50 protein-coding genes and 1 riboswitch (2 of these 51 cut by a window edge) are annotated in these 56,152 nt (G+C 71.4%); of the genes, 18 read left to right on the top strand and 32 right to left on the bottom strand.

Annotation, left to right across the window (positions count from 1 at the left end):
- Nucleotides 1-298, top strand: partial view of an ROK family glucokinase gene (locus ACFVJX_RS06110; protein ID WP_371775334.1) — the final stretch only. 866 nt of this gene lie to the left of the window's left edge; 298 of the gene's 1,164 nt are visible here — the last part of the coding sequence; the start codon falls outside the window, past its left edge; it ends in the stop codon at nt 296-298.
- 14 nt (nt 299-312) lie between these two features.
- Entirely contained in the window at nt 313-909 is a 597-nt protein-coding gene (locus ACFVJX_RS06105; protein ID WP_384133680.1) for a hypothetical protein, read from the top strand.
- Nucleotides 910-960: 51 nt separating this feature from the next.
- Here ACFVJX_RS06105 and ACFVJX_RS06100 read toward each other — a convergent pair whose 3' ends face one another.
- Entirely contained in the window at nt 961-2,454 is a 1,494-nt protein-coding gene (locus ACFVJX_RS06100) for an MFS transporter (protein ID WP_384133683.1), read from the bottom strand.
- A 99-nt stretch (nt 2,455-2,553) separates the two neighbouring features.
- Here ACFVJX_RS06100 and ACFVJX_RS06095 point away from each other — a divergent pair, with 99 nt between their 5' ends.
- Nucleotides 2,554-3,084, top strand: a complete 531-nt coding sequence (locus ACFVJX_RS06095) for a MarR family winged helix-turn-helix transcriptional regulator (RefSeq protein WP_384133686.1) — start codon at nt 2,554-2,556, stop codon at nt 3,082-3,084.
- 115 nt (nt 3,085-3,199) lie between these two features.
- Here the strand turns inward: ACFVJX_RS06095 and ACFVJX_RS06090 are convergent, their stop codons facing one another.
- From ACFVJX_RS06090 to ACFVJX_RS06080, 3 genes are read right to left on the bottom strand one after another with little or no spacing between them, the layout of a single operon-like run.
- Complete coding sequence (locus ACFVJX_RS06090) at nt 3,200-3,604, bottom strand: RidA family protein (protein WP_384133689.1); 405 nt, start codon at nt 3,602-3,604, stop codon at nt 3,200-3,202.
- Nucleotides 3,601-4,728: a mandelate racemase/muconate lactonizing enzyme family protein gene (locus tag ACFVJX_RS06085; RefSeq protein ID WP_384133693.1), complete on the bottom strand. Its 1,128-nt coding sequence runs from the start codon at nt 4,726-4,728 to the stop codon at nt 3,601-3,603. Before ACFVJX_RS06085 ends, ACFVJX_RS06090 begins: the two co-directional genes overlap by 4 nt.
- Before the next feature lie 32 nt (nt 4,729-4,760).
- Nucleotides 4,761-5,576: a creatininase family protein gene (locus ACFVJX_RS06080; RefSeq protein ID WP_384133695.1), complete on the bottom strand. Its 816-nt coding sequence runs from the start codon at nt 5,574-5,576 to the stop codon at nt 4,761-4,763.
- A 41-nt stretch (nt 5,577-5,617) separates the two neighbouring features.
- Between ACFVJX_RS06080 and ACFVJX_RS06075 the strand changes: the two genes are divergently transcribed.
- Nucleotides 5,618-6,574 carry an ROK family protein gene (locus tag ACFVJX_RS06075; protein WP_384133698.1) on the top strand — a complete coding sequence of 319 codons (957 nt, stop codon included), beginning with the start codon at nt 5,618-5,620 and terminating at the stop codon, nt 6,572-6,574.
- A gap of 8 nt (nt 6,575-6,582) precedes the next feature.
- Here ACFVJX_RS06075 and ACFVJX_RS06070 read toward each other — a convergent pair whose 3' ends face one another.
- The 5 genes from ACFVJX_RS06070 to ACFVJX_RS06050 are packed head-to-tail and all read right to left on the bottom strand — an operon-like array spanning nt 6,583 to nt 11,678.
- Nucleotides 6,583-7,401, bottom strand: coding sequence for an ATP-binding cassette domain-containing protein (locus tag ACFVJX_RS06070; protein ID WP_384133701.1), 819 nt, complete (start codon nt 7,399-7,401; stop codon nt 6,583-6,585).
- The gene (locus tag ACFVJX_RS06065; RefSeq protein WP_384133704.1) at nt 7,398-8,225 is read right to left on the bottom strand and encodes an ATP-binding cassette domain-containing protein; all 828 of its coding nucleotides are present in this window, start codon (nt 8,223-8,225) and stop codon (nt 7,398-7,400) included. Before ACFVJX_RS06065 ends, ACFVJX_RS06070 begins: the two co-directional genes overlap by 4 nt.
- Nucleotides 8,222-9,127, bottom strand: a complete 906-nt coding sequence (locus ACFVJX_RS06060) for an ABC transporter permease (RefSeq protein ID WP_384133707.1) — start codon at nt 9,125-9,127, stop codon at nt 8,222-8,224. The genes ACFVJX_RS06065 and ACFVJX_RS06060 overlap by 4 nt, the downstream gene beginning before the upstream one ends.
- Nucleotides 9,124-10,104 carry an ABC transporter permease gene (locus ACFVJX_RS06055; RefSeq protein ID WP_384133710.1) on the bottom strand — a complete coding sequence of 327 codons (981 nt, stop codon included), beginning with the start codon at nt 10,102-10,104 and terminating at the stop codon, nt 9,124-9,126. Before ACFVJX_RS06055 ends, ACFVJX_RS06060 begins: the two co-directional genes overlap by 4 nt.
- A complete protein-coding gene (locus ACFVJX_RS06050; RefSeq protein ID WP_384133712.1) occupies nt 10,104-11,678 on the bottom strand; it encodes an ABC transporter substrate-binding protein in 1,575 nt (524 codons plus the stop codon). The genes ACFVJX_RS06055 and ACFVJX_RS06050 overlap by 1 nt, the downstream gene beginning before the upstream one ends.
- A 54-nt stretch (nt 11,679-11,732) precedes the next feature.
- On the opposite strand from ACFVJX_RS06050, the gene ACFVJX_RS06045 reads away from it, so the two are divergent.
- Nucleotides 11,733-12,629, top strand: coding sequence for an IclR family transcriptional regulator (locus tag ACFVJX_RS06045; protein ID WP_384133715.1), 897 nt, complete (start codon nt 11,733-11,735; stop codon nt 12,627-12,629).
- Nucleotides 12,626-13,699, top strand: a complete 1,074-nt coding sequence (locus tag ACFVJX_RS06040) for a serine hydrolase domain-containing protein (RefSeq protein WP_384133718.1) — start codon at nt 12,626-12,628, stop codon at nt 13,697-13,699. The genes ACFVJX_RS06045 and ACFVJX_RS06040 overlap by 4 nt, the downstream gene beginning before the upstream one ends.
- 40 nt (nt 13,700-13,739) lie before the next feature.
- Here ACFVJX_RS06040 and ACFVJX_RS06035 read toward each other — a convergent pair whose 3' ends face one another.
- From ACFVJX_RS06035 to ACFVJX_RS06025, 3 genes are all read right to left on the bottom strand, one after another.
- The gene (locus ACFVJX_RS06035; RefSeq protein ID WP_384133720.1) at nt 13,740-14,318 is read right to left on the bottom strand and encodes a dihydrofolate reductase family protein; all 579 of its coding nucleotides are present in this window, start codon (nt 14,316-14,318) and stop codon (nt 13,740-13,742) included.
- 113 nt (nt 14,319-14,431) lie between these two features.
- Nucleotides 14,432-15,208: a glycoside hydrolase gene (locus ACFVJX_RS06030; protein WP_384133723.1), complete on the bottom strand. Its 777-nt coding sequence runs from the start codon at nt 15,206-15,208 to the stop codon at nt 14,432-14,434.
- A gap of 366 nt (nt 15,209-15,574) precedes the next feature.
- Nucleotides 15,575-16,414 carry a GH25 family lysozyme gene (locus ACFVJX_RS06025; RefSeq protein ID WP_384133749.1) on the bottom strand — a complete coding sequence of 280 codons (840 nt, stop codon included), beginning with the start codon at nt 16,412-16,414 and terminating at the stop codon, nt 15,575-15,577.
- A 437-nt stretch (nt 16,415-16,851) separates the two neighbouring features.
- Nucleotides 16,852-17,038, top strand: a riboswitch (cobalamin riboswitch).
- A gap of 32 nt (nt 17,039-17,070) precedes the next feature.
- Here ACFVJX_RS06025 and ACFVJX_RS06020 point away from each other — a divergent pair.
- From ACFVJX_RS06020 to ACFVJX_RS06005, 4 genes are read left to right on the top strand one after another with little or no spacing between them, the layout of a single operon-like run.
- Nucleotides 17,071-18,636, top strand: coding sequence for an ABC transporter substrate-binding protein (locus ACFVJX_RS06020; RefSeq protein ID WP_384133726.1), 1,566 nt, complete (start codon nt 17,071-17,073; stop codon nt 18,634-18,636).
- 1 nt (nt 18,637) lies between these two features.
- On the top strand, nt 18,638-19,585 hold the full coding sequence (locus ACFVJX_RS06015; protein WP_384133729.1) for an ABC transporter permease: 948 nt from the start codon (nt 18,638-18,640) through the stop codon (nt 19,583-19,585).
- Nucleotides 19,582-20,412 (top strand): ABC transporter permease, encoded by an 831-nt coding sequence (locus tag ACFVJX_RS06010; protein ID WP_384133732.1) that lies wholly within the window; start codon nt 19,582-19,584, stop codon nt 20,410-20,412. Before ACFVJX_RS06015 ends, ACFVJX_RS06010 begins: the two co-directional genes overlap by 4 nt.
- Complete coding sequence (locus ACFVJX_RS06005; protein WP_384133735.1) at nt 20,409-22,022, top strand: ABC transporter ATP-binding protein; 1,614 nt, start codon at nt 20,409-20,411, stop codon at nt 22,020-22,022. Before ACFVJX_RS06010 ends, ACFVJX_RS06005 begins: the two co-directional genes overlap by 4 nt.
- A gap of 259 nt (nt 22,023-22,281) precedes the next feature.
- Here the strand turns inward: ACFVJX_RS06005 and ACFVJX_RS06000 are convergent, their stop codons facing one another.
- From ACFVJX_RS06000 to ACFVJX_RS05990, 3 genes are all read right to left on the bottom strand, one after another.
- Nucleotides 22,282-22,704: an ATP-binding protein gene (locus ACFVJX_RS06000; protein WP_384133738.1), complete on the bottom strand. Its 423-nt coding sequence runs from the start codon at nt 22,702-22,704 to the stop codon at nt 22,282-22,284.
- 123 nt (nt 22,705-22,827) lie between these two features.
- Nucleotides 22,828-24,042: a helix-turn-helix domain-containing protein gene (locus ACFVJX_RS05995; RefSeq protein WP_384133741.1), complete on the bottom strand. Its 1,215-nt coding sequence runs from the start codon at nt 24,040-24,042 to the stop codon at nt 22,828-22,830.
- Nucleotides 24,043-24,294: 252 nt separating this feature from the next.
- Nucleotides 24,295-25,134, bottom strand: coding sequence for an SDR family oxidoreductase (locus tag ACFVJX_RS05990; protein ID WP_384133743.1), 840 nt, complete (start codon nt 25,132-25,134; stop codon nt 24,295-24,297).
- A 92-nt stretch (nt 25,135-25,226) separates the two neighbouring features.
- On the opposite strand from ACFVJX_RS05990, the gene ACFVJX_RS05985 reads away from it, so the two are divergent.
- Nucleotides 25,227-25,595: a winged helix-turn-helix transcriptional regulator gene (locus ACFVJX_RS05985; RefSeq protein ID WP_384133746.1), complete on the top strand. Its 369-nt coding sequence runs from the start codon at nt 25,227-25,229 to the stop codon at nt 25,593-25,595.
- A gap of 85 nt (nt 25,596-25,680) precedes the next feature.
- Here ACFVJX_RS05985 and ACFVJX_RS05980 read toward each other — a convergent pair whose 3' ends face one another.
- Nucleotides 25,681-25,950: a GlsB/YeaQ/YmgE family stress response membrane protein gene (locus ACFVJX_RS05980; protein ID WP_329226415.1), complete on the bottom strand. Its 270-nt coding sequence runs from the start codon at nt 25,948-25,950 to the stop codon at nt 25,681-25,683.
- Between the two features lie 331 nt (nt 25,951-26,281).
- Between ACFVJX_RS05980 and ACFVJX_RS05975 the strand changes: the two genes are divergently transcribed.
- On the top strand, nt 26,282-27,115 hold the full coding sequence (locus ACFVJX_RS05975; RefSeq protein ID WP_384126957.1) for a PIG-L family deacetylase: 834 nt from the start codon (nt 26,282-26,284) through the stop codon (nt 27,113-27,115).
- A gap of 150 nt (nt 27,116-27,265) precedes the next feature.
- Nucleotides 27,266-28,435, top strand: a complete 1,170-nt coding sequence (locus tag ACFVJX_RS05970) for a phosphatidylserine/phosphatidylglycerophosphate/cardiolipin synthase family protein (RefSeq protein ID WP_384126955.1) — start codon at nt 27,266-27,268, stop codon at nt 28,433-28,435.
- Between the two features lie 101 nt (nt 28,436-28,536).
- Here the strand turns inward: ACFVJX_RS05970 and ACFVJX_RS05965 are convergent, their stop codons facing one another.
- Nucleotides 28,537-29,586 carry a zinc-binding dehydrogenase gene (locus tag ACFVJX_RS05965; protein ID WP_384126954.1) on the bottom strand — a complete coding sequence of 350 codons (1,050 nt, stop codon included), beginning with the start codon at nt 29,584-29,586 and terminating at the stop codon, nt 28,537-28,539.
- A 73-nt stretch (nt 29,587-29,659) separates the two neighbouring features.
- Here ACFVJX_RS05965 and ACFVJX_RS05960 point away from each other — a divergent pair, with 73 nt between their 5' ends.
- The gene (locus tag ACFVJX_RS05960; protein WP_384126952.1) at nt 29,660-30,235 is read left to right on the top strand and encodes a TetR/AcrR family transcriptional regulator; all 576 of its coding nucleotides are present in this window, start codon (nt 29,660-29,662) and stop codon (nt 30,233-30,235) included.
- Nucleotides 30,236-30,353: 118 nt separating this feature from the next.
- On the opposite strand, the gene ACFVJX_RS05955 is transcribed toward ACFVJX_RS05960, so the two are convergent.
- The 3 genes from ACFVJX_RS05955 to ACFVJX_RS05945 form a co-directional block, all read right to left on the bottom strand.
- The gene (locus ACFVJX_RS05955) at nt 30,354-31,955 is read right to left on the bottom strand and encodes an APC family permease (protein ID WP_384126950.1); all 1,602 of its coding nucleotides are present in this window, start codon (nt 31,953-31,955) and stop codon (nt 30,354-30,356) included.
- A gap of 83 nt (nt 31,956-32,038) precedes the next feature.
- Nucleotides 32,039-33,409, bottom strand: coding sequence for a DEAD/DEAH box helicase (locus ACFVJX_RS05950; RefSeq protein WP_384126949.1), 1,371 nt, complete (start codon nt 33,407-33,409; stop codon nt 32,039-32,041).
- Nucleotides 33,410-33,543: 134 nt separating this feature from the next.
- Nucleotides 33,544-34,395: a phytanoyl-CoA dioxygenase family protein gene (locus ACFVJX_RS05945; protein ID WP_384126947.1), complete on the bottom strand. Its 852-nt coding sequence runs from the start codon at nt 34,393-34,395 to the stop codon at nt 33,544-33,546.
- Nucleotides 34,396-34,505: 110 nt separating this feature from the next.
- Between ACFVJX_RS05945 and ACFVJX_RS05940 the strand changes: the two genes are divergently transcribed.
- Nucleotides 34,506-35,534 (top strand): LacI family DNA-binding transcriptional regulator, encoded by a 1,029-nt coding sequence (locus ACFVJX_RS05940; protein WP_384126945.1) that lies wholly within the window; start codon nt 34,506-34,508, stop codon nt 35,532-35,534.
- Between the two features lie 90 nt (nt 35,535-35,624).
- Here the strand turns inward: ACFVJX_RS05940 and ACFVJX_RS05935 are convergent, their stop codons facing one another.
- The 7 genes from ACFVJX_RS05935 to ACFVJX_RS05905 form a co-directional block, all read right to left on the bottom strand.
- Nucleotides 35,625-36,746, bottom strand: coding sequence for a Gfo/Idh/MocA family protein (locus ACFVJX_RS05935; protein WP_384126943.1), 1,122 nt, complete (start codon nt 36,744-36,746; stop codon nt 35,625-35,627).
- Nucleotides 36,743-37,492 carry a sugar phosphate isomerase/epimerase family protein gene (locus ACFVJX_RS05930; RefSeq protein WP_384126942.1) on the bottom strand — a complete coding sequence of 250 codons (750 nt, stop codon included), beginning with the start codon at nt 37,490-37,492 and terminating at the stop codon, nt 36,743-36,745. Before ACFVJX_RS05930 ends, ACFVJX_RS05935 begins: the two co-directional genes overlap by 4 nt.
- Before the next feature lie 132 nt (nt 37,493-37,624).
- A complete protein-coding gene (locus ACFVJX_RS05925) occupies nt 37,625-38,821 on the bottom strand; it encodes a Gfo/Idh/MocA family protein (RefSeq protein ID WP_384126940.1) in 1,197 nt (398 codons plus the stop codon).
- 40 nt (nt 38,822-38,861) lie between these two features.
- Nucleotides 38,862-40,544 (bottom strand): extracellular solute-binding protein, encoded by a 1,683-nt coding sequence (locus tag ACFVJX_RS05920; RefSeq protein WP_384126938.1) that lies wholly within the window; start codon nt 40,542-40,544, stop codon nt 38,862-38,864.
- Nucleotides 40,545-40,675: 131 nt separating this feature from the next.
- Nucleotides 40,676-41,650: a carbohydrate ABC transporter permease gene (locus ACFVJX_RS05915; protein ID WP_384126936.1), complete on the bottom strand. Its 975-nt coding sequence runs from the start codon at nt 41,648-41,650 to the stop codon at nt 40,676-40,678.
- Nucleotides 41,650-42,615: an ABC transporter permease gene (locus tag ACFVJX_RS05910; RefSeq protein WP_384126934.1), complete on the bottom strand. Its 966-nt coding sequence runs from the start codon at nt 42,613-42,615 to the stop codon at nt 41,650-41,652. Before ACFVJX_RS05910 ends, ACFVJX_RS05915 begins: the two co-directional genes overlap by 1 nt.
- A gap of 429 nt (nt 42,616-43,044) precedes the next feature.
- Nucleotides 43,045-44,061 (bottom strand): LacI family DNA-binding transcriptional regulator, encoded by a 1,017-nt coding sequence (locus ACFVJX_RS05905; RefSeq protein ID WP_384126932.1) that lies wholly within the window; start codon nt 44,059-44,061, stop codon nt 43,045-43,047.
- Between the two features lie 512 nt (nt 44,062-44,573).
- Between ACFVJX_RS05905 and ACFVJX_RS05900 the strand changes: the two genes are divergently transcribed.
- Nucleotides 44,574-45,569, top strand: a complete 996-nt coding sequence (locus ACFVJX_RS05900; RefSeq protein WP_384126931.1) for a helix-turn-helix transcriptional regulator — start codon at nt 44,574-44,576, stop codon at nt 45,567-45,569.
- A gap of 117 nt (nt 45,570-45,686) precedes the next feature.
- Here ACFVJX_RS05900 and ACFVJX_RS05895 read toward each other — a convergent pair whose 3' ends face one another.
- From ACFVJX_RS05895 to ACFVJX_RS05875, 5 genes are all read right to left on the bottom strand, one after another.
- Nucleotides 45,687-46,505, bottom strand: coding sequence for a hypothetical protein (locus tag ACFVJX_RS05895; protein WP_384126929.1), 819 nt, complete (start codon nt 46,503-46,505; stop codon nt 45,687-45,689).
- Between the two features lie 199 nt (nt 46,506-46,704).
- Nucleotides 46,705-48,774, bottom strand: coding sequence for a glycoside hydrolase family 52 protein (locus tag ACFVJX_RS05890; RefSeq protein ID WP_384126927.1), 2,070 nt, complete (start codon nt 48,772-48,774; stop codon nt 46,705-46,707).
- Between the two features lie 234 nt (nt 48,775-49,008).
- Nucleotides 49,009-51,081, bottom strand: a complete 2,073-nt coding sequence (locus tag ACFVJX_RS05885; RefSeq protein ID WP_384126926.1) for an alpha-galactosidase — start codon at nt 51,079-51,081, stop codon at nt 49,009-49,011.
- Nucleotides 51,082-51,209: 128 nt separating this feature from the next.
- Nucleotides 51,210-52,172, bottom strand: coding sequence for an aldo/keto reductase (locus ACFVJX_RS05880; RefSeq protein ID WP_384126962.1), 963 nt, complete (start codon nt 52,170-52,172; stop codon nt 51,210-51,212).
- 162 nt (nt 52,173-52,334) lie between these two features.
- Nucleotides 52,335-53,120, bottom strand: coding sequence for a ChbG/HpnK family deacetylase (locus ACFVJX_RS05875; RefSeq protein WP_384126925.1), 786 nt, complete (start codon nt 53,118-53,120; stop codon nt 52,335-52,337).
- Between the two features lie 366 nt (nt 53,121-53,486).
- On the opposite strand from ACFVJX_RS05875, the gene ACFVJX_RS05870 reads away from it, so the two are divergent.
- Entirely contained in the window at nt 53,487-54,476 is a 990-nt protein-coding gene (locus tag ACFVJX_RS05870; RefSeq protein ID WP_384126923.1) for an acetylxylan esterase, read from the top strand.
- 111 nt (nt 54,477-54,587) lie between these two features.
- A protein-coding gene (locus ACFVJX_RS05865; RefSeq protein ID WP_384126922.1) for a trehalase family glycosidase crosses the window boundary here: on the top strand, nt 54,588-56,152 show its 5' portion. Its footprint extends 643 nt past the window's final position; only the first 1,565 of its 2,208 coding nucleotides appear in the window; its start codon is at nt 54,588-54,590; its stop codon lies beyond the right edge, outside the window.

The raw sequence follows: 56,152 nt of genomic DNA, 5'->3' as shown, positions 1-56,152 counted from the left end.
CTCCTGCTTCGTCATCGGAGGCGGTGTCAGCGCCGCCGACGACCTGCTGATCGGACCGGCCAGGGACGCCTTCAAACGGCACCTCACCGGCCGCGGCTACCGCCCCGAGGCACGGATCGCGAAGGCGCAGCTGGGCCCGGAGGCAGGTATGGTCGGCGCCGCCGACCTCGCCAGGCTGGTGGCCCGCAGATTCCGCCGGACCAACCGCCGACGCGTCGAGCGGTACGAGCGTTACGCACAGATCTACGACCAGGCAGCGAGCACCATCCGTAACACGCGCAACACCCGCACTTCCTAGGGATTCCCAGACCCATGACCGCAGCCGAGCACCCCGTCGTGCCGCGTCAGTCCCCGCCACCCGACGAGGGTGACGGCCTGCCGCCGCACGACAGGCGCAGAACGATCCGACGACGCCTGATCACGGCGACCATCATCGTGCTGCTCATCGGCGTCCCGGCCGGATATCTGCTGATCTCGGCCGGACAGAGCCGCCGCTCCGGCCAGGACAAGGCGGCCGAGGCCGCCGCGCAGGGCCTCCGCGAGGGCTGGCCGTCCCGGATGCTGCGCCGGATCTTCGAGGTGCCGGTCCCCGGCGACGCCGTCGAGGTCCAGTACTACGAGACGAACAACTGGAAGGCCAGCCGGATGTACGTGCAGTTCCGCACGACGTCCAACGGCCTCGACCGGTTCCTGACCCAGGTCGGCACCGGCCGCGCCGCCCTGAGCGCCGGCAAGGTCACCGTCGGCGCCCGCGACACGAAGATCGCGGGCTGGTACTTCGGCGACGGCGTCGTCTGGGCGGGCACCACGCACACCAACAAGGATCCGCGCCCCACCCAGGACATCACCGTCGACATGACGGACCCGGCGGCGCCGGTCGTCTACGTCGTCTCCGCCGCCACGCCCTGACAGGGCCCGGTTCCGCTCATCGGCGGGTCGGCCGGTCGGTGCGGCGGGCGGTCACACGCGTGCGGGCTCCGTGCCGGTGGCGACGCCGTGTTGCTCGTCCTCGGGCCTGCCCTGCTCGGGCAGCAGCAGGGTGATGGCCAGGAACGCGGCCAGCAGGCATGCCTGGACGACGAGGGCGTGACGGAATCCGCCGGTGAAGTCGCCCGCCTCGGCGCGGGCGAAGAACACCGAGCCGAAGGCCGCGACGCCCAGGGAGCCGCCGATGGACTGGACGGCGGACAGGACGCCTGAGGCGGAGCCGATCTCGTCGTCGTCCACGGCGGCCAGGACGAAGCTGAACAGGGCGGCGATGACTATGCCCGCCCCGATGCCCGCGACGGTGATGCCCGGGGCGATGTCCCGGATCGAGAACGATGCCGTGGTGAGGCCGTCGAGTTCGAACCAGAGCAGGGCCGCTCCGGCGAGCTGGACGACCGGCCCGATCTGGAGGACCTTGCGGCCGATCCGGTCGGCGAGGACGGCGCCGCTGACCGCGCCGCCGATGGCGGTGCCCACCGCGAGCGGCAGGTTGCCGAGTCCCGCGTCACCGGCGCTGAACTGCCGGCCGATCTGGAGGTAGAGGGTCAGCACGAGCTGGGTGCCGACGAGCCCGGCGAAGAACAGGGCGATGCCGCCGAGGCCGAAGCCGAAGGCGGGCTTGCGCAGCAGTCCGGGGGTGATCAGCGGTTCACGGCCCGCCGATGCGGCGCGGCGCTGCTGCGCGGCGAACAGGACGAAGCCGAGGAGCGAAGCGGCCATGGACAGCCAGGTCCACAGCGGCCAGCCGTCCTCCTGCCCCTGGTTCAGCGGAAGGACCAGCAGCGCGCAGGAAGCCGCCACCAGTGCCGCACCGGCCATGTCGACGCCCAGCGTGCGGTCGCCCCGCTTCTTCGGTACGCACCGCGCGGCGATGGCCAGGGCGGCGATTCCGATGGGCAGGTTGACCAGGAACACCGACCGCCAGCCCAGTCCGAAGAAGTCGCCCTCGATGAGGAAGCCGCCGAGCACCGGTCCGACGATGCCGCCGAGCCCGAGGACGGGGCCGAAGATCCCGAAGACCTTGGTGAGTTCGCGCCCGGAGAAGTTCTCCCGAAGCAGACCGAGGCCCTGCGGCAGGAGCATGGCTCCGGCGGCGCCCTGAAGCAGCCGGAAAGCGATCAGGCACTCGATGTTCGGTGCCAGCGCGCACAGCAGTGAGCCGGTGGTGAAGGCCGTCAGGCCGATCAGGAACATGCGGCGGCGCCCGTGGCGATCCCCGAGCCGACCGCCCAGCACGAGCCCGGCGCCCAGGGTGAGGGCGTAGCCGCCGATCACCCACTGAAGGCCGACGGACGTGGCGCCGAGGGACTCCTCCAGATCCGGGCCGGCGACGTTGACGATCGAGGCGTCCAGGAGATCCATGATCTCCGCGACGAGCATCACCACGAGGATCAGCCATCGCCATCGGTACGGCTCGACGGTTCCGTCGGGGGTGGTGGATGGTTCGGACACGCTAACTACCTCCATGGTGAAGTAACTCCACAATGAAGGTAAAGTGGTGGCGGTAGGTTGTCAAAGAGGGACCGCCGACGCGGCCCGGCGGCGAGGGAAAGGTGGCAGGCCTCCATGGAGGAAGCGACGCGCGACGGCGTCACGGCGCAGCGTGAGCGGCTGATGGAAGGGCTGAGGATCTACGGTGGCCACTACACCGAACTCAGCCGGCGCTTCGCCGCCTGGCTCGGTCTGCACTCCACCGACGCGACCGCGGTACTGGAGATCGCCGCCGCCGAGGAGCGCGGTACACCGCTCTCGCCGGCCCGGCTGAGCGAGCGCGTCTCCCTGTCCACGGGCGCCACCACCGCACTCCTGAACCGACTCGAATCGGCGGGGCACATCACCCGCACCCGCGAACACACCGACCGCCGCGTCATCACGTTGCGTGGTGGCGCGCACATCCAGGAGCGGGCAGACGAGTTCTTCGGCCCGCTCGCCCGCCGCCTGGACACCGCGATGTCCCCCTACCCGCCGGAGCTCCTGGCACGGTTCGAGGAGTTCGTGGCCGCCCTGAACTCCACCATGGACACCCACCTCACAGAGCTGGGCACGGAGCCACCGAGTCCCGCCGGACAGGGATCGCACCGGCCGACGGGAAGCTGACCGGCCGGCGGCGCACACGCGGCGGGCCGGACCGTCGCGCGACGGCCCGGCCTGCGGCGTGGTTCAGACGGTCCGGCCCGCCGCGTGGTTCAGACGGTCCGGCCCGCCGCGTGGATCAGACGGCCCGGCGCAGCGCCACCACGTCGATCTCCACGAGGATGTTCATCAGCACCGAACCGACCGTGGTACGCACCGGCCGCGGGTCGGCGAAGTGTGCCCGGTAGACCTCGTCGAAGCCGGCGAAGTCGCGGTGCACGTCGTGGAGATGGACCGTCGCCTTCACCACGTCGTCGAGCGTGAGCCCCTCCGTCGCGAGGAGCGCGGCGAGGTTCGCGAGCACCTGGGCGGTCTGCTCCTCGATCGTCCCGCCCAACTCGCCCGTGACCGGGTCCTGCGGACCGAAGCCCGAGGTGAACAGGTAGGGGCCGGCCGCGATGCCCTGGCTGTACCCGCCGATCGGCGCGGGCGCGCCCGCGGTGGTGACGGCCCGGCGCTCGGGGGCGGGGGTAGGGGTGGTCACTTGGTCAGGTCTCCCTCACGTGCGTTGACCTCGGCGTAGTGGCGCAGCTTGTCCTCGTCGACGCTCACACCGAGACCCGGACCGTCCGGCACCCGCAGACTGCCGTTGCTCAGCGTGAGCGGCTCGATGATGTCGTCCGCGTGCAGGTAGTACATGGAGTCGATGGCACGCGACAGCACCGGTGTGCTGGCGACCACCGCGAGATGGGCGGCGGTGGCGATGCCCAGTTCACCGCCGCTGTGCAGGTTCATGCCCAGGCCGAACGTCTCGCAGTGCGCGGCCAGCGCCTTCGTCGCCGCGATGCCGCCCCACTTGTAGACGTCACCGTGGATCACGTCGACCGCGTTCAGTCGCATCGCGGGAGCGAAGTCCTCGAAGCGGACCACACACATGTTGGTGCACAGCGGGATGCGCACCTTCTGGCGGACCTGGCTCATACCCTCGATCCCGACGCACGGGTCCTCCAGGTACTCCAGGTCCAGCTCCTCCAGGGCTATACCGGCCCGCACCGAGTCGGGCACCGACCAGGCGGCGTTCGGGTCCACGCGCAGGCTCACATCGGGCAGCACGGAGCGCACCGCCCGCAGGATCGCGACATCGCCCCGCACGTCCTTGGTGCCCTTGAGCTTCACGGCGGTGAAACCGCCCTCGGCCACGACGCGCTCGGTGTGCTCGGCCAGGGCGCCCGGCAGACCGGCCGCATCGGCGCCCGGCGCGTCGGCGCGGGTGATCAGCGCGGTCAGCGGCACCTCGTCGCGGACCGGGCCGCCCAGCAGATCCGTCACCGACTGCCCGGTGGCCTTGCCCATGGCGTCCCAGCAGGCCACGTCGATCGCGGCCAGGGCCGCGTAGCCCAGGTATCCGTAGAAGAACGGCACCATGTGGTGGCGGCGGTGGAAGGACTCCAGGGCGAACGGGCTCGTGCCGATCAGGTCCTCGGCGAGATCGCGGACGATCGCGGCGACCGGACGGCCCCACATCGTCTCGCCCCAGCCCTCCACCCCGGAGTCGGTCCTGATCCGCACCACGGTGCGCGTCTCCCCGGTCTTCGTCTCGAACGAGCTGGTGAACGGGTTGACCAGCGGCAGGTTGACGACGTGGACGTCGACCTCGGTGATCTTCATGAACGGGTCCTTACGTGGGAAGGGGCTGGGGGTCACGCGGTGGGCCGCGAGGAGGCGTCGAAGGCGAGGACCGCGCGGGCCAGGCCACGGGCGCGCCGGTCGAGCAGCCGCTCGCCGTGCGCGGCGTCCGCGCCGGCCGCGTCATCGGTGGCGCCGCCCACCCGCTCCCACTCGCCGTGCCGCTCCACGGTCAGACCGGGGTAGGGCGGCTTGTCGAACAGCGGCGGCGGCTCCACCGGTTCGTGGCGGGCACGCTCGGCACGCACCAGCTCGGGCCGTGCGGCCAGCATCAGCGACGTCTCGAACCAGCCGGCGTGCCCGGGGACCAGATCGGCGTGCTGCTCGTCCAGGGCGTCCGAGTCCGCGTCGGCCCGGGGCTCACCGGTGTCGGTGAGCGTCCAGTACGAGCAGGCCGCCGCCGTCACGTCGGCGCGCAGCGCGAACCGCTTGACCGCGAGCCGCATGATCTCGTCGTTGCCGCCGTGCCCGTTGACGACGAGCACCCGCCGGTAGCCGCAGGCGGCCAGCGAGTCCAGGAGCTCGTCCAGGACCATGCCGAGCACCGGCGCCGACAGCGTCAGCGCCGCAGCGAACAGATGGTGCGGACTGTGCCCGTACGGCAGGGTCGGCAGCCGCACCAGATCCGGTACGTCCACGCCGGCGCCGGCCCGCTCGTCGAGCAGTGCCAGGGCGCGGGAGACCACCGCGTCCGCGAGCATCGTGTCCGTGCCCATCGGCAGGTGCTCGGCGTGCTGCTCCTGCGAGCCGATCGGCAGGACGGCGATCGCGTCCGCGCCCGCCGCGCGTGTCTCGCGCCAGGTGGCCTCGGTCAGGTTCCGGTGGGTCATACCGCTGTCTCCCCGGATCGAGGGCATGACAGAGTCGGCGCATGGCGCATGAACGTGGTCCTTTGCGGTTGGTGCCCGATCCGCTGCCGGACGAGCCGGCCGGTCGGGACGTCGGTGTGCTGGGCGCCGTCGAGGTGCTGCCCGGACTGGTACGGTCCGCGCTGCTCACCCGTACCGGATCCGTACGCGAACGGGCGCAGGCCCGCTTCGACGCGCGCAGCGCCGATCCGGCGGTGGTCGACGCGGCGCTGCGCGAGGTGGCGGCGGTGTTCGCCGGGCAGTCCCTGCTGGGCGTCGGCGTGGCCGCGGCCGGTGTGGTGGATCCGGCGGCGGGCCGGATCATCGAGGCCAACGACGCGCCCGCGCTGCGCGGCTACCCGATGGCCGACCGGCTCGCCGGGCTGGCAGGCGCGCCGGTGCGGATCGAGCACCGGGCGCGGGTGCAGGTCCTCGGAGACCGCTGGTTCGGCGCCGGGCGCGGGCGCCGGTCGTTCGCCTCCGTCGCCACCGGTGAGGTCCTGGGCGTCGGCATCCTCTACGAGGGGGAGGTGCTCGCCCCGGTCGGTGGCCGGAGCGGCGCCCATATGACGGTCACCGCCAGTGGCGAGCTCTGTACCTGTGGGCGGCGCGGCTGCTGGAAGACCGTGGCGACGACCCGCTGGCTGCGCGAGCGCGCCGCCGAACACGGCCTCGCCCCCGAGGCGGCTTCGCTGGCCGCCCTGGCGGTCTCCGCCGACCCGGCCGCGGGCGACCTCCTCGCCCGGTACGCGGAGAACCTGGTGCTCGGCCTCACCACCGTCCAGCAGCTGTTCGCGTGCGGGCTCTTCGTGCTGCACGGCGAGGCCCTCGACGGCGGAGAGCCCTTCCGGGCGCTGGTCGAGGCCCGGCTGCGCGCCGACACCCTCGGCGGCGGCGAGGCCCCCACCGTGGTGCTCGGCGAGGCCTCGGACACCGGCGCGCTGCTCGGCGCGGCGGGCCTGGTCCTTTCGGGGCGGTAGGAAGGCACTCATGCCGGGACGTCGCCCAGGATCCGGCGGTCCGGGTCGGGCACCGGCACGGCGTCCAGGAGACGCCGGGTGTACGCGTCCTCCGGGGCGGTGAACACCTGGTCGGCGGTGCCGGACTCGACGATGCGGCCCTGCCGCATCACGGCGACCCGGTCGGCGATCCGGCGGACGACCGCCAGGTTGTGCGAGATGAAGAAGTACGTCAGCCCGAGGCGTTCCTGGAGCTCGGCGAGCAGATCGAGGACGCGGGCCTGCACGGACACGTCGAGTGCGCTCGTCGGCTCGTCGAGCACGACCAGACGGGGCTCCAGCGCCAGCGCCCGCGCGATGGAGATGCGCTGGCGCTGCCCGCCGGAGAACTCGTGCGGATACCGGTCCAGGATGTTCGTCTCCAGACCGACGGCGTCCAGGAGCTCTCCGGTCCGCTCGCGCACCTTGGCCCGGCCGCGCCGCCCGCGCGCCCACTCCTCATGGGTGACCAGCGGCTCCCCGATGATCTCGGCGATCCGCAGCCGCGGGTTCATGCTGGAGTACGGGTCCTGGAGGACGACCTGCATCTGGCGGCGCAGCGGCCGCAGCGCGGCACCGTTCAGCGCCAGCAGGTCCGTACCGTCGAACCGGACGCTGCCCGCGGTGGGTTCGAGCAGCCTGAGCAGCAGCCGGGTCAGCGTCGTCTTGCCGCAGCCGGACTCGCCGACCAGGGCGAAGGTCTCGCCCTCCCGGACGGTGAGCGACACGTCGTCGACGGCGACGCTCGGCGGGCGGCCGGGGAACTCCTTGCGCAGTCTCTCGATTTCCAGCAGGGGTGTCGTGGTCATGCGACGGGCTCCAGTCGGGGAGTGGCGGCCAGCAGATCGCGGGTGTACGGGGCACTGGGGCGCGTGAAGACCTGCCGCACATCGCCGTTCTCGACGACCTCGCCGTGCCGCATGACGACGACGCGGTCGGCGGTCTCGGCGACGACACCCAGATCGTGGGTGATCAGCACGACGGCCATGCCGTGCCGTCGCTGGAGCCGTACGAGCAGTTCCAGGATCTGCCGTTGCACGGTCACGTCGAGCGCCGTGGTGGGCTCGTCCGCGATGAGGACGCTCGGCCGGGCCACGAGCGCGGAAGCGATCATGACGCGCTGGCGCAGACCGCCGGACAGCTCGTGCGGGTACTGGGCGTAGCGCCGTTCGGGGTCGGGGATGCCGACCTCGTCCAGGGCGGTCAGCGCCTCCCGGCGGGCCTCGGCCCGGGTGTGGTCGCCGTGCAGCCGCAGCACTTCGGTGACCTGGTCGCCCACCCGCTGCAACGGGTCGAGGCTGGTCATCGGGTCCTGGAAGACCATGGAGATCCGGGCGCCGCGGATCCTGCGCAACTCCCGCTCGCGCAGGGCGAGTACGTCCTTGCCGTCGAGCAGCACCTGGCCGCCCGCGTACACGCACGGCGGCTCGGGGTTGAGGCGCAGCGCGGACAGGGCGGTGGCCGACTTTCCGCTACCGGACTCGCCGACGACGGCGAGGGTCTCACCGGCGGCGACCGAGAAGCTCACCCCGCGCACGGCGTGCACGGTCGACGAGGAGAGCGCGAAGTCGACGCGCAGATCCCGGAATTCGAGGACGGGCGCGGGCGCGGGGGTCTGTGCGGAGTCGGTCATCGGCGGTACGCCTTCGGGTCCGCGACGTCGCGCAGCGCGTCGCCCAGAATGTTGATGGAGAGGGAGGTGAGCATCAGCGCGATGCCGGGGAAGACGGCGATCCACCAGGACGTGCCCAGGTAGAGCTGTCCGTCGGCGAGCATGGCTCCCCAGGTCACCGTCTCCTTGGGAACGCCGAGGCCCAGATAGCTGAGCGAGGCCTCGGCGACGACGGCCGACGCGATGTGCAGGGTGCCGATGGTGGCCAGCGGCGCCATGACGTTGGGCAGCAGGTGCCGGCGCATGATCGCCAGGTCTCCGACACCGATCGCACGGGCCTCGGTGATGAAGTCGCGGGTGCGCAGCGACAGCACCTCGGATCGCACCACACGGGCGTACGACACCCAGCCGGTGATGCCGATGACGAGGATGACGTAGCCGAGGCCCGAGCCGACGAAGCCGACGACGGCCAGCGCCAGCAGGATCGCGGGGAAGGCGAGCTGGACGTCGGCGACGCGCATCACGACGCGGTCGGTCCAGCCGCCGAGGTAGCCGGAGGCGAGGCCCGCGACGGTGCCGATGACACCGGCGAGGAGCGCGGCGCCGGCACCGACGAGCAGGGAGACCCGGGTGCCGTAGATGACCCGGGAGAGAAGGTCGCGGCCGAGCTGGTCGGTGCCCAGCAGGTGGGCGGTGCTGCCGCCGGACTGCCAGGCGGGGGGCTGGAGCCGGCCGAGGAGGTTCTGGGTGCCCGGGTCCGCGGGGGCGATCAGGGGTGCGCACAGCGCGCACACGACGATCAGCAGGAGGAAGCCGAGCGCGACGGCGGCGAGCCGGTTGCGCAGCAGGGAGCGCAGCACGGACGGGTGGGAGGCGGCGGCCGGGGCCTTGGCGTCGGCGGGCGCGGGGACGGTGGTGGTCATCGGGAGTTCCTCACCCTCGGGTCGAGGAGGCCGTAGGACAGGTCCACGAGCAGGTTCACCACGACGAACGTGGCGGCGAACAGCAGCACGGTGCCCTGCACCAGGGGGAAGTCGCGGTTGGCGATGGCTTGCACGGTCAGCTGGCCGACACCCGGCCAGGAGAAGACCTGCTCGGTGAGGATCGCCCCGCCGAGCAGACTGCCGACCTCCAGGCCGACGACCGTCACCACGGGCAGCGAGGCGTTGCGCATGCCGTGCCGCAGCACGGTGCGCACCGGCCCCAGGCCGCGGGCGCGGGCCGTGCGGATGTGGTCGGAGCCGAGCACATCGATGAGTGAGGAGCGCAGTAGCCGTGCGACGACGGCGATGGAGTAGACGGCCAGCGTGATCGACGGCAGGACGAGATGGGCGAACGTGCCGTACCCGGAGGCCGGCAGCGCGTGCAGCCCGACGGCGAACACGAGGATGAGCAGGATGCCCACCCAGAAGGCGGGCATCGACTGTCCGATCAGGACGGCCGTGATGACACCGCGGTCGGTCGCCCGGCCGCGGCGCATCGCCGCGATGGTGCCGGCGGGCAGTGCGATCACCAGTGTCACGACGAGAGCGCCCGCGGAGAGCAGCAGCGTGGCGGGGATGCGGTCGGCGAGGACGGTGCGCACCGGCTGGTTGTAGAAGAGCGAGTCACCGAAGTCGAAGCGCGGCAGACCCCACAGATAGTCCAGGTACTGGGTGATGAGCGGCCGGTCCAGGCCCAGACTGTGCCGCAGCACGTTCTCCTGCTGGGAGGTGGCGTCGGGCGGCAGCATCACCTTCACCGGGTCACCGGACAGGCGCACCAGGAAGAACACGACGGTCGCGGTGCAGAGCAGCACCAGCAGTGCGGTGCCCAGACGGGTGACGGCGGGCCGCAGCACGGTCCACGCGCGGCCGGTCCTGGTGGTCCGCGCGCCGGGCGCGGTCAGGGTCGCGGTCATCACACGGCCACCTTCGCGCTCGCCATGTCCAGCACCCCGGCGGCGCCGGGCGTCCAGCTCGGCCGGGTGTTGTGCACGTAGATGTTGTCGATCTGGTAGAGCGGCACGAACGGCGCCTCGTCCTTGATCAGTTGCTGAAGGTCGGAGAAGGCGCGGCGGCGCACGTCCGGGTCCACGGAAAGCTCCTCGCGGTCCACCAGCCGGTCGGCGCGCTTGTTGTGCCAGCGGCTCTGCCGCCGGTCGCTGCGCACGTTCGACTGGAGCATGCTCTCGCCGTCCATCGTCCAGACAGTGGAGGCGGCCAGGTACATCGGGCCGAGTGCGCCGTGGTTGGAGGAGGTCAGTCGCTGGGAGTAGGTGCCCGGGTCGAGCAGGTTCACCCTGGCGCGGATATTGGCGCGGGCCAGCAGGCCCGAAATGGCCTCGGCGACGTTCGCGTCGAGGTTGGAGGCGGTGATCGAGGTGCTGATGCCGTCGGGGTGCCCGGCCTCGGTGAGCAGCGCACGGGCCTTGGAGAGGGAGCGCTGATACGGCTTCACCGACGAGTCGAAACCGAAGGCGCCGCGCGGGATCATCGCCGGGACCTCGGTGGCGTTGCCGCCGAGCACCGCCTTGATGAGCAGGGGTACATCGACGGCGTGGTTGAGCGCCTGCCGCACGCGCCGGTCGCGCAGCGGCCCTTCGGCCAGGGTGTCGAGCGACAGGTAGGAGGTGCGGATGCCGGTGTGGTGGTCGATCCGCACGCCCGGGTACCCGGCCAACTGCTCGGCGGCGTCCGGGGTCATGCCCGCCACGATGTCGACGCCGCCGCTCTGCAGGGCGGCGAGCGCGGACGACGAGTTGGGCGCGGGGACGAAGACCAGCTCGTCGACGTGCGGGCGCCCCTGCCAGTGGTGTTCGTAGGCGGCGAGGCGCAGTTCGTGGTCGCGCTGCCAGTGCCTGAACGTGAACGGGCCGGTGCCCACCGGGTGTGCGGCGAAGCCTTCGTCGCCGACCTTCTCCAGATACCGCGGAGGCACCACGACGCCGCCGAACAGGGACAGCTTCGCGGGCAGGATCGGATCGTGCACCGAGGTGTGCACGTCCACCGTGTACCGGTCGACGACGCTGACCTTGTCGACGTAACGCAGCTCCACGATGGGGGACTTGGTGGCGGGGTCGAGCAGCCGCTCGATGCTGAACCGGACGGCCTCGGCGTCGCACGGCTCCCCGTTGTGGAAGGTCACGCCGTGCCGCAGCTCGAACCGCCACACCTTCGGCTCGATGGCCTTCCAGGACAACGCGATCCGCGGCCGGAGCGTGTTGTCGCGGCCCCGAGTGGTGAGCGTGTCGAACATGTTGATCAGGGCGTTCATCGACGTCATATCGCCCTGTTTGTGCGGGTCCATCGTCTTGGGGTCCCCGGTCTGGGAGACCCGCAGCACATTGCCGGCGGAGCCCGCCGCCGGTGCGCCGCACCCGGTGAGCAGAGGGGGGACTGCAAGGGCGGACGCCGCGAGACCACTCAGGCGCAGCGCCGAACGACGGGACCACCCGCCGTGCGGGCCGCTGCCCTCTTCACATATTCGTTCCATTGGACAACACGCTCGTTCCGGTGAATGGAATGCAGTTCGGGTAAGGTAGGCCACATGGGGAAATCGGTCAACAGTCGTTCGCAGCAGTCCTCCGCCGCCTCAACCGGTCCGCAACCGGGTACCGCACCGCCCGCGCCGGGCCCGGTGGACAAGGCCATGGAGGTCCTGGCGGCCCTCGCGGGGCCGGGGGCGCCACACCGTCTCGCGGAGCTCGCCCGCGCCACGGGGCTCGCGAAGCCCACCGTGCACCGCCTGCTGCGGGCCCTCGCCGGCACCGGCTACGCCGAACCCGCCGAAGGCGGCAGCTACCGGCCGGGACCACGACTCCTCGGACTCGCCGCGAGCGCCCTCGCCGACGACGCGGTGCTGCGCGGGGTCGGACCGATCCTCGACGAACTCCGCGTACGTACCGGCCTGTTCGCCTCGTACGCGGTGCGCGACGACCGCACCGTGATCCACCTGGACGTCCGGGCGCCCGCCCAGGGGCTCGGGCTCGACCTGCGCCCGGGCTTCCGCGAACCGGTGACCGCTGGTGCGGCGGGCCTCGCCCTGCTGGCCGCCCTGCCTGCCGATGAGGGCGAGGCCCTGTCGACCGGCCCCGACGGCGCACCCGCCGACGAAGCGACCCGTACGGCCCTGACCGCCGCCGCCCGGAACGGCTACGCCTTCGACGGCTCTGACGCCTGGTCCGACCGCCGTGCGCTCGCCGCCCCGGTGCGGGACGCGGAGGGACGCACCGTCGGAGCACTCGTGCTGACCGGCCTCGCCTTCACCCTCGACGAATCGGCCGCGCAGTTGTACGGCCCGACGCTCCGCTCCGCGGCAGCTGCGGCGTCGGCGAGCCCGGCCGCGCAGCCCGGCGCACGGCTCGGACTGGTCGCGGACCCGGAGCGGCGGACGGAGAGCGCGACCAGTACGGACGCGACCGGCTGGGCGGGGGAGTCCCGATGAGCGCCGAGAGGCCCCGCCCCGCCGACCCCGCCACGAGCGGACCCGCACAGGCGGAACGCGCCCGGCGCCGGTTGCTTGAGGACGGCCGGACCCGCGGGCTCTACTCGGGCGCCGCCTGGTCGCTCGGCGACGCGACGGGCCCCCGCGACCGGGGCTGGACCGGCACCCGGGCGCTCGGCGGGCCCGCCCTGGACGGCCACGACGTGTGGGACCTCGCCTCGGTGACGAAGCCGATCGTCGGCCTGGTCGTCATGGCCCTCGTCGAACGCGGCGTGCTCGGCCTCGACGACTCGGTGGGGCACCACCTCGCCCGCTACCGGAACAGCCCGCACGCCGCCCGTACCGTCGCCCAACTCCTCGACCACACCTCGGGGCTGCCCGGCGGCGTCCCGCTCTACCGCGAACACACCGACCGCGAGTCGCTGCTCACGGCGATCGGCGAGCTGCCCCGCACCGCCGAGCCCGGCACCCGGGTCACGTACTCCTCGCAGGGGTTCATACTGCTCGGCCTCATTGCCGAACAGGCCACGGGCCAGGGCCTCGACCAGTTGCTGACCGACCTCGTCCGCGCCCCACTCGGCCTGACCGACACCTGCTTCCGGCCCGGGCCCGCCGACCGGGCACGCGCGGTGGCCACCGAGGTCTGCCCCTGGCGCGGCCGGACCGTCGTCGGGGAGGTGCACGACGAGAACGCCGTGGTGCTCGGCGGCGTCGCGGGCCACGCGGGCGTCTTCGCCACCCTCACCGACCTGGAACTCCTCGCCCGCTCCCTGCTCGGGGGCGGCCCACCGCTCCTGAGGCCCGACACGCTCGCGCTGATGACGGCCCCCCGCACGGACCACCTCAACCTGCGCCGCGCACTGGCCTGGCAGGGCCAGGACCTGGCCGGCTCGCCGGTGGGCGACACGTTCGGCCCGGCCTCGTACGGCCACACGGGCTTCACGGGCACGAGCCTGTGGATCGACCCGGCGGCCGGCCGCTACGCGATCCTGCTCACCAACCGTGTCCATCCCCGCCGCGAGGAGCGCGGATTCACGGGGCTGCGGCGGGAGTTCCACGCGATGGGCTGACGTCCGGCGTCAGGGACGGCGGACGGGCTGACGGCCGGACTCAGGGGTGCAGAGACGGCCGGTAGACGAGCTCCTGGGTGCGGCCGTCGAGCGTACGGTGCTCGATCAGCTCCAGGTCGAAGTCGGCCGCGCCCCGGAAGATCGGCTGCAGCCCGGTCCGGCCGGTGATCACGGGGAACAGCGTCACCTGGACCCGGTCGACCAGCCCGGCGGCCATCAGGGCCCGGTTCATCGACAGGCTGCCGTGCGAGCGCAACGGCACGTCGGACTCCTCCTTGAGCCGGGCGACAACGTCCACGGCGTCACCGCTCACGACGCTCGCGTCCGGCCAGTCGAGGGGTTCCTCCAGGGTGGTCGAGATCACCGTCGCCGGGAGGTTCCACAGCCGCGTGACCCACGGGTCACGCACCTCGGACTCCTCGGTGCCGGACGCGAGCATCTGTGCGAACGCCCGGTACGTGTTGGCACCGAGGACCATGCGCTGATCCTCGGCGTACAGCGCCAGACGGTGGTCGAGGAGCTCGGGGCCCTGCTTGCCCCAGTAGCCGGACCAGTCGCCGTCGGCGGCGCCGTAGCCGTCGAGGCTGGAGAAGACGTCGAAGGTGTAGGTGGTGGACATGATGCTCTCCTTGAGCGCCGGGGGAGTCCCGCGCGGTTGACCGATTCTGTGAGTACAGACCGGCAACCGCGACGGAACTCATCGCCCAGGTGGGCCACCACCACTCTTTCGGATCAGTTGACGCCCGCGGAGAACTTCGTGACCGCCAGCCCCGCACCGTTCTCCCACGGCTCGAAGCCGGCCTGCACGCTGGTGAGGTACCACTCCGGCGTGGCCAGTCCCTCGGAGATGGCGCCGTTGACGAAGTCCTTGACGTCAAAGGTCAGCCCCGGCAGGGCGGAGGGGGCGACGTAGGAGACGACGTCGTTGCCGCCGTTGTTGCCCTTCCAGACGTCCCACGTCTGACCGGCGATCGTGGCCGTGCCCGTGCTGGAGCCGATCGGCTGGATGGGACCGACCTTGTTCAGCCAGATCATGATCTCCGTCTGGTTGACCCCGTCCGTCTTGGGCGCCGGGTCGAGCCAGATGTCGAAGGCGGCGTCGTAGACGGCCCCGTCGGTGTACTTGTACTCGATCTGGGTGGGCGCGCTGCCGATCGCGCTGACCTGCTTGGGCAGCGCCGTGCCCGGGGAGCAGACGGTGTAGTGGCAGCCGGTGAAGATCGACGGGTACGACTTCGGGGCGCCGCCCGTGGACACGGAACCGTCGGCGGTGGTGAGTTCGAACCCGTCGCCCACCTGGTTGACGCACTGCGGGTCACTGGTGCCCCAGGCGTTGTTCTGGACGATGTAGCCACCCGGGGTGGTGGCCGTGCCGAACTGCTCACAGGTCTGTGCGTCGGCACTGGCCGAGCCGGCCGTCGCCGCCATGCCGGTCGCCGAACCGGCGATCAGCACGAGGGCCGCGAGCAGTGGGCGGGCACGGTAGCTCCTGCGGCGCGTGGCATTCATGGGAGTTCCTTCCGTCAAGCAGGGGTGGGGGGAGGACCGTGGGGGTCCGTCATGCTATGGGAGCGCTCCCAAGCGCAAGGGCACCGTACGAAGTCCGCGACGCCCACGGCAAGGAGTCGTGCTCCAATGGCGCGAACTAGTCGTTGCGTCCGTGTCGGCGAACCTGTGGATTCCGTACGTACGGGGCGAGGGGCCTGCCCCATCGGCTCCCTTCCTCCGCCTCACCGCTGAGCCGTCGGCGTCTTTCGGCCAGGCGCGACTCCCGTCCCAGGTGCGCACCGACGGTGCACGAGGGGTGCCCCGGCCGGATGAATCCGACCGGGGCACCCGGATGGCCCGCGGCGGGCCGGTGTGTCCGCCGGTACGTCAGGCGGTGTTGTTGGCCAGGGCCAGCAGGCGGCTGGCGTCACCGCTGAACCGGTCGCGGTCCACGGCGCCGGAGATGCCGCCCACCGAGCCGGAGTCGGTGTACTGCCAGAAGGTCCAGTACGGGAAGCCCGCCGGAACGGAGGGGTTGGACGCGCTGGTCCAGTGCGCCACGAAGAGGGGGCTGCGGGCGGACATGCCGCTCCATCCGCCGGTGCAGGAACTCCACCAGCTGGCGCTGGTGTAGATGACTACGTCGCGGCCCGTCCGGGACTTGTACGTGTTGTAGAAGTCGAGGATCCACGACTGCATGGCGGCGGCCGTCTTGCCGTAGCAGCCGCCCTCCAGGTCGAGCATCCCGGGCAGCGTCAGATTGTCCCGGGACCACGCTCCGCCGTTACTGGCGAAGTAGTTGGCCTGCGTCGCCCCGGTGGAGAGGTTGGGGCGCGCGAAGTGGTAAGCGCCCCGGATCACCTTCGCGTTGTACGCGTTGACGTAGTTGGTGTTGAAAGTCGGGTCCTTGTAGGTGGTGGACTCCGTCGCCTTGATGTAGGCGAACTGGATTCCCGCCGCCTTCACCGACGCCCAGTTGATCGTCCCCTGGTAGTGCGACACGTCGACGCCTGCGAGCGTCGCCTTCGTCGACACGTCGTCCTCGGTGGTGGGCGACACCTGCCGCGTGTCCGCCTTGAAGCTCTCGCCGTCGGCGAGGTAACCGGCGCCCATGTAGCCGTCACCGAGGGGGATGTCGCCGCTTGCGCGTACGGGTTGTGCCGCTGCCGGGCCGGCCGACACGAACGGGACGAGCCCCATGGTCAGCCCGAGGATCCCGGCCACCATCATCTTGCGCAGTGCGGGTCTGGGGTTGTGGGTTCGAGTTAACAACGGGTTCCTCCTGGTGTGACGATGCGGACGATGGATCTACCCGCGTAGCGGAAGGGCCGGCGGCGAGCGCCGGTGCGGATCCGATACGCGAGGGATGGCGGTGCGAACGTTCCGTCAGCTGACCGTGCCGCACGAGGAGCATGTTGATGCGGACACGTCATGAGTGACGCACGGACCGGCTCGCCACGTAAAGGGGGCACCGGTGTACCTCTAAGGTCTAGACCGGTGGAGAAGTCGCTCAGCTGCGATTACGGCAGGTACCGGCCGAGAACTTTCTCCGTCGTGAAACTTCTTGCGGCAGAAGACGGCGGGTGTCGCCCCCGCTCGATGCCGTGGGCGGCCGGCTCCGGCTGCCGAGGCCGGTGGAGGGTGACCGGGCTCCGGCCCCCGTCACCCCGTGCGTCACAATGAGCCCACAAGGCGATGGGGACCAGGAAGCCGGTGCGATTCCGGCGCGGTCCCGCCACTGTGACCGGGGAGCGAATCTCCTGCACGCCACTGTCCGCGTCCGCGGGCGGGAAGGCGGAGGCGAGCGACGATCCGGGAGCCAGGAGACTGACCCGTCGCCGGTCTGACGTTCAGGGGCGAGGACACCCCGGAGAGGATCGACTGTGACGACGCATGCCCTCAGGACGGGCCCCGAGGACCGGCCGCAACCCGGCAGACGAGCCGTGCTGGCCGCCGGAGGGGCACTGGCGCTGGCAGCGTCCGGCCTGCTCACCGGCTGTGGCGGCGACACGAAGGACGGCGGGAGCGGCGACCGGTTCCGTGCCGCGTTCACGTCGGGTGGCTCCCAGGAGACCCTGGACCCGCACGTCGCCCCCAACTTCGTCGACCAGGCCCGCGCCAAGGCCCTCTACGACACGCTGGGCACGTACGCCGATGACATGTCGGTACGCGAACGGCTCGCGGAGTCCTGGGAGAGCGACGCCTCCGGTACCCGGTGGCGCGTGCGGCTGCGTGCGGCCCGCTTCCACGACGGGAAGCCGGTCACCGCCGAGGACGTCCTCTACAGCTACCGGCGCGCCGCGGACCCCGAGGTCGGTTCGCCCTCGCAGGTACTGCTGTCGGCCATCGACCTCACCGCGAGCCGGGCGGACAGTGAGCGGTCCGTCACCTTCGTGCTCAAGGCGCCGAACTTCGAGTTCCCCACCGTGTTCGCCGGACCCGGCACCGAGATAATCCCCGACGGTACGACGGACTTCCGCAAGCCCGTCGGTTCCGGCCCCTTCACCTACGTGTCGTTCACTCCCGGCGGCACCGCCCGCTACCGGCGGTGGGCGGACCACTGGGACGGCGCCCCGCACATCGCCGAGCTGGAGATCGTTCCCGCGAACGAGGAATCGGCCCGGCTCAACGCGCTGCTGTCGGGACAGGTGCACTACGCGGCCGACATGGCCGGGGCCTCCGTGGAGCGGCTGAAGAAGGACGGCTCGATCCGCCTGCTGACGGCCGCGCGCGCCACCGCCCAGCAGCTCCTGCTGCGTACCGGCCGCGCCCCGTTCGACGACCCGCGCCTGATACGTGCCGTGCAGCTGGGCATCGACCGGCCGGCCCTCGTCCGTATCGCCCTGGCCGGCCACGGTGAGGCCGGCAACGACCTGTTCGGTATGGGGCTGCGCGGCTATCCCGACGACATCGCGCCCCGCGAACGCGACATCGACGAGGCGCGCAAGCTGGTGCGGGCCGCCGGCGCGGACGGGGCGCACATCACGGTGGAGACCAGCGCGGTCGACGCCGCGTGGGAACCAGCGGCGGACCTGATGGCACGCCAGCTACGGGAGGTCGGGCTGAAGGTGACCGCCAACACCCGGGCAGCCAGCACCTACTTCAGCGAGATCAAGACCAAGGGCGTCGCCGCCTTCAACACCACCTCCACCCTGCCCGTCTCCGACTTCCTCCAGCAAAGAGTCCGCGGCGGCGCCGCCCGCAACCAGACCCAGTACGCCTCCAAGAAGTTCGACGCTCTGCTGGACCGCGCCCGCACCACCCGCGACGAGCAGGACCGGCTGGCCCTGCTCTCCCGGGCCCAGAAGATCGCCCGTGACGAGTCCGGGCTGCTCGTGTGGGCGTTCTCCGACGCCAACGACGCCATCGCGCGGTCGGTCAGCGGCCTGCGGGCGGCACCGCCCAACTCGCACGACTGGGCCCGCTTCGACCGGGTCCGCCTCGCCTGACGTGCGGGCCTACATCCTGTGGCGTTCCCTGCTGGCACTCCTGCAGTGCCTGGTGGTGCTGGTCGCCGTGTTCGCCGTCGGTGCGGCGCTGCCGGGGGACACCGCCGATGTGCTGCGGGGGGAGTTCGGAACGCCGCAACAAGTGGCTGCGCTACGGGAGCAGTTGGGGCTCGACGAGCCCGCCTGGATCCGCTTCGGACACTGGCTCGGCCGGCTCTGCACCGGAGACCTGGGCCACTCGCTGACGACCGGACTGCCCGTGGGCGACGACATCGGCCGCCGCGCCGGTGTGACGCTGCTGCTGGGTCTGCCGGCGCTGATCATCGTCACCGTGCTGGCACCGTTGCTGGGAACCGTGTCGGGGCTGCGCGAGGGCAGCCGCCTCGACCGGGCGCTGAACACGGCCGCGGTCCTGCTGCACGCCGTGCCCGAATTCGTACTGGCACTGCTGCTGGTCGCGTCGGTCTCGCTGGCGGCTGGGCTGCTGCCCGCCACCGCCGTCGGCATGGACACGGCGGGCCTGCTCGCGCAGCCGTCCGTCCTGGTGCTGCCCGTGGTCGTGCTGACGGCCCGGCACCTGTGCGATCTCGCTCGGCAGGTCCGGGCCGGAGTGGCGGCGGAGCGCCACGGCCCGGTGGCCGAACACCTGCGGCTGCTCGGGCTCCGGGAACGCACGGTGGTCCTCCGCCACACGCTGCCCAACGCCCTGGGCCCCGCCGCGCAGCAGTACGCCCGCTGCGTGGAGGGCCTGTTGGGCGGCGCCGTGCTGGTGGAGGCGGTCTTCGGATTCCGCGGACTGGGCAACGGGTTCGTCGAGGCGGTGCAGAACCGCGACATGCCGCAGGTGCAGACGTACGCGCTCCTGTTCACCGGCACCGCGGTCGTCGTCAACCTCGCCGGTGACCTGGTCGCGCACCGGCTGGCGCCGCGCCGGGAGATGGCCGTATGACCACCCCGGCGGAGCCGGCCGACACGCGCACCGCCCGGTTCCGCCTCCCGTGGATCGCCCTGGTCCTGCTGACGGTCCCGGTGGCGGTGGCCCTGCTGGGGCCGTGGGCCGCCGGCGACGCGTCGGCCGGGCAGGACACGCTGCCCTCGCAGCCACCCGGCGGCGGGCATGTTCTCGGCACCGACGTCCTGGGGCGCGACGTGCTGTCGCTCGTCCTGCAAGGTGGCGCGTCGGTACTCGGAAGCGCCCTGGCCGCGCTCCTTATCGGCACGGCCGTCGGCGTACCACTTGGCCTGCTGGCCGCCGGCCCTCGGCGGGCCCTCGACGAGACGGTGATGCGCACCCTGGACCTGCTCCTCGCCTTCCCCGGTCTGCTGGCCCTGATGACCCTGGCCGCGGCGGGCCACCGTGACCGGTACTGGCTTGTGACGGTCGCCGGGCTGCTCCAGGTACCGGCCGTGGCCCGGCTGGTCCGCGGAGCCGCGCTCGCCCCCGGTGCCCGCACGGTCGTCGAGGCACTGCGGATGCAGGGGCACGGCTGGGCGTACATCCATCTGCGCCACCTGGCGCGGGAGCTGGCCGCGCCCTTGGCGACCGACGCGGCCGGCCGCTTCACCGTCGTGCTGTACCTCCTGGCATCCGCCAACTTCCTCGGCCTTGGACTGCCCGCGGCATCGCCGGACTGGGCCGTGCTCATCGAGCGCAACAGCGATGCCCTGTTCATCCAGCCCGCCGCGGTTCTGGTACCCGCCGGCCTGCTGACGGCGCTGTGCGTGGGCGGCAACCTGCTCGTCGACCGGGCCCTGGCCCGCAGGAGGAGACCGTGACCGGCCCCGGACCTCTGCTCGAGATCCCGGAGATCTCCGCCCGCGCGGACGCGGCGGCGCACCCCTTGCTGGACCGCGTCGCCCTGACCGTCGGACCGGGTGTGGTGGTCGCGGTCGTCGGGCCGTCCGGAAGCGGCAAGACCACACTGGGCCTGGCGGCGCTCGGCGCCTCGCGCGGCGGGGTCGCACTCTCGGGAAGGGTGCTGCTGAGGGGCACGGACCTGATGCCCCTGACGCCCGCAGAACGGCGGACCACCCGGGCCGGGTTCGCCGCCCACCTGCCCCAGCACCCGGAGAGCGTCCTCGATCCGGTCCGCCGGGCGGGCAGCGTCCTCATGGAGCTGGCCGCTCTCGCCCACGTCGGACGCGGCGCCCGCGAAGCCGCCGCGGTCCGGGCACTGGCACGGTCCGGCCTGGAGTGGGACGCCGTACGCCGCCGCTTCCCGCACCAGCTTTCCGGCGGCCAGCAACAGCGTCTGGCTCTCGCGTCCGCCCTGGTGACCGGTGCCGGACTGCTGGTCCTGGACGAGCCGACGAGCGGCCTCGACCCGGTACTCGCGCATGCCCTCGGCCGCACGGTCCGGGAACTCGCGGACGCCGGAGCGGGAGTACTGCTGCTCAGCCACGACCTGCCGATGGTCCGTGGGACGGCGGACCGCGTCATCGTCCTGGAGCACGGCCGAGCCGTCGACTCGGGACCCGCGGCGCACGTACTCGGCCTTCCGCGGCACCGCGCGGCGGCTGCCGGACCGGTCCGCGCGGCGGCCCTCTCCCCGGCCCGTCACCGGGCCACCGAGGAACTCCTCGCCGCGGAACGCCGCACCGGCGCGGACACCGGCCAGGCCCCCCGCACCGGCGACCGCGCCCCGGACAGCGACGCCGGAGTGTCCGCCGAGGCCATCGTCGTACGTCGCCGGACCGGCGCGCTCCTCACCGGCCCGGTCTCCATGGCCTTCCCACCCGGCAGCCGAACCGCACTGCTCGGCCCCTCGGGCTCGGGCAAGACGACGTTCGCCCGGGTCCTGGCCGGGCTGACGCCCCCCACATCGGGCCAGGTGCACCACGGCGGCCTACCCCTCCCCGCCCGCGTCGACCGCCGCTCACCCGCCCGGCGCCGCGCCGTCCAGTACGTACACCAGAGCAGCGCCGACTCCTTCGAGACCCACCGTCCGGTCCTGGGACAACTCGCCGACACGCCACGGCTGCTGCGCGGCCTGGGCGACAGGGAGGCGACAGCCGAGGCGATCGAAACGGCGAAGGCGCTGGGACTCGACGAGGAACTGCTGCACCGCCACCCCGGCCGCCTCTCCGGCGGACAACTGCAACGCTGCGCGCTGGTACGGGCGCTGACGGCTCAACCGGCTCTGCTGGTGTGCGACGAGGTGACCCCGGCGCTCGACACGGTCTCCCGGGAGCGGGTCCTCCACGCCCTGCCCCAACTCCTGGCCCCCGCCCGCACGGCGCTGCTGTTCATCAGCCACGACCTGGCCGCGGTACGGGCGCTGACCCAGGAGGCGGTGCTCTTCGAGGACGGCCGCCGCGTGCGACACGGCCCGGTCGACGAGGTGCTGCCTGCCGGGTGGGCAGGCGGGAGTGGGGAGGGGGCGTGAACTCGTTGGCGGCAGGGGCGGGGCGGTGACCACCAACGAGACGGCCTCTCTTCTCTTCCGAGTGCCTATAGTCAGTCCGGCATGGCTTCTCGGGGCGTCACCAGGGTCAGCCGATCGGGGCGCTCCGAGGTCCACCGGCCCGGCCCTGCTTTTGGCCGTAGCACCCAGACGGTGCCGCCCCGCACATCCGTGACGATCCCGCACCGGTCGGTTTCTTCGTCATGGATCAAGTCGCCCACCCATGCGCGCCGTTCGCCCATCACCCGTGGCCCTTGTCGCGCAGCTCCGCCCACACCCGTTTGCCCCACGGCAACATGTCGGTGCCCCAGTTCTCCGAGAGGGCCGCCACCAGCAGCAGACCGCGCCCTTGCTCATATGCGTTCCCGGGTTCCCGGCGCACCGGCAGCACGCGCGAGAAATCCACGATGCCGACGCGCACGAACGCTTCCGCAGGGTGTTCGACGGTGAGCCGGATGGACTTTCTCCGAGCGTGCTGGACCGCGTTGGATACCAGTTCGGAGAGGATCAGGGCGCTGTCATCCGCTAGGCCCTCCAGGGTCCAGACGGCTAAGGCGATGCGCACCAGCCGTCGGGCGGAGGCGGCGCTTTCCGGCTCGCGAGGCAGCGTAACGCTGTAGCCGGGGTGGCCGGTCGGGCGCGCCTGCGCTGTGGGTTGCGGCATGTCGGTCTGCTCTCTCGGATCGGCCGAGCCCCGGGCCGGTCGAGTGGGTCGCCGGGGCACTGTCCCCATGGAAGCGACATGCCGAGAGTGATGACAGGGACGCTGCGTCCCATTTTCACGACGCTATTCGGCGACCCCCAGGAACTCCGCCAACCGCCCCAGCCCCGCGGGATGGTTGGGGAGCGCCCACAGATCGCGCACGATGGCCACGGCCAAGGTGTGGTGCCGCATCCACGTCGGCGCCACCCGGCGCAGGGATTCGAGGGTCTTCACCGCTCCGGCGGCATCCCCGGTGTCGCAGTGAGCGCGCGCCACGTCCAGCAGCAGCCAGGTCCGCCAGGACTGCGGGGTTTCCTTGCTCAGCCGTATGCCCTTGGCCAGGGCCAGGGCGTCTTCCGGGTGTCCGTACTGGACTGCCAGGCGGACACGCTCGATGCGGACCGACGACGGACTGAACACGCTGACCATGCGGCTGTCCGTCCCGGCGGGCAGCTTCGGGACGCGGGCAGCCTCCTTCTCCGCCGCCTCCATCATCGACGCGGCGCTTTCGTAGTCCCCGCTCCGCGCGGCCGACGTGGCGGCGCTCATGGTGATGGCCCCCCACACCTTCAGGCCGTCGGCCGTCCCGGTGTCGCCTGCGTCCGTCATGGTGGCGGCGGCACGGAGCGCGATACTCAACGCGTCATCCAGGCGCCCTTGTCGCTGATACGTCCACGCCGTGGAGTTTGCGATCATCGTGGGAAGAAGCGGATCCGAGGACCGCCCCGCCGCCTGTGCCGCACGCTCCAGGCTGATCAGGGCAAGGTCGGTCTTGCCCATCCGCACGGCGACATGCCCGGCGAGCTGGAGCACCTTCCCCAGGGCCGCGTAACCGGCCCTGCGGTGGTCGTCGTTGTCCGCGTACGTCGCGCCGCGTGCATCCGAGATCAGGTCCGGCAGAGCGATCATCACCGTGTCGAACTCGGCGGCGTGGTAGTGCGTCCAGCCGTTCGCGATCTGCTCACGCAGACGGTCCAGCGAGAAGCCGGGACCGGGCGGCTCCGGCTCCGGACCGTTCAACGCGGGCATGATGGCCCGGCGCACGGCCACGAAGCGCGGGCCGTCGTTCTCCCCGGTTGAGGCGACCGCGGGAGGGTCCCCCAGCAACGTGGTCAGTTCCACCCCCAACCCATTCGCCAGGGCGTGGAGCGTGGGCAGCCGTGCCGAGTGCTTCCGCCGTTGTTCGAGCTGACGGATCACATCGACGGACACACCGGAGCGTTCGGCCAGTTCCTCTTGGGTCAGGGTGGCCAGACGTCGCAAGCGGCGCAGAGTCCGGCCCAAGTCTTCGTTCGCCACGCAGTCACCGTACGCCGCCGGACTGTGTGTCGGCGCTGCCGCGAGGCCGTCGGGCCGTGGGCGCCGGGGTGGCTGCGTGACGGTCTCCGGCCGCTGGTTCGACCAGCCGGGCCGGCGGGAACGCCCGCCGGGAAGACGGCCCCCGCCGACCTGTTCGGTGCCTGCGGGGGCCGTCGAATCCGGGTCACGTTCCTCGACGGCCGGGAGTGGGCCGCCGGGCGCGAAGAGCGGTTCCGGCGGTGCCGGCCGGTCTCAGCGGAACGCGGCGGCGTTGCGGGTTGCCCAGTCGGCGAAGGGGCGCGGGGCGCGGCCGAGTACCCGCTGGACGTCCGGGCTGATGCGCACCTCGGCGGGGCTCGGGGAACCGATGATGTCCAGGGTGTCGTCGGCGAGCTCCGCCGGCATGCTCCGGCTCATGGCGGTCCTGGCCTCGTCGCGGGTGAGCTCGTGGAATTTCACCGGTGAGCCCAGCGCGGCGGCGATGGCCTCCGTCTGCCCGCGCGGAGTGATCACCTCGGGGCCGGTCAGCTCGTACGCGCCACCGATGTGCTGGTCGTCCAGCAGGCAGGCCGCCGCGACCGCGGCGATGTCCGCCGGATCGATGACCGGCACGCCGACGTCACCGAAGGGCGCGGCGACGAGCTGTTGTGTGCGGACGGACTCGGCCCACCACAGGGCGTTGGAGGCGAAACCGCCCGGCCTCAGGATGGCCCACTCCAGGCCGGACTCCCGCAGCGTGTCCTCCAGTTCGCGCATCGCGATCCGTGTGCGGCCGAAGGGCCTGGTCACCACGCCGAGGGTGGAGAGCAGGACGATCCGGCGGACCCCGGCGGCCGCGGCCTCGGTGATGATGTCGCCGGGGTTGGCGCCCGTGGCGTGCAGGTCGCCGGAGAGCAGCAGGAACAGCGACTTCGCCCCGGCCAGTGCGGGCTTGAGTCCGCCCGGCTCGGTCAGGTCGGCCACCACGTGGCGGACGCCGTCGGGCACCGCTGCCGGGTGCCGTGAGACCGCCGTGACCTGCTGTCCCGCCTCGGCCAGTTCCTGCGTCAACGGCCGGCCGATGTTCCCTGTCGCCCCGGTCACTACGATCATGATCAGCTCCTCGTCAGATGCCCTGTGAGGTCCTCACGCTAGGAGTGTCGGCTAACTTTTGGTAAGGACATACCTTCGAGTAAGCTCATGACATGAGTGAAGGCGTGCAGCGCAGACAGGTCGTGGCGGGGAAGCCGTATGACGTGTTTCACACCGACTGCCCCGCGCGCGGGGTGGTCGACCATGTGACCAGCAGGTGGGGTATCTGGGTGCTGATCTCCTTGCGGAGCGGCAGCCTCAGGTTCTTCGAGCTCCGCGAGAGCATCCAGGGCATCAGCGAGAAGATGCTCGCGCAGACTCTGCGCACGCTGGTCCAGGACGGCCTGGTCTGGCGGGAGGTCGAGCCGACGACGCCGCCCCAGGTCACCTACGGGCTGACGGAGTTCGGCCGGGAGGTCGGCGAGCCGCTGACGGAGCTGTTCGACCGGATCACGCGGCGGCTGTCGCCGCTCGGCGTGTAACGGCGGGCGGAGCAGGGGCACATCCGGCACGCGCAACGGCTCCGCCCGGGTGGGCGGAGCCGTTGCGCGAAGACGTGCGTACGGATCAGGCGTGGCGGCGGTTGCCCGTGATGACGCGGTACAGCACGAGGAGGATGAGCGAGCCGACGATGGCGGCGATCCACGTGGAGAGGTCGAAGAAGCCGTCGATGGAGTCGACGCCGAAGATGACCTTGCCCAGCCAGCCGCCGAGCAGACCGCCCGCGATACCGATGAGCATCGTGATGATGATGCCGCCCGGGTCCTTGCCCGGCATGAGCGCCTTGGCGATGAGGCCCGCGAGCAAGCCGATGATGATCCAAGCAATGATGCCCATAATGCCTCTCCTACCTGGTCGTATAAAGACTGTGTCAAGCACCGTCTTTACCGTGCCGGGCCTTTCAAACGCCGATCGCGAAGTTCCTCGTGGGATCGGTGGAGGGGCATGCCGGTCGGGTGTTCGGCGGGTCCGCGCCGGAACCCGGCGGCCGCGCCGGGAACAGCCGACCCGGCCCGTACGGTTGCGGTGAGCGAGGGCCCGGTGCCGCCCGGGCGGGGAGCAGGGGGCCGTGAGGCAGTCCGCCCCGCCGGGGCCCGGCCCGCGGGGATCGTGGCATCACCGCCGCGCCCTCTGATCAAGACCTATTTTTCCGTTGGAGGACTTTTCCATGACTGACCGGCCCTTGACGCTCATGGCAGTACACGCCCACCCCGACGACGAGGCCACCGGAACCGGAGGGGTCCTCGCGCGGTACGCGGCGGAAGGCATCCGCACCGTTCTCGTGACGTGTACCGACGGCGGATGCGGTGACGGACCGGGGGGTGTCAAGCCGGGCGACCCCGGGCACGATCCGGCTGCCGTCGCCGCCATGCGCCGTCAGGAACTCCGGGCGAGCTGTGACGTCCTGAAGATCAGCGATCTCGAGACGCTGGACTACGCGGACTCGGGGATGACGGGCTGGCCTAGCAACGACGCCCCCGGTTCCTTCTGGCGGACCCCCGTGGAGGAAGGCGCCGCCCGGCTGGCGGAGCTCATGCGGCACTACCGGCCCGATGTGGTCGTCACCTACGACGAGAACGGCTTCTACGGCCACCCCGACCACATCCAGGCCCACCGCATCACGATGGCGGCGCTGGAGATGACCGGGCTGACGCCGAAGGTGTACTGGACGACGATGCCCCGCTCGATGATGCAGCGGTTCGGGGAGGCCATGCGCGAGTTCAACGAGGACATGCCGGAGCCGGACCCCGCCGAGGCCGCCGCGATGGCCGAGATCGGCCTCCCCGACGACGAGGTCACCACGTGGGTGGACACCACCCCGTTCAGCGGTCAGAAGTTCGACGCGCTGGCCGCGCACGCCAGTCAGGGCGAGAACATCTTCTTCCTCAAGATGGGCAAGGAGCGGTTCGGTGAGTGGATGGGCGTCGAGACCTTCGTACGCGTGAAGGACGCCACCGGCGCGGCCGTACCCGAGAACGACCTCTTCGCCGGACTGCGCTGACCCGCCCGGCCGGGGAACCGGCAACGCACATCGGCCGCGATGGGGCGTAGTTGACCGAGCCGGTGGACCCGATTGCGAGTCCACCGGCTCGAACCAGCCAATTTCCGCCACATCTCGTTCACATGTGCGAGGAACTGTGACCATGTCGCAGTGACGAAGAACCCATGGGTCAGACGCTTCCGCTCGTTCCGCTGTGCCCTGCTCGGGCTGATGTCCATCCTGTTCCTGGCGGTCTCCGCGCCGCCGTCGGCCGCCGCGGACGGGACCTGCTCCGAGAGCGGGAACTACGAGGTCTGCGCCACCTACGGGGGCGACGGCAACGTCGACACCCTGATCCCCCGGAAGATCAGGGCGAAGTTCGACGCGACGGCGGGGGCCGCGCAGAGCGGCGACTACATCCGCGGCGCGATGTACACCTGGAGCACCAGCGGTTACGGTGCCGAAGTGGCCGACTCGTTGGTCAGTGCCGCGAAGCAGGGCGTCAGCGTCCGGCTCGTCGTCGGCTCCATCGACAACACCCTCCGGGACAAGTTCGTCAACGCGGGCATCGACCTCCGGATCTGCGCGGACGCGTGCATGCTGAACCCCAACGGCTCGTGGAGCGGGGCCATGCACAACAAGTTCTTCGTGATCAAAAAGGGCGACACCAAGCTCGTCATGCAGACCTCGATGAACCTGAGCAGCTGGCAGGCCCAGCACGCGCAGAACATGCTGATCGTCCGCGACGACAGTGCGCTGTTCGCCGGTTACGTCAACTACTGGCGTCGCATGTACGACCAGGACTGGACCTGGGGCGGAGTGACGTGGGGCGACGAGGACAAGTCTCCGTACGGCAGCAACGGGAACTCCCGGGCGTACTTCTTCCCGCAGTACACCAAGCAGCCGCTGGTCGGGGTGCTGGCCGGCGTGAGCGCGTGCACGACGGGGAACGACCGCGTCTGGCTGGAGGCCAGCCTCTTCGACAGCAGCGACCACTCCCGGGACATCATCGCCCAGCTGAACCGGTTGCGCGGCATCGGCTGCGACGTCAAGGTCGTCGTCCAGGAGGCCAGTGGAAGGAACCAGTTGCTGGCCAACGGTGTGCCCAGCAGCGACATCAGCTGCGACGGATGGAGCCACAACAAGCTGACGCTGATCGACGCGAAGTACGCGGGGGAGTGGCGCAAGGCGGTGTTCGTCGGCTCGTACAACGTGACCTCGAACTCCAACTACCGGGCCAACGACACGATGCTGCGGATCATCGACGGATGGGTCACCAACCGCTACATCGATCAGTTCCGGGCCCTGTGGACCAATCCGCGTAGCTGCGACGCGGTCTGACGCGGCGCGGGTGCCGGGGGTTCCGGCCGCCCGGCACCCGCGCCACGACCGCCCGAGGGCGCACGGCGGGCTGACCGCCCGGCGCCTTCGCGCCGCGCGGCTCAGGGACGCATGACGATCTTGCCCACGTGTCCCCTGCGGGAGAGCGCCTCCTGCGCCTGAGCCGCCCGGTCCAGTGGAAAGGTCGCGGCGATGACGGGCTGGACCTCCGCCCGGCGGGCGAGGTCCATGAGGAGGGCGAAGTGCGTGGGTGTGTGCATCGCCGACCCGATGACCTGGGCGTTGTGCAGATAGAGGCGGCGCACGTCGAAGGCGACGTCGTATCCACCGAGTGCGCCGGCGATGACCCACCGTCCCCCTTCGCGCAGCAGCGGCAGCCCCTGGCTCACCAGTTCGCCGGCCACGACGTCGAGTGCGACGTCGATGCCCCCCGGGGCCGCGGCGCGGATCTGCTCGGCGACGTCCCCCGCGCGGTCGACGACCGCGTGCGCGCCCGCTTCGCGCACCGCGTCGATCTTGGGTCCACTGCTGATGGCGAGCACCCTCGCGCCGCGCGCACGGGCGAGCTGTACCAGCGCGATGCCCACGCCGCCGGACGCTCCAGAGACCAGGGCGGTCTCACCCTTCCGGAGCCGGCCGCGCTCGATCATGCCGAGCGCCGTGCCGTAGGCGGTCGGCAGCGTCGCGAGCTGGTCGTCGGTGAGCGGGGATTCCGTCACATCGTGTACGCGCTCCGCCGGCGCTGTCACGTACTCGGCGTATCCGCCGTCGCGTTCGCTCCCCATCAGGCCCACCGGGTTGGCGTCCGGCCCCTCGGTGTCGTAGATCGCGGGGTCGACGACCACACGGCGTCCCACCAGGTCTCCCGTCACGCCGGTCCCGACCGCCACGACCCGGCCGGCCACGTCGGCGCCCTGGATGCGCGGGAAGTCGATCGGGCCCCGCCAGCCCGACAGGGCCGTCGGGTCGTCCGGCCGGCCGTAGGCGCCCTCCCGGGTCCACAGGTCGGTGTTGTTCAGGGCCACCGCACCGACCTGGACCAGCACCTCGCCCGCCCGGGGGGAGGGGACGGCGACCTCCGTCCGATCGAGGACCTCGGGCCCGCCGTGCCCGGTGATCCGTACTGCTCGCATGAAATCGGACAAGCCCATCGCTTGGACCTCCTCGCAGGTATACTGATCTGTGAACATCTCCACCGTACACCGATCTGTGAAGGGGTCCACCATGCAGGAGGCGCGGCCCATGACGCCGGCCGGGCGGCGCATCGTGGCGGCCGCCGAGGAGCTGTTCTACAACCGCGGCATCACGGCGGTCGGCGTGGATCTGATCGCCGAGCACTCGGGCGTGACCAAGCGGACCCTGTACAACCGGTTCGGTTCGAAGGACCAGCTCGTGGCGGCCTACCTCACCGAACGCGACCGGCGCTGGCGGTCGATCGTCCGTGCCGCCGTAGAAGCCTGCGACACTCCCGCCGAGGCCGTCACCGCACCCTTCGAGGCGCTGCGGACCTGGAGCGGGACCAACACCCGCGGTTGCGCCTTCATCAACGCGCTCGCCGAACTCCCGGATCCCGCGCACCCCGCACACCGCATCGCCGCGAACCAGAAGCTCTGGCTGCTGAACCTGTTCGAGGAACTCGCCGCCGCAGCGGGCTGCCCGGGCCCGGCCGCCCTCGCCACCCGGCTCCTCGTGCTGCACGAGGGGGCCGTCGCCACGCAGCCGCTCTCGATCGACACGCTCCCGGAGAGCACTGCTCTGGCACGGACTCTGGTGCGGGCCGGGGCGTCGCCCCGCCGCTAGGGCCGCTCGTTCGCATCCCGCCGGGCTCGCGGGGTCCGGTCTGATCCGGACGACAGGCCCTGGAGCCTGACGCCGCGCGGCCACCCTCCGGGCGACGACGGCCGTTTGACGACAGGCCCTAGATGGCTTTCGGCGACGAGCGCAGGTGAGCGGCGCCCGAGCGCACCGCCCATCCGAAGACGGCGAAGGCGACGACGCCCACCACGGCCGAGTCGTACGGGGCCGGCAGACGTCCGGAACCACCGAAAGTGCCGAGCCAGGACAGCAGGGTCAGGGCCGCCAGGTGGAACACGATCCAGGCGCCCCTGGACAGCTCCTCGGCCCGGCTGCCGTCTGCCGTCCCGCGTCGCTGGAGCAGGAACAGCGGGACACCGGCGAGGACGAGAGGCAGCGCGAGCCGCAGGTCGTCCCAGCCCGACCAGTAGACGAACTCGGTCGCCACGGCGAAACTGACCGGCGCGATCCAGCGCAGCCCCGGCATGCGGCCGTCCGCGGGCGGAACGCCACGCTCGCGGTCGTGCGCCCGGAAGGACGCCACGGCCACCGCCGAGGCGGCGTAGATGATCAGGTACATGTCCCCCATCACGCTCACGATGTCCTGCCAGCCGCCGAACGGCAGCATGAAGACGATGATGACCGCGAGGTTGAGAACCAGGGCGCGGCGCGCGATTCCGGAGCGGGGATCGATGCGCATGAAGAAGCGGGGCAGCAGGCCGTTCTTCGAGAGGGCGTAGGTGTGGCGGGCGTCGATCGCGACCCCCACGTAGGCGGAGCCGCCCGGGGAGACGACAGCGTCGGCGTAGAGCAGTGTGGCCAGCCACTGCAGGTTGAGGACGAGGGCGAGCTGACCGAACGGCGACTCGAAGTTGACGCCCTGCCAGCCGTGCTTCAGCAGTGACTCGGGCACCGTGTAGAGGAAGGCGAGTTGGAGCCCGAGGTAGACCAGCACCGCGAGGCCGATTCCGGTGAGGACGGCGGCAGGCACGTTGCGGCGCGGGTTGCGGGCCTCTCCGGAGAAGTCCAGAGGGGCCTGGAACCCGTTCACGGAGTACACGATGCCGCCGCCGGCGAGCGCGGTGAGGCAGGCCGCGTAGCCGTACGGGGCGAACCCGCCGTGGTCCGTGAGACGGCCGGAGTGGGTGCCGGACAGGAACAGGGCGACCACCGTGAGCACCGGGACGACGACCTTGAACACCGACACCAGGTTGTTGACCCGTGCGAACATCCGCACCGCGAACCAGTTCAGTGCGGTGAGCAGCACGCTCAGTGCGGCGGCGACTCCCAGGCCGGAGGCGGTGAGACTGTCGCCGCGGTAGAGGCCGGGCACGTAGTGGGCGGCGTACTGCATGATCGCGCTGATCTCGGCCGCGGTGCCGCCGACGGAGAGCAGGACGGACCAGCCGACGACGGTGCCGACCAGCCGGCCGTTCGCGTACAGCGGCCAGCGGACCGTGCCGCCGCCTTCCGGCCTGGTGGCGCCGAGTTCGACCATGACCAGCGCGATCAGTGCGCAGAGCAGGCCGGCCGCCACCCAGGAGAGCAGTGCGGCGGGGCCGGCCGTCTGCGCGGCGTACATGGCGGCGAACAGCCAGCCCGAGCCGAGGATGTTGGAGAAGCCGATCGCGGTCAGGCCCCAGAACCCGAGGTCCTTGCGCAGCCGGTTCTCCTCGGCGCGGACGTCCGGGGCTCCGGCGGTCTCCGCCGGCTGTCGATGCGCCACGTGGCAGCCTCCTCGAAGATCGCGGACCACGGGGGCCAGCGTGCCACGTGGTGCGCCGCGTTCGTCGAAGCGCCGCCCGGGGGTCAGCGGCCCTTTCGTACCCGGGCCGCCGCGCGTGCTTCCGCCGTCCTGCGGGCGTCGGCCGTCCTGCGGGACTCCTTGGGGCGGCCCGGACGAGTGCCCATGCCGCGGAAGGGCGCGTTGCCGCTGCCCTTCCCCTCGATCGGCGGGCGCTTCGCCCCGGTGATGGCGGTCAGCTTCGCCTCGCCGGAGCGCACCTGGGTGACGGTCGGCCGGATGCGGGCCTCGGTCATGATCCGGTTCACGTCCTGCCGCTGGTTCGGCGTGACCAGTGTGACCACGTTCCCGGACTCCCCGGCACGAGCCGTACGCCCGCCACGGTGCAGGTAGTCCTTCGCGTCGGCCGGCGGGTCGACGTTGACGACGAGGTCGAGCGCCTCGATGTGAATGCCTCGGGCCGCGACGTTGGTGGCCACCAGCACGGTGATCTCGCCGTCCTTGAACTGCGCGAGCGTGTGGGTGCGCTGGGGCTGCGACTTCCCGCTGTGCAGCGCGCCGGCCCGTATGCCGGAGGCCCGCAGATGCCGGGTGAACTGGTCCACGCCGGCCTTGGTGTCCAGGAACATCAGCACCCGGCCGTCCCGGGCGGCGATCTCGGTCGCGGTCGCGTACTTGTCGGCGGGGTGGATGTTCAGCACATGGTGTTCCATCGTGGCGACCGAACCCGCCACCCGGTCGAGCGAGGCCACCACCGGCTCGTGCAGGTGGTTGCGCACCAGCTGGTCGACGTTGCGGTCGAGCGTGGCGGAGAACAGCAGCCGCTGCCCGTCGGGGCGGACCTGGTCCAGGAGTTCCGAGACCTGTGGCAGGAACCCCAGGTCGCACATCTGGTCCGCCTCGTCCAGCACCGTGATCCGCACCTGCCGCAGATCGCAGGACCGACGCGATACGAGGTCGGTGAGGCGTCCCGGCGTCGCGACGACCACCTCGGCGCCGGTCCGCAGCAGCGCCGCCTGCCGGTTGACGGCCAGCCCGCCGACGACCGTCGCCAGCCGCAGGCCGAGCGCCTGCGCGTACGGGGTGAGCGCGTCGCTCACCTGCATCGCGAGCTCCCGGGTCGGCACCAGAACCAGTGCGAGGGGCCGCTTCGACTCCGCCCGCATGCCTGCCGTCCGCGCCAGCAGCGCGAGCCCGAAGGCGAGCGTCTTGCCGGAACCCGTCCGCGCGCGGCCGAGGACGTCACGGCCCGCCAGCGCGTTGGGCAGGGTCGCCGCCTGGATCGGGAAGGGCTCCGTCACACCGAGCCGGGCCATCGTCGCGTCGAGCTCCGGCGGCAGTCCGAGCGCGTCGAAGGACTCGACCGGCGGCAGGCCGTGGTCATCGCTCCGCGGCGTTGTGAGCTCGCCCTCCGGGGCCGGCGGCTTCGCGTTCATGGGGGTCCTTCCTCGGTCTGGCGCCGGAACGCGCCGGGGCCCGTACCCCTCGGTACGGGCCCCAACGGTTTCGAAGCGTGCCCCCCAGTTTACCAGCGGGGACCCCGGCGCATTCCGGCCCCGGTCGAAGCGGTTCAGGCGTCGCCCATGACCAGACCCTCGATGGTGTGCTTCTGCGTCACCGGCTCCAGCACGTCGACGACGGCACAGTCCAGGTGGCGCCGGACGCGCTCCGGGAGCGCGTCCCAGTAGGACCGGGTCACGGCGGTGTCGTGCCGGTCGCCGTTGGCGGCTTCGGGGCCGTCCACTCCCAGGACGAGCACCGGACGGGACCTGGAGGAGTTGTTCTTCGTGCCACGGTGGATGGTCAGCGCGGTACGGGCCGAAAGGTCCCCGCGCCGGGGGAACTTGCGCACCGCCCGCTCCTCGTAGCGCGGGTAGTGCGAGCGGGGCGGGAACATGCCGTGCCCGAACTCGGGGCTCTCGTCCCACTGGGTGCCCGGTGCGATCTCGAAGGGGCCCATGTCCCTCTCCGTGTCCACAGCGGTCACGTTGAAGGCCAGGGAGGTCAGGCGTCGCTCGGTGCGGGTCGCCTCCGGCATCGGGAAGTCCCGGTGCCAGGGCTGGTTGACGGCGCCTTCGAGCGGTACGTCGAAGCCCAGCTCGACGACGCGGTAGTCGGGGCCGAGCGTGGCGGTACAGACCGACCGCACCCACGGGTGGTCGACGAGGTCCACGAAGCCGCGCAGCTGCTCGGGGTGTATCTCCACGTAGAAGCGGTGCGGGCCGCGCCCGACCGCGCCCCCGGGGCGTGCGGACGCCTCCTGGAAGGCCACCTCGATGTCCTCACGGAGCCGGTCGGCCCACTCGGGGGAGAAGGCGCCCCTGCGGGCCGTGATGCCGTCCGAGTACAGAGCCTCGACGTCCGACGACACATCGACGTCGAGGTCGGTCAGTGTGACTCCGGGATACGGGTGCGGGCTCATGGGTCCTCCTTGCGATGGGGTCGCCCGCCATGTTGCATCGTTGATTTCAACGTTGCAATACCCTACGGCGAAATGCCTCCGCACCCGGCACGGCATGCCACGATGGGCGGATGAGCAGCAGTCTGAAGGACGTGGCGGCCCGGGCCGGGGTCTCGGCGCGTACGGTGTCGAACGTGGTGAACGGATCCGCCCGGGTCTCGCCGCAGACGCGCCTGCGGGTCCAGGAAGCGATCGACGAGCTGGGCTACCGCCCCAACCTCGCGGCCCGCAGCCTGCGGGCCGGCCGCACCGGAATCATCGGACTGGCCGTCCCGGAGCTCCACTCGCCCTATTTCGGAGAGCTCGCCGGTCTCCTGGTCGACGAGGCGCGGCGCCGCTCCTGGACCGTGATCATCGAGCAGACACGGGGAAACGCCGAGTTCGAAAGAAGGCTGCTCACCGGTGACAGCGGCCGGGTGATGGACGGGCTGATCATCAGCCCCTGGGCGCTGACGGCGGACGAGCTGACCGCCACCGCGCACACCCTGCCCATCGTGCTGCTCGGCGAACGCAGCTCCCAGGGCAAGGCGGACCATGTGGCGGTGGACAGTGTGGCAGCGGCGGACGAGGCGACCACCCACCTGCTGGGGCTGGGGCGCCGACGCGTCGCCGCGATCGGTCTTCAGCCCCATCTGCGCAACGGCACCGCACAACAGCGCGCGGATGGCTACCGCAGGGCGCTGCGGCGGGCCGGCATCGCGCCCAGGCCGGAATGGGAGCGGGCCGTGACCGCACTGCACCGGGCGGACGGCGCCCGCGCCATGGCCGAACTCCTGGACGGCGACACCGCTCCCGACGCCGTGTTCGCGTTCAGCGACGAACTGGCACTGGGCGCCATGCGGGTGGCGCACCTGAGAGGCCTGCGCATGCCGGAGCAACTTGCCGTCGTCGGGTTCGACGACATCGAGGACGGCCGGTTCAGCCACCCGTCCCTGACGACCGTCTCACCCGACAAACGACAGATCGCCCAGCGTGCCCTGCAGTGCCTGGCGGACCGTGTCTACAGTCCGCTCAACGATGTGCCCGCCGCCGTTCTGACGGTTCCGCACCGGCTGCTCGTACGCGGAAGCACCGTCGCGGAGGCGCAGGCCCGCGAATAGCCCGCCGGTCGCGACGCCCGGTTGTGGCTCGCTGAACTACCCATCGCCGACCGGGGGTTCGGGCCGCCCGCCGTCGAGCTGCGGCGCACGTCAGCCGTCGAGCGTCCGGGCGTACGGGTCCCACTCCTCGGGCAGCGGCTCGGCCACGGTGAGGTGGCTGTCCACATCGACGGGGCCCGCGGTGTCGGCTGCCGCGGTGATCGCCTCCATCACGTTGAGGACATGCAGGGCGAGTTCCCCGGAGGCCCGGTGTGCGGTGCCGGCGCGGGCGGCGCGTGCCATGTCCAGTACGCCCGTGCCGCGGCCGGCGGCAGCCCCGACGGCCTTCTCCTGGCGGCCGGGGCCGCCGTCCTCGATGCGGGACGCACCGTCGAAGTGGTTGGGATCGGGCATCACGAGGGTGGCGTCCATGCCGGTGATCTCGACGAAGCCGAGCCGCAGCCGCGGTGACTCGAAGCTGAAGACGGCGGTCGCGCTGGAGCCGCCGGCGAACTCCAGCAGCGCCGAGACGTGCGTGGGCACCTCGACGTCGAACTCCGTGCCCGCGCGTGGTCCGGAACCGATCACCCGGCGCGCCCGTGAGCGGGCGGCGACCGCGCTCACCCGGCGGACCGGGCCGAAGACGCACACCAGAGCCGTCAGGTAGTAGGGGCCCATGTCGAAGAGCGGACCACCGCCCGCACGGAAGAGGAATTCCGGACTGGGGTGCCACGACTCGGGGCCCGGCGTCTGCATCAGGCTGAGCGCCGTGAGCGGTGCGCCGATCAGGCCCGAGCGGATCAGCCGCAGAGAGCTCTGCACGCCGGCGCCCAGGAAGGTGTCGGGGGCACCACCGACGCGCACACCGGCTTCCGCCGCGGCGGCCAGCAGCTTGCGGGCGCTCTCACTGTCGGCCGTCAGCGGCTTCTCGTTCCAGACGTGCTTGCCGGCGGCGACCGCGGCCAGTGCGATCTCCGCGTGGGCGGCGGGCACGGTCAGGTTGACGACCAGCTCGACGTCCGGGTGGGCGAGCGCGTCGGCGACACCGCCCCAGGCGGGTACTCCGTAGGTGTCGGCCTGGGCGCGCGCCCGGTCCTCGTCGAGGTCCGCACAGATCAGGACCCGGAGGTCGGGGAAGGCGGTGAGGTTGGTGAGGTACTGATCGCTGATGACGCCGCAACCGATGACGGCGATCCCCATCGGGCCCGTACGGGCCACGTTCTGGTGTTTCATCGGACGCCTTCCGAGGTCAGGTGGGCGAGGCTCTGGGCCATCGCCTCGAACATGTCGGTCGCGCACCGGTCGAGTTCGACGACGTGCCACTGCGCTGCGGGTGCGGCGGCGAGGATCTCGGAGACGGGCATGCGGCCTGTTCCGACGGCGACGTGGTCGTCCTCACGGCCGGTGAGCGGGCCGTCCTTGACGTGGAGATAGCGGACGCGCTCGCCCAGGCGGCGCAGCAGGTCCGGCACGTCCTGGCCGCCGAAGGCCGCCCAGTAGGTGTCGACCTCCAGCAGGACGCCCGGATCGAGGAGGTCGGCGAGTACCTCGAGGGCGGGCCGGCCCTGGATCGAGGTGGAGAGCTCGAAGTCGTGGTTGTGGTAACCGATGCGTACGCCGTGGTCGGCCGCCGCGCGGGCCGCGGCGTTGATCTCGGCGGCGACCGCGGCCACCGATTCCCGGTCGGCGAAGCGTTCCGGCGGTACGTACGGCAGGATCGCCGTATCGGTGCCGACGACGGCGAGGGCGTGCAGGATCTCGTCCCGCTGGTCGCCGGTCACCCAGGCGTGCGCACTGCATGCCCGCAGTCCGAACTCGTCGAGGTCCGCGCGCAGTCCGTGCGGGTCGGAGAGCACGTCGTACGGTTCGACGCCCGGGTAGCCCATGGCGGCGAGCCGGCGCAGTGTGCCGCGCCGGTCGGTGGTCATCGCCTCGTCGAGCCCGTACAGCTGGACGGCGAGCGGCGTGGTTGCGGACAAGTCGGTTGCTCCTCGGGTGCGGTGGCGGACACTGCCGCCGGGTGGGCCGGTTCGCGGCCGTTGACGGGGGAGGGCCGGACGCCGGCCGGGGGAGGGCGGCAGGCGTCCGGCGGTGGAACACCGTCGGCCTGATCAGGCCGGGGCGTCCCCGAAGTCCCGGACGTCCAGCTGCTTACCGCCCGCCAGCGCGGAACGGTGAGCGACCAGGCCGGGCAGGGTGTAGCGGGCCGCGGTCCATGCGTTGACCGGTGGCATGTCCCCGGAGAGACAGGCGGAGACGAAGTCATCGGCGAGGAACTGGTGGGAGCCCTCATGGCCGTTGGGCTGCCCGGCGAACTCGGTGGGCAGCCGGGTGATGTCGTGGGCGGGAGCGAAGCCGCTGACGAACGCGTCGCGCAACGACGGATCGATGTCGGCGAGCGCTTCGTCGTCGAGGCGCACGGTCGGCACGGTGCGCATCAACTCCTCGATGTCGTCGGCCTTCTCGCGGTCCTGCCACAGGGTGGTGGTGGCGAGCTGCTCGAAACTGCCCTCCGTGCCGAAGAAGCGGAACCTGGACTCACGCAACGGGGAGGGGTAGCCGACGCGGCGCATCTCGTTGGTCCGCACGACGCCGCCGTCGGCCGTACGGAACAGTGCCGTGGCGTTGGAGAAGTCGTTGCCCCAGAGGCTGACCTCGCGGTCGAAGACACCGTCGCCCCGGGTGTCGTGGACGCCGAGGCAGGAGACGGAGGTGACGTGCGAGCCGGTGACGGCCAGTACACCGCCCAGGGCGTGGGTGGGGTAGTACATGGGCGGGAAGCTCGCGGTCCGCTTCCAGTCGTCGCCTCCGCTGAAGCGGTAGGCGTCGTAAAAGCCGAGGTCCATGTCGTGGACGTAGTCCCCCTCGGCGTAGAAGATGTCGCCGAACGCGCCCTCGGCACGGCGTGCGCGGCAGTACACCGCGGCCGGGTTGTAGTAGCTGGTCTCGCCCATCATGTAGGTGAGGCCGGTGCGGCGCACCGCTTCGACGATCGCCTCGATCTCCTCCTCGGAGACGGCCATCGGCACGCTGGAGTAGACGTGTTTGCCGGCTTCGAGGGCCTGGACGACGAGCGGGCCGTGGGTCCAGCGCTGGGTGAAGATCGCTACGGCGTCGACGTCGGAGGCGAGCATGGCCTCGAAGGACGCGTAGGTGGTGGCGATGCGATGGCGGGCGGCCTCGTGCTCCAGCCGCTCGGGCACGGACTCGGTGAGGCGGACGTCGTGGACGCCGGGGTGGGCCTGGAAGAGGGGGATGAACGCGCGGGCGAACTGCCCGGCTCCGACGACGCCGATGCTGATGGTCACGGTGATGGCTCCTGGAGGGGGATGCGGACGGGCCTGCGGGTCAGTTCTTCTTGGCCATGGCCTTCTCGTACTCGGCGCGCATCTGGTCGCCGCCCTGCTTCTTCCAGTCCTGGCGGACCTGGGTGAGCGCGCTCATGGGCTTGCGGCCGGTGATGACGGCGACCATCAGGTCGTTGATGATCTGCTTGAGTACCGGGGTCTTGGAGATGGCGGTCTCGGAGTAGAGGTTGACCACGGGGTCGGGCTCGCTGACGGGCATCGCGTCGTGCAGGAACGACTGTGCCTTCCTGGCGACCTGTGCGGGCTGCCCGGCGAAGAAGAAGTTGAGCTCTGAGGGCTGGCACATGTAGGCCATGCTGAGTTCCGACAGCCGGTGGGCGTCCTTGGTGGGTACCGGAGAACCGTCCTTGGCGTAGCTGAAGTGCTCTTTCTCCATGCCGTAGTTGACGAAGGTGTACTCCTTGCTGCCGAACGGCGCGGCGAAGTAGTCGCAGACGCGGAGGATCTCGCGGATCTTGTCCTTCTTGCCGCGCAGCTGGGCGGGGATGCTGTAGTAACCCCAGTAGCCGGTGTCCTGGGCGATGAGCGGCTTCCCGCCGTCGAAGCCGGGGGGAAGCATCGGCTGGAGATCGGCACCGTGGCTGTTGCGCTGGATCACGCCGAGGTCGCCGCCGACGGAGACCATGCCGTTGAAGCCCTCGGCGTGCATGCCGATGGAACCGTTCAGGAAGAGCTGGCGCTGCTGGTCCCACGGCATGGTGGGAGCGTCGGGGTGGAACGCTCCGCCGACCCACAGCTTGCGCATGTAGGCGAGCATCGCCTCCCACTCGTCGGTCTCGTGGTCCTTGAGGAGTCCGCCGTCCTTCCCGACGGCCCAGTTGGACGGCACGCGGTGCATCGCGGCGAAGAAGCCGCTGTTGAGGTCGGACAGTCCCCAGGTCCTGACGCCGGAGCCGGCCGGTGAGGACTTCGTGAATCCGGTGAGCAGGGCGAACACCTCGTCGGCGTTCTTCGGCATGTCCAGGCCGAGCTTTCTGCGCCAGTCCTCGCGGTAGAACGCGACGTTGTTGACGAGCGGGGTGGGGCGGGGCACGCCGAAGATGCCGCCGTCGATCGAGCTGTTGCGCCAGGCCCAGCCGGGCAGCCTGGCCAGGTTCGGGTAGTCGAGTATCGCCTTTCCGCCGACGTGGTCGCTGAGCTCGGTGAAGGCGCCCTGCTTGACACTGCGGTCGATCGCCGGGGAGAAGTAGTGGTTGACGTTGAAGAGGTCCGGCATGTCGCCGCTGGCGATGATGGTCTGGGCCCGGTCGCCGATGTCGGAGCCGCCGACCAGGGTGGGTTTCCAGGTGAGGTTGAGCTGCTTCTCCAGCTCCTGCCACCAGCGGTTGCCGCCGCGGCCGGGTGGCTGGGTGGTGGCGAGCTGCATGAGCGCGGTCATGGTGCCTCCGCGGCCCGGAGCCTCGGCGACGGAGGCGAACTGCTGGGCGGCGGACGGGTAGTGGTCGTACGCGGCGGGAACACCGGGCACCGCGACCCGGTGTTCGCCCGGCAGCGGACTGGCGGACGGTCCGGCGGCGGGGGTCCTGAACGCCGCGCCGGGGGCGTGGCCGGCGGAGGCGCCGCCGCTGCCGCAGGCGCTGAGCGTGAGTGTGGCTCCGGCGCCGAGCGCGCCGGCCAGCAGGGTGCGGCGGGAGAGTCGTGCGGCTGTGTGCGACTGGGTCATGAGGGTGGGCCCTTCCTGGTTCGTGAGCGGGGCGGACGCGTGCCGAGGGGGCCGGCGCATGCCGGGCCGCGCCATCGGGGTGCGTGGCGTGCGGGGTGGGGTGGGGGCGCTGCGGAGAAGCGGGCGGTGGGTCAGCCCTTGACCGCGCCGACCAGGATCCCCTTGGTGAAGAAGCGTTGTACGAACGGGTAGACGATCAGGATCGGCAGGGTCGCCACGACGGTGATCGCCATCTGGAGGGTCTGCGGCTGGGGCAGCGGCTGGTTCGGGTTGGGAGCCAGCTGCGTCATCGACTGGCCCTGCAGTACGAACTGGCGCAGCACGAGCTGGATCGGCCACTTCGCGGTGTCGTTGAGATAGATCATGGCAGTGAAGAAGTCGCTCCAGAGTGCGACGGCGTAGAACAGTGAGACCACGGCGAGCACGGCTTTGGAGAGCGGCAGCACGATCCTCACGAGGATCTGCCACTCGTTCGCGCCGTCGATCCGCGCCGAGTCGAAGAGTTCGGCGGGCAGTTCCATGAAGGCGTTGCGGACGACGACCAGGTTGAAGGCGTTGACGGCGCCCGGGACGATCAGCGACCAGTAGGAGTTGAGCATGCCCATCTCCTTCACCAGAAGGAAGTTGGGGATGATGCCGGCGCTGAAGAGCAGGGTGCCGAGGATGAGCCAGAGGAGGAACCGGGCCCCGGGCACCTCCTGGGTCCGGGTGAGGGAGTAGGCCGTGAGGACGGTCAGGACCATCGACACGAGGGTGCCGACGACGGTGACCAGGATGCTGACGACCAGGGCCCGCGTGACGAGGCCGCCCGCCAGGATGGTCCGGTAGGACTCCAGTGACCAGTGCCGGGGCCACAGGAGCAGCCCGTTGCCGGCCAGGTCGTTCTGGTCACTGAGGCTGACCGCCAGGATGTAGACCAGCGGGTAGAGGACGACAAGGCATATCAGCGTCAGGACGAGTCCCTTGCCGATCGCGGCGGGCAGCGAGGGTCGCTCGGACCAGGCAGGGCGCTCGGCGCGTACGCGGCGCGGGCGGGCGGGACGGCCGGGTCGCTCGGGGGCCGGGAGAGGGGTCGCCCGTCGGGGCCGGGTGGTCGTGTCGGCCATCAGAAGGCCCCTTCCGAGCCGGTGCGCTTGACGAGTTTGTTGGCGGCGACGACGAGGGCGGTGCAGATGGCCCCCTTGAGCAGTCCGGCGGCCGTGGCGAGTCCCCAGTCACCGCCGACGACACCCCGGGTGTAGACGAAGGTGTCGAGCACCTGGGCGGTGTCGGCGCCGACGGTGTTCTGCTGGAGCAGGATCTGTTCGAAGCCGACGGTGAGGACATTGCCCAGCCGCAGGATGAGCATCAGTACGAGCACGGCGCGCATACCGGGCAGGGTGACGTGCCACATGCGCCGCCACGGTCCCGCGCCGTCGGCCGCCGCTGACTCGTACAACTGGGAGTCGATGCGGGTGATCGCCGCGAGGAAGATGATGGTGTTCCACCCGGTCTCCTTCCAGATGACCTGGGTGGTGATCAGGGACTTGAACCAGTGCGGATCGCTCATGATGGCGACCGACTGCGAGCCGTGGTCCGAGATGAGGTTGGTCAGCAGGCCGTCTCCGCCGAGGAGTTGCTGCCAGATGGCGATGACGATCACCCAGCTGACGAAGTGCGGGAGGTAGACCACGGCCTGCACCCAGCGCTTGATCCGCTCGCTCATGAGGCTGTTGAGCAGGATCGCCAGGGCGATCGGGGCGGGGAACGCGAAGACGATCTGGAGGAAGCTCAGGACGAGTGTGTTCTTCGCCGCGGTGATCAGCTGCGGATCGCTGAACATCGCGGTGAAGTTGTGCAGCCCGACCCACTGGCTTCCGGAGAAGCCGAGGAAGGGCGAGTAGTCCTGGAAGGCCGCGACGTTGCCCAGCAGGGGGACGTAGCGGAAGACCACGAAGTACAGCAGACCGGGCAGCATCATCAGGTACATCAGCCGGGCCCGCCACATGCGGGCGCCCAGGGACGCCTTGGGATGGATCCGAGGTGGCCGGCTGTCCGCGGACCGCTCGGCCGCTACCGATTCGATGGACATCGTCTTCCTTCCCTGCCTGCCCCACAGGACGGTCTCCTGACGGGGTGTGAGGCGTGTAGTGCCGCCATCCCCGGATGTCCTGGACCGGGCGGCCGTGTTCGGCACCGGCTCGGTTTCGGCGCGAGGCCGAAAAGACTGCGGGTGGGTGGCTTGCGGCGGGTACAGCCTCCGAAACGGGCTGAGGGGGTGTGTCCGCCGGTCAGGGTTGTGCTGCTGACCGGAGTGAGGCTCCGCCCCACCGTCCTTGTGTGTCAAGGGATTACGCAGATGTTTCGGCGTGTTTCCGAAATATCGAGCCGATGCGGGCCGGGCATCCTGGCGGTTCGTCGCCGGACGGATCCGATCATCCATGTCATGGCTCTGACAAGCCCCTGGCGGCGGGTGCGGGCCGGCCGGCGCCCGTGCCGTGCCGCAGGGGGGTGGCTCCGCTCAGCGGGCCGGCGGTGCGGTGCTGCTCCGGACGATCAGCGTGGTCGCCATCTCCATGCGCTGGGGCTCCGCCGCGGCCCGGTCGCGTTGTTGCAGCAGGATGCGGACCGCCGTGTCCGCCATGGCGGCCAGCGGTTGCCGCACGGTCGTCAGGGGCGGGGCGGTCCAGCAGGTGAACGGCACGTCGTCGAAGCCGACGACGCTCAGGTCGTGCGGGACGCTCAGGCCGTGCTCCGCCGCCGCCTTGATGGCACCCATGGCCAGCACGTCGTCGCAGGCGAACACCGCTGTGGGGGGTTCGGGGAGGTCGAGGAGCTCGGTCATGAGGCGGTGCCCCGACTCCTCCTGGAACAGCCCGGAGCGGACCAGTTCCGGTCGCGGGGCGATGCCGTTGCGGGCCAGCGCGGCGTGGTACCCGTCCAGACGCGCCCTGGCGCACCAGTGCTCCGGCGGACCGCCGAGGCAGGCGATGGACCGGTGGCCCAGTTCGACCAGGTGCAGTGTGGCGTCGAGCCCGCCCTGCCAGTTCGTCGCACCGACCATGGGGAAACCGGGCTGGGGTTCGCCCACCGGGTCGAGAAGGACGCACGGGATGCCCGCGTCGAGGAGTTCGCGTTCGGCCGGCGTCAGGGAGTCGAGCACGACGATCAGTCCGTCGGTGCCACGCCGGAGGACCTGGTCGATCCAGCCCGATTCGGGGTTGCCGCGCAGCTGGCGGGTGGTGATGGCGACGCTGACCTGCTGTTCGGCGGCCGCCTCGACGGCGCCGCGGGTGAGCTCCGCCGACCAGGAGCTCGACATGTTGTCGATCAGCATGTCCACGATGCCGACCCGGCGCCGTGACGACGGCAGTTGATAGCCGTGCTGGACCAGCAGGCGCTGCACCTTGCTCCGGGTCTGGGCCGAGATGTCGCCGCGGCCGTTGAGGACCTTGGAGACCGTGCCCACCGAGACGCCCGCGTCCGTGGCCACCGCGGCCAGGGTGACCCGTCCGGTATTCGTCGTGTCCTCTGCCATGTGCCGCAGTTCCTCTCCTGTGGGCGCACCCGGGCATGTCCGCCCTTGGATGCCGGCCCGGGCGACCCATACGTGGGGCCAGGGTAGCGAGCACCGGTTGATGGTCCGGGCCTCGTCCGGGTGCGCCGGAATGCCTCGCGGTGCGGCACGGATATTGACCGCCCCTCGCGGCGCTTCTACACTTCGGGCGGCAACCTTACCGAAACTTTTCCGTCATCAACAGGTCCACAACTGCTCCTGTCCCGAACGGAGTTTCGCCGCCCGGCGCGTCGGCATGTGCCGCACCAATCCGTCCGAGCCCGGCCGGTGCGCCCTCAACGTCTTCGTCGTGCCCTGGCCGGGCCTCTGGGAGGTATCGCGTGTCTCCGGTCTCAGCTGTCGCCCTTCCTGCCCCTGCCGCGGGGGCCCAGGCCGTCGCCCTGCCGATCCTCAGGTCGAGTCCGTGCCTTCGACAGGTACGTGGCCGCGCCCAGGTGTCCGCGTCGGGCCGGCCCGGACGCCTCGAAAAGCCCGTGAGCGCGGGACCGGACACCCCGGGGCAGCGCCCGGACCCCGCGACCGCCGGGGTCCCGGGGCCGGGCGGGGGAGTGCCGCCGGGTCCGGGCGAGCGCGTCTGGCGGCTCGTCTGGTCCGTGGGCCCGTCGTCCGCCCCAGGGCCGGGCACGGGACTCGCCGTCCCGGGACCGCACGGGCGACCGCTGCTGCCGCCCGGTGCTGTGGCGCTCATTCCACCGCACCGCACGGACTGGATCGAGGTCGCGGCGGCGACGAGCACCTTGGGGGAGGTCGAGTTCTGCTGGCCGGGCCCGCCCCCGGAGCAGCCGCAACCGTGGATCAGGCTGCCCAGGTCACCCGATCCCTCACCGATGCTGCTGGAGTACCTGCTGTGGCTGGGCAGGTCGCGGACCCGGCGCTGGCGGGAGATGGCCGCGCAGTCGCTCTGGATGGTGCTGTCGCTCCTGCTGGAGGACGCCGCTCACGACACCGTGACGCCGGACGGTCCGGACGGGCCGGTGCTGCGTGGGCCGACGGGCGGCCGCCCGCCACGTGCGGCGCTCGTCGCCGTGCGCACCGAGATTCCGGCCGCCGACAGCGGAGCGAGGCGGGGACTGGAGTCGACCCGGCCGGAGCTCACCGAGGCCTTGCGGTACGTCCGTGAGGCGTGGCGGGAGATCCCGCGTCCCCTCACCCTGGTGGAGCTCGCCGATGCCGCGTCCGTTTCACGCGGCCACTTCGCGCGGATGTTCCAGGCGCACTTCGGGACCGGCGCCATCACCGCTCTCGAGCAGGTCAGGCTCGCCCGTGCCGAACGACTGCTGGCCGCAGGCGAGTTGAATGTCTCGCAGGTGGCGCGAGCGTGTGGATTCATGGATCCGCTGCATTTCTCGCGGCGCTTCAGGGCCACCCACGGGCTCGCTCCGCAGGTGTTCCGGCAGGACCCCGCCGCCGCGACACGCAGGTGTGACAGCCCCGCCGTGCGCGCTCTGCTGGCGCTGACCGGCATCTGAGCCGGGGACGGCCCCGCCCGGGAGGTTCCGGGCGGGGCCGTCGGAGGGGGCCGTCGTACAGAGGAGGAACAGTGCCGCACCCGCGCGTCCGGTGCGGCACTGTTCACCGGGGGTGGGTCAGGACACGTCCACGCTGTAGTTGGACGTGGACGTGGTGCCCGAGCCGTGCCAGATCTCATGGCCGGCCTGGACGCTCACGAGGTACAGGTTCGGGTCGAGCCAGCCGGACCCCGTGGAGTAGTCCATGAAGTCGCGCAGGTTCATATTGCTGACGCCGGAGGTCTGCTGGGTCCTGACGAAGCTGATGACCTGCCAGGAACCGAAGCTGCGGTAGACGTCCCAGGTGGCGCCGCCCAGGTCGACGGTGGCCACCTTGTCGGACGAGGAGGGGATCGTCTCCTCGCTGTAGTTGAGGAAGACCATCACCTCGTTCTGCGGCTGTCCTTCCGGGTTCTCGGAGGGATCGACCCACAGGTCGTAGATCGAGTCGCCCTTCCAGTTACTGGCGTTGACGGAGAAGTCCCAGCTGGTGACGACGTTGTGGCCGTCCCCGAGGCGTACCGGGAACCCTCCGTGGTCGGGGTTGGCGTAGCCCCACTGCCAGCCGCTCACCACGGACGGGAACGCCTTGATGTGCCACTCGTCGTCCGGGATCGAGCCGTTGTTGCTCCAGTCGAAGCTGGAGGCCCAGTTGTTGCCGCCCTGTGCGTCCTCGTGCGAGACACACTGGTTGCCGTAGCCCCAGCCGTTGTAGGTGTTACCCCACTCGCTGTTGTGCGCGTAGTACTTGTCGTACATGACCGTGCCCTCGACATCACAGTTCTGCTGTGTGGCCGCCTGGGCGGGGGATACGGCCACACCGGTGAGCAGGATGCCCGCGAGCGTGCTCGCGGTGAGACCGGCGCGGATACGGGCGGTTCGGTGACGGGGATTCACAGGATGACTCCATCGGTGTGTGGGGTGGGTGCGACGGACGGCGTCCGGGGACGGCGGCGCCGGCCCTCCCGGGTGGGCCGGCCGGGCGTCTGCCGGGCCTGTCCGTCTGACCACCAGGATGGCCGTGGTGTGCCCGGCCTCCCATGACGAATGGGCACGGCCACATGGACGATGGTGTGCCCGGCGCGGGCCGGACGCCTCAGTCCTCCAGGAGCCAGGTGACGGCCGTGACGCCGCGCGGGTAGTAGCGGCTTCCGGCGGCCACACCGGAGATCATCTGGTCGCTCCAGGACCAGCGCGACTCGGTCGGGTGCCGAAGCCACCCGGCGTGCGCGCGGTCGGCCGCCGCCATCTCCTCGTCGTCGGGCAGGCCCAGCAGGGCGCGCGCGACGAACTGGCAGAGGTAGATCTTGGACAGCCAGGAGTTGTCGCTCGTCTCGGACAGCTTCCAGCCGCCGTCGGGGAAGCGGCAACGCCCCGAGTCGAGCACGGCGTTCAGGTGGGTACGGAGCAGACCGGTCAGCTCGGGCTCCCCGCTGAGATCGGTCCCGGTGAGGTGGGCCAGGCCCAGTCCCTCGACGACGGGGATGATGCGGGCGCCGCCGGGGGCGTCCAGCAGTGCGGGCACAGTGCTGTCCGAACCCGCCGAGGCGATCAGCGTCTTGACGGCGCGGGCCGCGCGCAGGCCCGCCTCCTCCGCGGCGGCGCCGTGACCGAGGAGCCTCAGGGTGCGCTCCAGCCACCGGTAGGCGGCCCAGCCCTTGACCGCCATGTAGGTACTGGACCTGGCCTGTCCGAGCGAGGTGTCGAGGCTGTCGTAGGTGGTGATCTCGGCGCCGCCCGCGACGAGGTCGGAGTCCACTGTCTGGACCCCGGTGGCACCCGGGTCACGGGCGAGCATGCTGTCCAGGCAGTCGAGGAGGGTCGGCGCCATGCGGGCGCACCACGCCGCATCACCCGTCCCGACGTACACGGCGGCGGCCAGCACCCAGTTGAGCAGCTGTTCCCCCGTCATGTAGGAGAAGCAGTCGGTGAGGCCGGGCCGCTCGTACGAGGAGTGCCCGTGCGGGGACCAGACGTTGGCGACGCCCATGTCGTGAGTGAAGCTGATGCCGAAGCGGTCGCGGTAGCTGTAGTGGGACAACTGCCGTTCGAGCACGTTGCGCAGGGTCCAGGGGTGCCGCCGGGCCTCGAAGAAGGAGTGGTCGACGGTGAGGTCGAGCGTGTTCATCATGCGGAACTCGCCCTCGTTGACGACCCACACGGGCCTGCCCTCCGAATCCTCCAGCAGTTCGGTGCTGCCGTAGTAGCTGCGGATCGCCAGCGCCAGCATGTAGGCGCGGTCCTCGCTCAGCGCGGAGACGTTCAGATCGTCAGCGGCACGGCGCCAGTCGGTGAGCAGCCTGCCGAAGCCCGCGAGAGCGGTGGCCGCGACGGCTTCGAGACCCGGGTAGTAGCGGTTGTAGAGGTAGCGGCAGCGCTCGGGGGCCGTGACGTGCTCGGAGGTGTGGAAGCAGAACGCCAGCCGGTGAGTGCGGCGTTCCCCGGCGGGCACCTCGAAGACGAGCAGGCCGGTCCGCCCCAGTCCGAATCCGCCCGCCTCCGCGCGGTCGCCGCCGAGGAGGAAGGGGATGTCGAACCCTATGGCGGTGCGGGCGCCGGGAGCATCCGTGACGACCGCCGTACGGAGGCCCTCGCCGATACCCGTGAAGCCGGGGCCCTCCAGATGGCGCATCCCGGAGTACGGGTCCGACCCCGCGTATCCGACGAAGGCCCGCAGCGGTGCCCTGCCCGCGGTGTTGTCCACGGTGAACTCGGCGAGCACCGCGGGCAGGACGGCGAGCCGCAGCGTCTCGTCGGCGTCGCGTTCGGCGGCGTCCGGGTCGTCCGCCCCGGGAGGTTCGGGCAGTGCGCCGAGCGGTGAGTGGACGGCGAAGTCGAGGGGGCCTGCCGTCCACCGGTCGGTGACCGCGTCGAAGGTGCGGCGGACACGGTCGCCGGGCAGTGCGGCGAGCGGGCCGGTGGGAGCGGGGGGCCGGGCGTCCTCGCCGCCCTGGAAGGTGGCGAGCGTGTCGTCCTGCCCCTCCGCCGCGAAGAAGGGCAGGGCGCTGTAGGTGCCGGCTCCTGGGGAATCCTCCACGGCGACGTACACGTTCTCGCCGGCGGGACCGGGCAGACCGAGGCCGAGGCCGCCGTGCCGGCCCGGATGGCCGAGTGTGAACGAGGCGTGTGCGCCCATGGGGCTGTGCTGGACGTTGGTGATGTCCACGGTGGTGCGCTCCTAGGGGGAGAGCGCCGGTCCGAAGGCCGGCCCGTAGATGACGCGGCAGGCACTCCGCCGGCGCGAGGCGGGAGGAAGGCGACGTTCCGGATCGGTGTTCTTCTGGTGAGGGCGGTCGCCCCGGCCGGGTGCGGGCAGCCCGGATCACCAATCCGTCGGCGTCGGCGGATCGGTTGCCGTGGTGAGACACAGGGCTGGCCCCGCCAGAGAATTGACGAGTCGTCAGGACTGGAGCCGCAGATGCAGCAGACGACTGGTGTGGTCCCGGGCCAGTCCGGTGTTCAGGCCCCGGGAAGTCAGCACCGCACCGTGGTGCACCTCTTCGGTGTCCAGGTCGCGGTAGCGGCTGTGGGCGTCGAGCCCGGCCAGCCGCAGCGGTACGACGGGTGAGCCATGGGGCCGGGCGAGCCGCCAGGCCACCACGACGACCTCGTCCTCGTACACGTACTGGACGGCATCCCTCAGCCGGTAGAGACTGCCTCGCTGGATGACGGGCCGGATCCGCTTGTAGTGGTCCACCAGGCCTGCGGCGCGGGCGAGTTCGTCCTCGTTCCACCACGTCAGATCGCCGCCGAGACCCAGCACCCCGGTCATCGCCAGGTGAAAGCGGAACTCCAGGGGGAGTTCGCGGCCGGTCAGGGGGTTGGGGCTGTCGGTGACCCAGGCCCCCATGGTGCCGGGTGGGTAGATCTGGCTGTAGCCGTGCTGGATGGGGATCCGGTCGAGGGCGTCGGTGTTGTCCGACGTCCACACCTGATCGGTGCGGGCGAGGATGCCGAGATCGGACCGTCCCCCGCCGCCGGAGCACGCCTCGATGCGCAGTTCCGGGTGGTCGGCGCGGAGCCGGTCCATAACGGTGTACACCGCACGGACATGGTCGTGCCAGAGCCGGTCGGTGTCCGGGTCGCCGGGGCGGCCGGCCTCGGTGAAGGCGCGGTTCATGTCCCACTTGAGGTGGTCGACGCGGTAGTCACGCACCAGCCGGTCGAGCCGGCCGTGCACCCAGGCGCGGACCTCCGGCCGGGCGAAGTCCAGTACGAGCTGGTTGCGCAACTCCGTGCGGGGACGTCCGGTCTCGTTCAGTACCCACTCCGGATGCGCCCGGTACAGATCGCTGTCGGGGTTGACCATCTCCGGCTCCACCCACAGGCCGAAACGCATTCCGAGCCTGCGGACCTCGGCGGCCAGCGGGCCGAGCCCGTCGGGGAAACGGTCCGGCGCCGGTGTCCAGTCGCCCAGACCCGCGGAATCGCTCCGGCGGGCCCCGAACCAGCCGTCGTCCATGACGAACAGCTCGACCCCGAGCGCCGCGGCCCGGCGGGCGAGGCCGAGCTGCCCCCGCTCGTCGACATCGAAGCCGGTCGCCTCCCAGGAGTTGTACAGGACCGGTCGCAGCTCGTCCGGCCTGGGCAGCACGTGCGCCCGGATGTAGGAGTGCCAGGCGCGGGACGCGCCGCCGAAGCCGCCGGCCGAGTACAGACCCACGGAGACGGGGCTGCGCCAGGACTCTCCGCCGCGCAGTGTCAGCTCGGGTCCCTCGTGTCCCGCGCCGTGTGTCGCGGCGACCAGGCCGTGCACGGTGCGCTCGACGACGATGCGCCAGCTGCCGCTCCAGGCGAGGGCGCTGCTCCACACCTCGCCGTGTTCCTCCCCGGCGTCGCCCGCGTCGAGGGCCAGCCATGGATTGGACTGGTGACCGGTGATGCCCCGGCGGCTGGTCAGCACGGTCTCCGCCACGGGGAGCGCGGTCCGGGAGATCCGGTTCTCGGCACTCCACCCACCGGTCAGGTGGCTGATCCGGCAGTCCGGCAGCAGTGGCAGCGTCCAGCGGGCGGCCGCCAGCTGCTGGACCACGACGGTGTCGGCCCTGTCGCCGTGGTGGTGCAGTTCGCTCCACCGCTCCACGGTCTCGGAGCCGTCGTGCACGCGGTAGTGCAGCCGCAGTTCCAGCGGGCTGAGCCGTTCGCGGAAGGTGAGGGTCAGGAGTCCGCCGTCGATGCGGTGTCCGGTGTGGTCCCACTGTGTGGTGCGGCTGCCGTCTTCGTACCGCAGACGCAGCGAGGGGACACCGAAGCGGGCACCGCCCTCGACGGGGAACTCCTCCGCGAGTTCCCCGTCGAAGTTGGTGGCGACATCCAGGAGGTACGGCAGGCCCGCGGCCTGCTCAGGGGTGAGCCGGGCGCCCCAGTGAAGGTGGCGCAGCCTGCCCGCGTCGTCCAGGCGGACTGCGTAGGAGCTGCCGGGCGTGCTGAGCATCCACAGTCGGGCGGCCGAGTCGTGGTGGACCGCGGTCATGAAGGTCTCCTTGCTGATCGACCCTTCGAGCCTAGGTCTCCCGGCGGCACCGCAGCATGGCAGATCGTGACCGATCGGTGCCGGTGAGCAGCGACTTGACGGGCCGGCCCGTGTCACGGGAGGCGCGGTCACGTGGGCGGGTGGGAGTGCCGGTCGATCGCGGCGAGTTCCTCGTCGCGGAAGACGGTGTCGTGTACGGCGGCGACGCTGTCCTCCAACTGGGCGACGCTGCTCGCACCCACCAGGGCGGACGTGACGCGGGAGCCGCGCAGCACCCAGGCGATCGCCATCTGCGCGAGGCTCTGGCCGCGTTCTCGGGCGATGGCGTCCAGGGCGGTGATCCGGGAGCGGGTCTCGTCCTTGACCTGGTCGGCGGAGAGGAACGGGCTCGGGCCCGCAGCCCGCGAGCCGGGTGGGATGCCCTTCAGATAGCGGTCGGTCAGCAACCCCTGCGCCAGCGGAGAGAACGCCACGGAGCCGGCACCCAACTCGTCGAGTGTGTCCAGCAGTCCGTCCTCCACCCACCGGTTGAAGATCGAGTAGGCGGGCTGGTGGACCAGGAGCGGCACTCCGTGCGCGGCGAGCGCCCGCTGCGCCTGCCGGGTCTGTTCCGGCGAGTAGTTGGAGACGCCGACGTACGTCGCCTTGCCCAGGCGGACGGCTGTGGCGAGGGCCCCCATGGTCTCCTCGACCGGGGTCTCCGGGTCGGGGCGGTGGGAGTAGAAGATGTCGAAGTGGTCCAGGCCCGTGCGGCGCAGGCTCTGGTCGAGGCTGCCGAGCATGTGCTTGCGCGAGCCCCACCCGCCGTACGGTCCGGGCCACATGTCGAAGCCGGCCTTGGTGGAGACGATCAGCTCGTCGCGGTGCCTGGACAGGTCCGTGGCGAGAACCCGGCCGAGGCCCTCCTCGGCGGCGCCGGGGGCCGGCCCGTAGTTGTTGGCGAGGTCGAAGTGCGTGACTCCCAGGTCGAACGCCCGCCGGACGATGGCCCGCTGGGTCTCGTACGGGGCGGTCGTGCCGAAGTTGTGCCACAGGCCCAGGGAGACGGCGGGGAGTTTCAGGCCGCTGCGGCCGGCACGGACGTAGGGCATCGTGGTGTACCGGGCGGGATCAGGGGTGTACGGCAACAGAAGTCCTTCGGGAGAGCCGGGCGGGTCGGCGGACGGCTGGTCCACCGGCCCGCCTCGGAGGGCGATTCGGGCCGGCCGGGGCGGCGTCTGCGGGGCTCCCGGCCTCTGGGGGTACGAGGTGGTTCAGGGCGTGGCGGCGAGCGCGGCGTAGTCGGTGAGTTCGGCGCCGGCCGCGCGGACGTCCGCCCACAGCGCGCGGTCGGCGAGCATGCGCCGGTCGGCGTCACGGGCGAGAGCGACGCCGCCCTCGGGGAATCCGGTTCCGCGCAGGGCGCGCAGAACGGCGTCGTCCCGGCCCGGGTGGGTGATCAGCACGCGGGGGCCGGGGGCGGAGCGGCGGACCGCGTCGGCCACCCAGGCGCCGGGCCGGCCGCCCTCCGGCACCGGGCCCGGCGGACCGTCGAGGGCCGGCACCGCACGGTCGGCGTCGAACAACTGGTGGGCGGCGGCGACCGCACGAATGGCGTCCCCGGCGCCGGAGACCCAGCCGACGCCCATGTGCTCGTCGAGATAGCGGATCTCCAGACCCCACCCGCGGGCCCGGTCGAGCTGAGCCTCTATCTCGGCCCGTGCCTCGCGGGGGTCGACACCGCCGCGCCCGTGCAGTTCATCGGCGGTGCGCGGCAGACAGCCGTCGGCATCGACGAGCGACGGAACGGCACGGGCCGGCAGCAGTGGACGCCACCGAGGCCGTTCCCACTCGCTGGTCAGGGTGACGTGGAGCCCGCAGACGACACCGGTCAACGGCGCGATCAGCCGGGCCGCGTGGGCGGCGGCAGGCCCGGGGACCATGAACGAGACGCTGCGCGCCGCGGGACCGCCCAGTGCTTCGACCACGGCGTGGTTGACGCCCTCACTGAGCCCCGCATCGTCCACCCGTACGACCAGTCCCACCGCGTCGGCGTCCACGCTCGTCCCCCGCTCCGTCCGGCACGCGGCGGTGCCCGTTCTCGGCCCGCCCCGGGACGGCGGCACCACTGGCCACCAGCCTGAGGACCGCATCACAGGCGAGCCATGGCGGGGGTGCACCGGCACATGGACGTACGTGCCCGGACACCTCCCGGCCCGCCGGCACGGCTGTGCACCGGCACATGGACGTCCGTGCGCAACCGCCGCCGGCCCCGTCGCCGCGCTCCCGCGCCGCACTACCGTGAACGCCCCCGACCCGGCCGGAGAGAACGTCTCCACCGGCTGCCCGCCGCGCTCCCGCGACGCACGGGACCGGCGCTGCTCCGGCCCCCGGGCCGTTCCCGAGCCACTACTTCCGAGGTGTCCGTGTTCACCGACCTTCCCCTCGCAGACCTCAGGACCCACCGCTACGACGGCGCCGAGCCCGCCGACTTCGACGCGTTCTGGGAGAGGACGCTGCGGCAGGCCCGCCGCGCGGCCGCCCCGCCGGTGCTGCGCCCCGTGGTGACCGGCATGGTGCACGTCGAAACCTACGACGTCACGTTCTCGGGCTTCGACGGCCAGCCGGTCCGGGCCTGGCTCTGGCTGCCCAAAGGGGTCCGGCGACCGCTGCCCGCGGTGGTGGAGTACCTGGGCTACGGATGCGCCCGGGGCGAGGTGCTCCGGCCCACGCTGTGGTCCTCGCTCGGTTACGCACACCTGCTGATGGACAACCGGGGCCAGTCCACCCACTACGGCTGCGCGGACACACCGGACGGTGACATCCCCCCACAGGTGGGCGGTGTCATGACACGCGGCGTCGCACGGCCCCACGACCACTACTACCGAAGGCTGTTCACCGACGCGGTACGGGCCGTCGACACCGTGGCCGGACTCGACGACGTCGACCCCGGCCGGATCGTCGTCAAGGGCGGCAGCCAGGGCGGCGCCCTCGCCCTCGCGGCGTCGGGGCTGCACGACGGCATCGCGGGCGCCTGCGTCGACGTGCCCTTCCTGTGCCATGTCAGGCGGGCCACGCAGATCACCGACGCGTATCCCTACCGTGAGATCACCGACTACCTACGGGCCCGCAGGGATGCGGTGGAGCAGGTCTTCCACACGTTCTCCTACCTCGACGGCGCCAACTTCGCGGCGCGTGCCGCAGCTCCGGTGCGGTTCTCCGCCGGGCTGATGGACCCGGTCTGCCCGCCGTCCACCGTCTTCGCCGCCTTCCACCGCTGGGGCGAGAGGGCCGGGAGCAGCCCCGACAAGGACATCCGGGTGTGGGAGTACAGCGAGCACGAGGGCGGCGGCGATCACCAGACCGCCGAACACGCCGACTTCATCGCCCGCGTGACGGCACCGGGGCCCGCCTGAGCGACAGCGTCCGCAGCACGGCGCGAGCCGCACCCCCACCGGGACCGCCGGCCGTCCCGCTGCTGCCGACAACCACACCGACGCCACACCGAACCCCGCAGGAGCCCAGCCATGACGGAGATCACCCGCCGCGCCTTTCACGCCCTCGCCCTGCTGCCCGCCGGAGCCGCGGCGCTCGCAGCCGTCCCCGCGGCGGCGACCGGGACCACCGCGGAGAACAAGGGGAGGGGACGACCCGGGGACGACTTCAGGTCCGGCCTCCAGGACCTGCTGGACCTGCACGGTGTCCCCACCGACGCCTACCCCCACGCCCTCAACCTCTTCTGCGACCTCGGCGCCTGGCACGCCTACGGCATACCCGGGGCCACGGACACCGCGCAGCTCGGCGGGTTCAGCGGCCCGCTGTACCTCGCCGAGGAATTCCCCTGGTACCTCAGCCGGGCGTTCAGCGTCCTCGCGCTGACCGACGAGCGGACCGGGGCGACGGTCGACCTCTCCCGGGACCCGGCACCCGAACTGCACAGTGCGCCCGGCATCCTGACCCAGTCGTACGCCGTGGACGGTCTGCGGATCACCCTCGACCTCCGGTACGCCACGAACCGCACCGCGCTCATCCGGGCGACCGTACGCAACGAGGGAAGCCGCCCGCGCACCCTGCGCGCCCGATGGACCGGTGAACTGCTGCGCCACGACACCGAACCGATCCGAAGCGCACCCTCGCTGGTGAGGACCACCACCGGTGTCGCTGTCACCTTCGCGGAGGTCCGCCTCCACAAGGACTACCTCACCACCACGCAGACCCGTTTCGAGGCCGTCCGGTCCGTGCCCGTGGACACGGTGGTGGACGGCGACGCGTACCTCCAGACCGCCCTCCACGCCACCACGGTTCCGCCCGGCCACGAGACCCACCTGGCCTGGACCGAGAGCTACACGTTCACGGACGCCGAGGCCGCCGCGGCGCACGGCGACGCGCACGCGGCGCTCTCCGGGCCCCGGCACGTCGTGGACCGCGCCGACGAGCGCTGGCGCACGTACCTGCGGCGCGCCCTGGACGGCATCGCACCCGACCGCCGCCGGGCCGGCGCCAAGGCGGTCCAGACGGTCGTGAGCAACTGGCGCAGCCCGGCGGGAGCGCTCCTGTCCGACGGGGTCACCGGTGCCATCACGGCCGGCACCTTCGCCACCGGGCTGTGGGCCTGGGACGCCTGGAAGACGGCCGTCACCGTCGCCCTGTTCGACCCGCAGCTGGGCGCGTCCACGGCCGAGTCCGTGTTCGACCACCAGATCACCGCCGCGCACCCGACACGTCCCTGGGACGCGGGGATGATTCCCGACGTGGTCTTCTACAACGACCCCGAGCACGGCGGGAAGCTGTGGAACGAGCGCAACTCCAAGCCCCCGCTGGCTTCCTGGGCGTGCTGGCGGGTGTACGAACGCGGCGCGGACCTCGCGTTCCTGCGCCGCATGTACCCGAAACTGCTGGCGCACCACGACTGGTGGTACCGCAACCGCGACCACGACCGCGACGGACTCGCCGAGTACGGGTCCACTCTCGACCCGGCCAACGACAGCACCGAGGAACGCAGAGCCGCCGCAAGCTGGGAGAGCGGCATGGACAACGCCCCGCGGTTCGACGACGCCGGCGTCGTCACCACCACCGACCCGCACGGCAGGCC

Origin of the sequence: Streptomyces sp. NPDC127177, assembly GCF_042672475.1 — a bacterium.
In the GTDB taxonomy this organism is placed as follows: Bacteria; Actinomycetota; Actinomycetes; order Streptomycetales; family Streptomycetaceae; genus Streptomyces.
The sequence above is the reverse complement of the archived record's forward strand: the minus strand, read 5'-3'. Positions and strand labels throughout refer to the sequence as shown.

Bases quoted from the DNA above. Each gene is read 5' to 3' on its own strand.
- ACFVJX_RS06105 (WP_384133680.1), top strand. From the start codon at position 313: ATGACCGCAGCCGAGCACCCCGTCGTGCCGCGTCAGTCCCCGCCACCC.
- ACFVJX_RS06100 (WP_384133683.1), bottom strand. From the start codon at position 2,454: ATGGAGGTAGTTAGCGTGTCCGAACCATCCACCACCCCCGACGGAACC.
- ACFVJX_RS06095 (WP_384133686.1), top strand. From the start codon at position 2,554: ATGGAGGAAGCGACGCGCGACGGCGTCACGGCGCAGCGTGAGCGGCTG.
- ACFVJX_RS06085 (WP_384133693.1), bottom strand. From the start codon at position 4,728: ATGAAGATCACCGAGGTCGACGTCCACGTCGTCAACCTGCCGCTGGTC.
- ACFVJX_RS06080 (WP_384133695.1), bottom strand. From the start codon at position 5,576: ATGACCCACCGGAACCTGACCGAGGCCACCTGGCGCGAGACACGCGCG.
- ACFVJX_RS06075 (WP_384133698.1), top strand. From the start codon at position 5,618: ATGGCGCATGAACGTGGTCCTTTGCGGTTGGTGCCCGATCCGCTGCCG.
- ACFVJX_RS06070 (WP_384133701.1), bottom strand. From the start codon at position 7,401: ATGACCACGACACCCCTGCTGGAAATCGAGAGACTGCGCAAGGAGTTC.
- ACFVJX_RS06065 (WP_384133704.1), bottom strand. From the start codon at position 8,225: ATGACCGACTCCGCACAGACCCCCGCGCCCGCGCCCGTCCTCGAATTC.
- ACFVJX_RS06060 (WP_384133707.1), bottom strand. From the start codon at position 9,127: ATGACCACCACCGTCCCCGCGCCCGCCGACGCCAAGGCCCCGGCCGCC.
- ACFVJX_RS06055 (WP_384133710.1), bottom strand. From the start codon at position 10,104: ATGACCGCGACCCTGACCGCGCCCGGCGCGCGGACCACCAGGACCGGC.
- ACFVJX_RS06050 (WP_384133712.1), bottom strand. From the start codon at position 11,678: ATGGAACGAATATGTGAAGAGGGCAGCGGCCCGCACGGCGGGTGGTCC.
- ACFVJX_RS06045 (WP_384133715.1), top strand. From the start codon at position 11,733: ATGGGGAAATCGGTCAACAGTCGTTCGCAGCAGTCCTCCGCCGCCTCA.
- ACFVJX_RS06040 (WP_384133718.1), top strand. From the start codon at position 12,626: ATGAGCGCCGAGAGGCCCCGCCCCGCCGACCCCGCCACGAGCGGACCC.
- ACFVJX_RS06035 (WP_384133720.1), bottom strand. From the start codon at position 14,318: ATGTCCACCACCTACACCTTCGACGTCTTCTCCAGCCTCGACGGCTAC.
- ACFVJX_RS06030 (WP_384133723.1), bottom strand. From the start codon at position 15,208: ATGAATGCCACGCGCCGCAGGAGCTACCGTGCCCGCCCACTGCTCGCG.
- ACFVJX_RS06025 (WP_384133749.1), bottom strand. From the start codon at position 16,414: ATGGTGGCCGGGATCCTCGGGCTGACCATGGGGCTCGTCCCGTTCGTG.
- ACFVJX_RS06010 (WP_384133732.1), top strand. From the start codon at position 19,582: ATGACCACCCCGGCGGAGCCGGCCGACACGCGCACCGCCCGGTTCCGC.
- ACFVJX_RS06000 (WP_384133738.1), bottom strand. From the start codon at position 22,704: ATGCCGCAACCCACAGCGCAGGCGCGCCCGACCGGCCACCCCGGCTAC.
- ACFVJX_RS05990 (WP_384133743.1), bottom strand. From the start codon at position 25,134: ATGATCGTAGTGACCGGGGCGACAGGGAACATCGGCCGGCCGTTGACG.
- ACFVJX_RS05985 (WP_384133746.1), top strand. From the start codon at position 25,227: ATGAGTGAAGGCGTGCAGCGCAGACAGGTCGTGGCGGGGAAGCCGTAT.
- ACFVJX_RS05980 (WP_329226415.1), bottom strand. From the start codon at position 25,950: ATGGGCATCATTGCTTGGATCATCATCGGCTTGCTCGCGGGCCTCATC.
- ACFVJX_RS05975 (WP_384126957.1), top strand. From the start codon at position 26,282: ATGACTGACCGGCCCTTGACGCTCATGGCAGTACACGCCCACCCCGAC.
- ACFVJX_RS05965 (WP_384126954.1), bottom strand. From the start codon at position 29,586: ATGGGCTTGTCCGATTTCATGCGAGCAGTACGGATCACCGGGCACGGC.
- ACFVJX_RS05960 (WP_384126952.1), top strand. From the start codon at position 29,660: ATGCAGGAGGCGCGGCCCATGACGCCGGCCGGGCGGCGCATCGTGGCG.
- ACFVJX_RS05950 (WP_384126949.1), bottom strand. From the start codon at position 33,409: ATGAACGCGAAGCCGCCGGCCCCGGAGGGCGAGCTCACAACGCCGCGG.
- ACFVJX_RS05945 (WP_384126947.1), bottom strand. From the start codon at position 34,395: ATGAGCCCGCACCCGTATCCCGGAGTCACACTGACCGACCTCGACGTC.
- ACFVJX_RS05940 (WP_384126945.1), top strand. From the start codon at position 34,506: ATGAGCAGCAGTCTGAAGGACGTGGCGGCCCGGGCCGGGGTCTCGGCG.
- ACFVJX_RS05935 (WP_384126943.1), bottom strand. From the start codon at position 36,746: ATGAAACACCAGAACGTGGCCCGTACGGGCCCGATGGGGATCGCCGTC.
- ACFVJX_RS05920 (WP_384126938.1), bottom strand. From the start codon at position 40,544: ATGACCCAGTCGCACACAGCCGCACGACTCTCCCGCCGCACCCTGCTG.
- ACFVJX_RS05915 (WP_384126936.1), bottom strand. From the start codon at position 41,650: ATGGCCGACACGACCACCCGGCCCCGACGGGCGACCCCTCTCCCGGCC.
- ACFVJX_RS05910 (WP_384126934.1), bottom strand. From the start codon at position 42,615: ATGTCCATCGAATCGGTAGCGGCCGAGCGGTCCGCGGACAGCCGGCCA.
- ACFVJX_RS05905 (WP_384126932.1), bottom strand. From the start codon at position 44,061: ATGGCAGAGGACACGACGAATACCGGACGGGTCACCCTGGCCGCGGTG.
- ACFVJX_RS05885 (WP_384126926.1), bottom strand. From the start codon at position 51,081: ATGACCGCGGTCCACCACGACTCGGCCGCCCGACTGTGGATGCTCAGC.
- ACFVJX_RS05880 (WP_384126962.1), bottom strand. From the start codon at position 52,172: ATGCCCTACGTCCGTGCCGGCCGCAGCGGCCTGAAACTCCCCGCCGTC.